Here is a 57,671-nt window from a genome sequence, read left to right as displayed (position 1 = left end):
ACACTTCCTGATTTAGGTGCCAAGGTACCATAAGCAGTTGCAGTTCCACTTACAGTTACATTATCCAAAGAGTCTGCCCCGATATTTCCCACCCAAACTCCTAAGTTAGTGTAGGATGGAGATACAGTGATTGGTATTCCATTAGGAAAGCTTACAGCATTAGGTTGGACAAGGTTTTGTTCATATGTAATTGTTGGAACATAAGGGTCGGTTGTTTTTGAACTTTCGACATCTGCAAATGCAGATGTGCTAATAGAAGGTAGTATGAGAAATGCTAGAATAGAACTGAAATTTTTTTTCATTAAAAGAACTCTCCTTTATATTATATTCCGCAGATTGTAAAACAATAATAGTTTTTAAAGCAGATATTTGCCCATGTATCAATTTCTAGAAGGAGTTTTTGCGTTTTAATTGATTTGGAAGTGAGAACCTCTTGTTTAATGCACTCCCAAGTTTCTTTTGTTGACTACTGTTGGACCATAACAATTGAAGTTTACTGAAGAATTGTTAAATTCTTCTATTAATTGTGTTTCATTTAAGACTTCCTCTGTTAAGTAAATCGAGTTATCAAGCCAGTGATCATCAAGTAGTTCCCCTTGCATAAATTCAAAAACATCATGTCCTTTAAGTTCATGCTTTTTTAAAGGGAGCACTCTTTCTCCTCCTTAATCCAATATAGACTCTGCGATGATGTATTACTTGTAAGGAATACAAAAAGAATAATCCTCCTTTCTATATTAGTGGTAAATATATACTTCATTGCTATATTACATCATTATGCGCTAAAAAATAGTATTTTTCTGGGAATTTATTTCTTGCTTTTGTAGGTAGTTAATCAAGAAAGAACATAGGGTAGGATCTTTGAAAGTTTTATATTCATAACAATTACAAATTTGTCAAGCTCATCTATACGAAAGCAATCAAGTGAACATCTGCGTGAATGAGTTCAATGATTTCTGGATATATTCAAAGCATATCTATTATCTGATTTAAGCTGCCTTTACTCATTTCTAGTTGACTTCGTGTTGACTTTCGGGCCAAAAAAATACACCACCAAAGAATTAAAGCTGCATGGTGATGTATCCAAACTTACTTTATAGACTGTTACTTATCTTTCGGTTTTCTATTCTGCCCCCGTTGCCACCGTATTCCCATCATAGCTGATCCAGTCGCTCCAGCTGCCTGCATACAGCTTCACCTTGCGGTACCCCGCTTCTTGCAAAGCCAGCACGTTCGGGCACGCGGACAGCCCGGAGCCGCAATACACAATCACTTCGTTATCTGGATCTATTCCCTCAAAACGCTCACGCTGCCGCTCTGCACTCTTCAGTGTCCCGTCTTCATCTATCCCGTGCTTCCAAAAGGCGTGCACCGCTCCCGGAATATGTCCGGCCACCGGATCCAGCGGCGCCGTTTCTCCCGTAAACTGCTTCCAGTCCCTTGAATCGAGCAGGGTCACGCCAGCTGCGCCAAGCTTCGCCCTCACCTCGTTCACATCAGCCAGCCAATCCTTCTGCACCCTTGCCTGGAAAGAACGCGGCGTCACTTCGATTTTCCCCGAGGTAAGCGGATATCCGGCTGATTTCCAGCCTGTGAAACCTCCATCCAATATAAATGCCGAACCGTGGCCCAGGTATTTCAAAATCCACCATAACCGCGCTCCTTCCGGACGGAGGTCATCGTCATAGACAACGACAGGCGTACTTGTATCGATTCCGAGATTGCCGAGTCGCCTGGCCAGCTCATTCGGTTGAGGCAGCGGACTCCGGCCGCCATGCTCACCTGGCGGATCCATCAAGTCCTTTTTCAAATCAATGAATACCGCGCCGGGCACATGTTCACGCTGATAAGCCTCGAGGCCGTATCCCTCATTGCCCGGGCTGAATCGGACATCCGCGATAACCAGCTGATCCGGGTTCGACTCCAGCTGCTCCAGCACCCATTCCTTGCTTACGAGATTTGACAATAGCTTCACGTCCCTTCTGATTTCAAGCAGCTGTTCAAATCGTGAATTCCAAATCCTCTTCTGTCTTCACGTCATAGATCGCAGAGTAGATGTCGTTCTGAATCTTCAGCAGACCGGCATCCTCCCGCTTGCGCGGACGCTCATGGGGAACGTCGAAAATGTGGTGAATGCGCCCGGGACGCGGGGATAGCAGGACGACCCTGTCCGCCAGAAAGACGGCTTCGGATACGTCATGGGTCACAAATACCACCGTCTTCTTCTCCTCCTGCCATATGCGGAGCAGATCCTGCTGGAGCTGAAGCCGGGTCAAATGGTCCACCGCGCCGAACGGCTCGTCCATCAGGAGGATGTTGGGGCTGCTTACAAGAGCCCTAGCGATCCCTGCCCGCTGCCGCATGCCTCCCGACAGATGGTGGGGATATTTGGAACCGAATCCCTGCAGACCGACCATGTTCAGATATTTGTCCACGAGCGTTTGCCGCTCCGCTTTTTTCATGCCGGCGAGCTCCAGCCCAAGGCCGACATTCTGCGAGATGGTACGCCACGGATACAGGGATGCATCCTGGAATACGACCCCTGAGCTCCGCGTGGGTCCTTGAACCTTCGCGCCATCCAGCAAAATTTCGCCTTCCGTCGGAAGCTGCAACCCCGCCAGCAGCTCGAGCAACGTGCTTTTCCCGCAGCCGCTCGGCCCGAGGATGCATAGAAATTCGCCATCGCGGACCTGCAAGTTTATATGTTGAAGCGAGATCGTAGGAAGATCACCGTCATAGACCTTCGAGACATTTTCCACCGTAAATCCCGACATAGGAACGCCTCCTGCCACACTTTATTTTTCCGGAATAAACCTCAGGTCCAGAATGTCCTCCACCTTGTAAATCTCATCCTGGAAACCTAACTCCTTCTGAATCTGCTGGGTATCGTTCAACGCGTTGATGTCCACGTCCGGATTGTTCTCCCACAGCACCTCTTCACGTTCCAGCGCCAGATCCAGCACCTCGGGATCAATCTCGATATTGTTCAGATAGTACGCCTTATACTCGTCCGGATGGCTCTTCGCATATTCCTGCGATTTGAAATAGGCCCGCAGCAGCTTCTCGACCAATTCCGGTTTCTCGTTCAATATGCCGTCACGCGCCGCCAGCACCCCGGTGTGGAAAGTCGGCAGGTAATCCCAGCCTGTAGCGATGATATGGCCTTTTCCCTGCTTCTCCGCGAGAGAAGCGAACGGCTCATGGATGATGGTGGCGTCAACCTGTCCGGTTTCCAAACTCGCATGAGCCGCCTGATGCGTGCTGTTAGCAATGAAGGTTACATCCTCCGGCTTCAAGCCATGCTCCTTCAGAATGACTCGTGTATACACCTCCAGCCCGCTGCCAAACACGGCGATGCCCACCTTCTTGCCCTTCAGGTCTTCCACCGTCTTGATCTCCGGCGAGGCAATCAGGTAGAAAGGGCCTTTGGTTCGGAACATGGAGGAGACGATTTTGACGGGAGCGCCCTTGCCCGCAGCCACAATCGCCGTCGTCGTGGCTACGTCGACCACGTCAATGTCCTTGCTGGTCAGACCGGCTATCGGATCCTTGGTGGTAATAAACTCGACGTCGAGTCCTTCTTCCTCGAAGAATCCCTTCTCCGCCCCGAAGGACACCGCCAATCCGCTGACGCCGCTAAGCGGCGCGTAACGGATCTTCTCCAGCTTGGTTCCCGCAGCGCTTTCTCCGACCTCTGCGGACGGGGCTGCTCCCTTGCCGCTATCCGTGCCGCTTGCGCAGCCGGCCGTCATGGCGATTAACCATAACGCCGCAAGCGCTATGATGTATGGACGTATTTTTCTTCTGTTCATATGGATCTCTCCCCTTGTAAGTGACGCTCTTTCTGATGGATTATGATGATTTCCATTTCAAAAACACATTGCGCTCCAACAAATCGATCAATGAAATAATAAGTACGGATACGACGGTAACCAGCGCTACAATGGCAAAAGCCTGCGCGGTATTATACAGCGATGTCGCCTTCACGAGAATATTGCCAAGGCCGTCCTTCGACGCCAGCATCTCCCCGAACAGAGCCCCAACCAGTCCGGTTGCAGCCGATAAACGCAGACCCGCAAAAATGGTCGGCGCAGCCGATGGCAAAATCACCTTCATGATGGTCTGGTTCCGCGTGGCCTCGAACGCTTGGGCGACCTTCAGGTGATTATCCGCCGTCTGTTTGATCCCGGTCATCGTATTGACCGTGATCGTAAAGAAACAGAACAGGAACACAATCGATATTTTATGCGTAACCCCGATCCCGAGCCAGAGCGCAAGCAGCGGCACGATCGTCACCTTCGGAATCGCCATCAGCGCCGAAAGATACGGCCGGAAGAACTGCTCCGCCCAAGGGATCAGCACCAGAGCCATGCCGACGGCCAAACCGCCAAGGGCGGCAATGCCATAGCCCGCAACGAATTCGGCCAGGGTGACGTATAGATGCTTCCAAATCTCTCCGTCACCGAACAGTTTGAACAGCTCTCGGAATACCTGGGAAGGTGCGGGCAGGTACAGGCTGCTGACGATCTCCGTGCGAACCAGGAGCTCGCAAATCCCCAATATGATCAGCAGCAAAACCGCCTGCCCCGCCCAGATGCCGCGGTATTTCTTGGCATGCCTCGTTCCCATCAGGATCACCCCTTTGCAATCAGATCATAGCGGTTCCCCGGGCGGCTTAGTCCCAAGTGCTCGCGGAAGGTGCTGCCTTCATATTCGATACGGAATAAGCCCCGACGCTGAAGCTCGGGGACTACCAGCTCCAGGAACAGATCCAATCCACCCGGCATATAAGGCGGGCACACATTGAATCCGTCAGCCGCTTCATCCCGGAACCATTCCTCGATGATATCCGCCACTTGCGTCGCGCTGCCAACAACAAGCAGATGCCCGCGGACCGTAACGGTAAAGAAATAGAACAGATCCCTGATCGTAATATCCTTGCGCCCGTTGGCCGCTCTGGCCAAGTCGGCCCAGTGTAAGGCCGTTTCCGAATCCGATACATCCGGCAGCGGATCCTCCAGCGAATATCCCCTCAGGTCGATTCCGATCTTATCCGACAGCGGTCCCAGATCGTAATCCGTAACGACCAGCTCATTCAGCTCCGCATATTTGGCCCGTGCTTCTTCCTCCGTCCGGCCCACAATCGGGACCAACCCGGGGAGGACCTTCAAATCCGAAGCCTCCCTTCCATACTCCGGCAGGCGGCCTTTCACTTCCTTGTAAAATTTCACGGTAACTTCCTTCACGTTCGTTCCGGTGAAGACCATGTCGGAATATTTGGCCGCCAGCACTTGGCTGCGCAGGGAGGTTCCTGCCGTGATCAACGGAAGCTGGCCCTGTATCGGGCGCAGAATGTTCAGCGGACCCGCAACCGAGAAGTGCTCGCCGACATGATCCAGAGCGTGCACCTTGCTTCCGTCGGCGAACACGCCGCTTGCTTTGTCCCGCGGTAGGGAGTCGTCCTCCCAGGTGTCCCACAGCCCGCTTACAATTTCGATGAATTCCTCAGCGTAGTCGTACCGCTTGGCGTTATCCCAATGCTTCTCCCGGCTGAAATTCAGCGCAGCCCGCGGATCGGAGCCCGTCACGACATTCCATGAGGCCCGGCCCTGGCTAAGATGATCCAGCGATGCCGTGAAGCGTGCGATGTTGTAAGGCTCGGCATAGGTGGTGTTCACCGTGCCGATCAAACCGATTTTATCCGTTGCCGCCGCCAGATAGGACAGCATCGTAAACGGCTCCAGCCGCGTCATTTGGGAAGGGAATAAATGCTGCATGTCCGCGCTCGTGGCCAATCGGTCCCCCAGGAAGAAGAAATCGAACTTGGCCTTTTCAAGCTTCTGGGCGACCTCCTTCAGGAACTGGGGATCGTAAGCTCCGTCCGTTTTGCCTTCGGGCAGTCTCCAGCCCGCGGGATGATAGCCTGTCCCGAATAAGAACAAGCCAAGATGCAATTGACGACGTTTTGAACTCATGGTTGTGTCACCTTCCTGATTTATAATATTTGATCATAAAAGCGTTTAATTTCTACGGACCCGCTTTATCCGCGGATTTCAGCCGATAAACGATCAATTTCCTGCAGTTCTTCCTCTGTCAGCCGCTCATCCGAATGCTTCAATGTATCCGCGATATGCTCGGGCTTGGATGCCCCGACAATGGCTGACGTGATGCCCGGGCGACTGAGCACCCAGTTCAGGGCGAACTGCGGAAGCGTCCATCCCCGGTACTCAGCCAGCGTCCGGATCGCTTCTACAATAGAGAGCACATGCCTCTGGTTCAGCAGCAATTGCAGTCTCTGTTCGCCTGCAACCAGGCGCGAGTCTGATGGGGGAGCTTCGCCCGCCCGGTACTTCCCGGACAATATGCCCCGGCCGAGCGGACTGTACACAATAACCCCGACCTGCTCGGACTGGGCAAAGGGGAGCAGCTCGCGTTCGATATCCCTCGTAATGAGACTGTATTCCGGCTGTACGCTTTCGAACCTGCGAAGACCATGGAGCGCACTGATACCATGAGCTTTGGCCAGCTGCCAGGCCGCGTAGTTCGAGCAGCCGATATAACGGATTTTGCCCTGTCGCACAAGATCCGTGAGCGCCTCCAGCGTCTCTTCCAGCGGGGTAAACTCATCAAACCGATGCACTTGATAAAGATCGATATACTCCGTTTGGAGCCGGACAAGGCTGTTCTCCAGCGCGCGATAAATATGATAGCGGCTTTGGCCTTGGTCATTGATGCCGGGTCCGATCCGGTTATGCAGCTTCGTAGCCAGGAGAATATCCTGTCTTCGCTCCTTCAACAGCCGGCCCAGAATTTCTTCCGACTCCCCAAGCTGATTTACGTTTCCGTTATCCATACCCGCGCCATATACGTCAGCCGTATCAATCAGATTGATTCCAGAAGCAAGCGCCAGATCCAATACGGCGGCCGAAGCCCTTTCATCGATCCAACGCCCGAAAGCCATGGTCCCGAAACTCACCTCCGACACTTGAACTCCCGTTCTCCCTAGTGGTCTATACTTCATACATTGGAGCCTCCTCATAAGATTCATATAAGAAAACCTCTATCGAGGCTTTTCCGAAAGGATGAGCGAGCGATTCAAAGGCAGGTTTTCTTGCGATATCAGGAAGGCCCTGCTTCGAAGTCTGATATCTAAAAAAAACAGCCGAAGACACACCTCGGATCACTAGTTGATCCAAGGATGCATCTCCGGCTGTCCGGTAGAATACGCATAAATTCTAATATTTCCGATAAGTTAAGTAGGAATATAGCACCGTCTAATTTTGTCGTCAATTAATTTTAATGTTGGGTTTCCGGCCGTTTGAGACCGAGATGGTCCCGTAACGTTCTGCCTGTATAGTCCTCGCGAAACAGCCCGCGCTGCTGGAGCAGCGGTACTACGCCCTCCACAAACTGTTCGAGTCCGCTCGGAAGCAAAGGGGCCATAATGTTGAATCCGTCGCAAGCCCCGCTTCGAAACCAATCCTCGATCCAATCGGCGATCTGCTGCGGGGTTCCGATCATCGTCATATGACCTCTGGCGACCGCGTAATGCCTGCCAAGCTCCAGAATGCTCATGCCCGACTTCGCGGCCATATCCATTATCATGATCGCCCGGCTGCTGTTCCCTTCCCTCGGCAGATCAGGAAGCGGACCGTCTACCGGATATTCGGTCAAATCCGCATTCAGCAATTGAGACAAATATTTCACCCCTGCTCCCGGCAAGATGAGCTCGCTGAATGCCCGGTGATACGCCAAAGCTTCAGCTTCGCTCTCTCCGAGGAAGATCAGCAATCCCGGGAGAACCTTTACCTCTTCCCCTTCCCGTCCATACCCCTTAAGCAAGTCCTTAAACTCCCGGTAATACCTTATCGCATCTTCTTTACTCTCACAGGCCGTAAACACAACATCGGCTGTTTGGGCGGCCAGCCTTCTTCCCGCTGCCGAGGTTCCCGCTTCAATGATAATGGGCCTGCCTTGCGGAGATCTGGGCATGTTCAGCGGGCCTTCCACCCTGAAAAATGCTCCTTCATGTTGAATCCGATGAATCCGGGTCGTATCCGCAAAAACAGCTCTCTGCCGATCCAACACAAGGGCATCGTCCTCCCAGCTGTCCCAACATTCCATCACAGCCCGCAGAAATTCCTCCGCCCGTTCATACCGCTTCCCGTGCTCCATTAATTCAGCCGAGCCGAAATTGCGCGCCTCGGCATCCTTTGTGGAGGTCACCACATTCCATGCGGCTCTGCCGCCACTGATATGATCCAGCGTGGACAGGCGCCTTGCCAATGCGTAGGGCTCGTTGAATGTGGTAGATGCCGTGCCGGCTAATCCAACATGCTCCGTGACGCCGGCCAGACTGCTGATCATGGTCAGCGCTTCAGGCTGAAGAAAGCTGACATTCGTCCGCAAATCCTCGATCAACGGAATCGAGTTGTTGTCCGCAAGGAATACCATATCGAATTTCCCGCGTTCGGCTGCTTGAGCGCAGCGCTTATAGAAATCGTAATCCACGGCTCCGACCCCCGCCGAACCGGGATGCCGCCAAGCGGCAATGTGGTGGCCGTAATTCATTAGAAAAGCACCCAGACTTAATTGGCGTCGCTCCGCACCCATCTCTATACTCCCCTTCGCTTTATCTCTTCTAAAGCTTTATCTCTACAGAAACTTGCGCTCAACCAGGTTCTCTACGTAATCACCGACAAACTTCATATCACCAAGACGGGATTGAACCTCCTTCTCCCATGTCCCGGCATCCCGTAATGAAGCAAGTGTGACCTGATTGCCATACCACGACTCCACCTCGTCCCGCCGGATGGTGAAGGTTTGGTCTTCAAATGCGAAAATCAGTTTCTCCATATTATCAATCATGGCAAAATTAGCAGTGGAATTATAAACCAGCAGCTGTTTCAGCTTCTCCTCTTGCAGATCGCCGGCCCTGGCCTGGAATCGGAGCTCGGCCGTCAATTCCTCCGGATACAGCTGAAATGTGCGTTCGATGTCACGCATGGGAAGCGAAGCATTCAAATTGATCAGGTTCCCGGCATTCCCCATATACGGGCTCGCAAAGCTTAACGAATTCCGGATATCGTGCGTCAACGGATCATTCTGCTCCGCTTCATATTGAACGGCCTGTTCGTCTGCCTTGGGCTTGATGAATCCCTCCAGTGCAGCCATACCCGCTACGCCGATAAGCAGCAGTGTAACGATCAGCCAATTTTTTTTGCTCATGGTTCATTCACCTCAAGTTGAAGAGTTAATTTACAAGCTTTTTGGACAAGCAGCGGAATGATGACCGACGTCATCGGGATGGCATATCGCATGACGGTCACGTAGAACGAATAGGGCCCATCGATCCGCAATTCTCGCCCAAACCATAGATCGCTGCCGTATTGAATCAGGAAGGTGTACATGGATACAACGACGATAAATATCGACCACAGCCACCATGCCCCTTTGCTCCATTTGGCCAATTTGCCTGCGTTGATCACAGCTGTCTGCTTCTCATACCGTTTCAGATGCCTTGACATGGACAGATACACCGCTCCGGTCAAGACAACGAGACATAGCAGAAGGGTGTTCACCCCTATACCGCTTGGCAAAAATCGGGCCGGGATCGTGACGATCCACGCCAGCAAGGAATAAATGAGCGCGCTCTGAACCAATTCATAACGGAAACGGTAGCTGTAAACTTTTTGATTATCGTCAATGAGAGCTTCGATATCTTCGATGTTATCGATGGCCAGACTGATGGCCGATTGATATTCCATCCCATTCTCCATATAATCCGTAACCCGAGCCTCCAAATTGCTGAGAACCTCATTCTTCAGCTCTACCACTTCCTTGGTTTTGCGTTGATTCGCAAATAGACGGTCCACAAAGATCTCTAAGTCATGCCTGTTGGCCATTGTCTGTCAGCTCCTTTCCGTTTCCGATCAGAATATCAATAATCTCGCGCGCAGCCTTCCATTCCTCCTGATTCTGCAGCAAGCGTCTCTGTCCCTCCTGGCTGAGGTTGTAATATTTGCGCCTTCCGCCCTGGGTTTCTTCACCCCAATAGGAACGGATGAATCCCTGCTTCTCCAACCTTCTCAGACTGGAATACAAGGTAGGCTCCTTCAGCTCAAATCGATTCCCGCTTCGCAGCGAGATTTCTTTAATGATCTGATAGCCGTAATTATCTCCGTCCAATAACACGCGCAAAATAAAGGTATCAATATTTCCACGTATCAAATCGCTGTTATGTATGGATTCTATCAAATACCCGGACCTCCTTAACGAAACGAATGGGAATAATATAACGCATATTACTATGTATGTCAAAGTAATATTACATGCATATATTTCTTCTTTCCTCGATTGACGGTTTACAAGCACTACTATATAATTTTTGAAAGTTCTTCCTATTATAAATGGAATCCCTACGATACAAAAATGCGGTTCCAATCCCTTCATTATTGTATTTAGTACGTGCAGGAGGAGACGGTTTTGCTTCATAAATACATTCGACGACTGAAATACTATATTCTCCGAACTCTCCGCATGCAAAATAGCGATCATCGAATTGCGCTCGGTTTTGCCGTAGGCTTCTTTCCTTGCTGGTACCCAACCTTCGGCATTGATCTGCTGCTGGCTCCGCTGCTCGCCCGCATGGTTCGGGCGAACATCCCCTCCGCCTTCCTTGCAGCTTCGACAGGCTCCGTCTTGTGGCCGATCCTGTTCTATTTAAACTATAGAATCGGGGTATTTGTGCATCTGTTCACCACATTCCCCAAAACCTTTGAAATCGAAGATGCTCTCTCGGCACCTGTCCCTGAGACGGATTATAGGATTGAGACGAACCATTTTGGCAGATTAGGCGATATGGGCGTCAACTTTCTTGTCGGTGCCCTCATCAATAGCATCCTCTCTACATTGATACTCTATATTTTACTGCGCATCTTGCTCTCCTTTTACCGCAGACCCTTGCTTCACAAAATCAAAGAATCCATTCGAAGAGGTAAATCGAAGTCTTAATTAAAACTCACATTGAAAAGCGCCTGGGATCCCTCTCCTCAGGCGCTTTTTATTTTTTAGAATTAAGATGTTTTGTCCCTGTCCGGATCTCAACTCCTCTTCAGTCCCTGACCGGTTTCTCTGGAAAATTCGGTATAAGTTGCTAAAAACACGGCATTCTAAAGAGGATGAGCCTTTACTACATATCGGCAAAGGAGGGGAAAACTGAATGAAATCGAAGGTGCAGTACGTACTGCTTGACCCTGTTAAAGAACGGCTTGCGAATTGCGAGGATGTCATCTATCAATCCTTACGTGTCCATGGATCAACGTGCACCGTCATCTACATTGAATCCATTGTGGATATCAGCACCCTGCACGAACATATCGTCAAACCGCTAATTAAGGAAGCAGCGTTGATTCAGCATAATTTCAACGACTTCATTGATCGTATGGATCGTGGAGATATCCTGTCGGTTCCATTTCATCGCTCTTCCTCGGCGGAGTATATTGCCAATATGATTGTCGAAGGCACAGCGGTAGTGGTTGTGGAGCAGTTGGCAGAGGCTTATTTATTTGACATCGCGTTGTACCAGAAACGGGCGGTTTCGGAATCTCAGAATGAGCTCGTGGTGAACGGGCCGCAAGAAGCTTTTATCGAAGACATTGGCACGAATTTATCGCTGCTCCGGCACAAAATCAAGCATACGGACCTCAAAACCGTGCGTTATCAGATTGGTGAGTATTCCAAGACCGCCGTATATATGGTGTATGTCGACGGCTTATGTAAACCCGAAGTTGTCGCCCAAGTAGACCGGCAGCTGAATAACATTTCCATTGATGGCACCTTCGGGATCAGCACCTTGTCCGAGCAAATGAAGGAAGGTGTGAAATCCCCGTTTCCGCAGTTTCAATACACAGAGCGACCGGATTCCGTAGCCGCTTCTCTGCTTGAAGGCAGGGTCGGCATTATGCAGGATGGAACGCCGTCGGCACTGATTGTGCCTGTCACTCTATTTTCCCTGCTGCAGTCGTCCGAGGATTATTATCACAGCTTCTTCTCCTCAAGTTGGATCCGGATTGTCCGGTTCGTGTTCGCCATAATCTCATTACTGATGCCTTCGCTATATGTGGCGATTACGACATTTCAGCCATCCATTATACCCACCGATCTGCTGATCACCATTGCGGCATCACGTGAAAATATCCCGTTCTCCGCTTTAACGGAGGCACTGATCATGGAACTGACCTTTGAAGCGCTGCGGGAAGCCGGAACCCGGATCCCGAAGCCCGTCGGGCAGACGATATCCATTATCGGCGCCATCGTCATTGGACAGGCCGCAGTGGAAGCGGGGGTCGTATCCAACCCGATGGTCATCGTGGTCTCGATAACCGGAATCGCTTCTTACATCATTCCGCACTTCGAGCTTGGGCTTGCGTTCCGCCTGCTGCGTTTCCCCATACTCATTCTCGGAGGGACACTCGGCCTAATCGGCGTATTTGCCGCTGCCTTCCTTGTGTATGGCCACATGGCTTCCCTGAAGTCGTTTAATACGCCTTATCTGCAGCCCGTTGCGCCGCTTGTGATATCCGAATGGAAGGATACCTTTTTGAGGGCACCATCCATGCTGATGAAGAACCGGCCTAAAACCTATGCGTCTTCCAACAATTTAAGGAGAAGAAAGCCATAATGCCTCTACTCAAATTGTTTAACTTGTTGAAATTGGTGCTCCCCCTGACTCTGTTGACGGGTTGTGGTTTCACGATGACCAAGGTTGAAATCAATGAGCAAACCTTTGTATTTGCCATGTATGTGAATAAAGGTCAGCAAGAAGACACCGTAGAAGTTACGATCAGTGCCCCCCTTCCAAATCGGCTTACATCTGGAAGCCAAGCAGGCGGCCAAGGTGGTGGTGACCCGTATGCCATGGTAACCAAGACCTCCAGTACCGTGCAGGATGCCCTGCACCTGATTCAACGGGATCTTTCCAGGCGTTTTGACTTCAGTCACACCAAGGTCGTAATTGTTGGCAAAAGCTTCGCGGAAGCGGGATTAGAAGAGCTTACGGACTGGCTTCAGCGAGAACCGACAACCAACCTGAATATTTATTTAATGGTTGCACCCGGAGACGCCAAAAAAGTCGCTGAGCTGACACCGGTCTTTGAGCAGATGCCCTCGGAGGTGCTCACCCGTTTTGCGGACCAACACAACATGATCGTGACGAACTTGAAGGATTGCCTCTATGCCGAATCGGCCAATCAAGGCTATGCCTTGAACTATTTGTCAGCAGGCTTGAAGCCTATGGTGGCCGACCAAGAGAAACTGGAACCCTGGGCAGGGATTCAGGGTACGGCGCTTTTCCGTCATCATAAACTCGTGGCCACACTCCCGATGAAGGAGTCGCTTGCCGTCAGTTGGGGAGTAAACGAGGTAAAAGGTCCTCTGTATACTGTTCAATGGAGTGATGGCGAGAAAGCAAGCGTGTTTGTCATCACATCAAGGTCCAAAAAGTCCGTACGCATGGTTTCGGGTCATCCGGTGTTCACGGTAAAGCTAAGCGGAACGGGCGATGTCATATACAAACAAAAGCAAAGGCAGCTTGATACCCTTCAGGTGAAAGAGCTGATCGAGCGTGAGCTCAATGATCAAATCGCCGGTCATTTAAGAAAGGCTCTTCATACATCGCAGCGAGTAGGAGCAGACATCCTGCAGCTTGGCATGCTGGTGGATTGGAACTATCCGGATCATTGGCACGAGGTTAGTGCCAACTGGCCCGATTATTACAAAAACGAAGTTGAGATCCAGGTTGTTACCGACATCAAAATTCGAAACTTCGGATCCATACTCAAAATGAATCCGAAATAAGGAGGTTTTGCCCATGCTCGCTCTTCTGTTCCTCGTGTACTCCTTGGTGGAATGGTATATCGCGAAGAAAAAGGCAAGAGCACCTCGTGAAAAATGGACGGTTCTCCTGCTAATCCTTGCGTTTACCGTCTGGAATTTATTCGCCTCGTTTTCTCACGAGTGGCTGACCCCCAACCATCTGATTATGCTGCTGTTCGGTTGGCTTGATAACATATAACAAAAACATCTATCGGCGTATTTTCACAGAGGACTATAATCTATGACGGAAAGGATGTACGAACCAACATGCGCAATACTCCCTGGCAGCTGTTCCGTTTCGGATTTGTCTATCTTAACGCCATACCTACCGGATTTCTGATCAGTCCCATATTGTGGAACTCTGCTTACTTAGGATGGGCTGCGATTCTGGGCGGCTATGTGATGAGTTTAATCTTCCTGTGGTTTATGGTAAAGCTCGCGCTGTGGGATCCTCAGAAACCCTGGATCGATTTCGGCAGTAAACTTGTCAGCAAATGGATTCATATCCCAGTCGTTGCTTTGGTGTTTTTCTGGTCGATCAATTACATAGGGATGGATATTGAAAGCTTCACTTTATTCTTCGACACCAATTACATGCGGGAATCTCCTCAATGGTTCGTGCTCCTGATCGTAGGTTTGGTCGTTATGATTACCGCCAGATGGGGCATGGAGACGATGATTTATATTTCGGACGGGCTCTTTCTCGTCATTGTCATTGCGATCGTGTCCATGAATTTGTTTTTCTTCAAGGAAGCCCATTTTGATATGATGACTGCGATGGTCAGGCATCACAATTATGAGTCGGCTGTTAAGGATGCCCTGTTCTGTTTTTCATTCTTCGCGGAATGGATCGTCTTCCTCTTTCTCGCTCCCTATATCCAATTTAACCGGAAATCGTTTCGAAACCTCGCCGCCGCAGGGATGCTGGTGACTATAGGCATATTGCTCCAATGGGCCTCAGCTTTACTAACCTTCGGCCCTTATCTAGGGCGGGAGATGCAATATCCACTTGTTGAATTAATGCGCGCAGCCAGTGGGTTCCTCGGCAACTCCGACCCGCTTATTATTGGATTATGGAGCAGTGCGATGTTTTTCCATAGCGCCTTTCTCATCCATGTAAGTGTAAGATGTCTTGCCAAACTGCTTCACCTAAAGCAAATGGATGGACCGCTGATTGCCATCATTGGGGGAACGGCTATCGTGATTGCATTTCAGTATTCGCAAAATCCGATCCTCTTTCTCCAGGACTTCAATTCTTTCGGGATGGCGATGTTCTTTATTCTTATGGAGTTTATCCCTATTTTCTACTGGATTGCCTCCCTGTTCCGTAAACGCAGACCCAAGCGTAAACAAAAACCTAAAGCCAATCATAAACCCGCTTGAAACTTGAAACTGTATCGATATCCTAATGAAAACGAAATAAGAGAGCTGCATTTGCCGCTCTCTTAGCCTCTCGATCAATCTAATCGAAGTTTATACTTATTTATCTCGTCAAAAAATCAACATTTTATGAAAGCGCTTCCTACAAAAAGGTTCTTTTATTGTAAGCAATTGGCATATTATATAGTACAGTAGACCAGCTGGCAAGGGTGGCAGCAGGAGGTGATAGGCATGGGCGTGAATGAAGCTTTGGCTTTAATGATATCGTTCGCCACTCTGGTCGTCTCGATCCTTGCCTTCCATAATAAGAAATAGACCCGTCCCTTGTACAGATGAATCTATTTCTTACGTCTGGTTGCAAGCAAATATCCACCTTGCAGGTGATGATCTGCTGTGCGGGGAGTCGGCGGCAACCGGCTCCTTTTGTAATACACAAAAATATCCTATTCCGATTTTTACGGAATTATGACTCGCCGGTTCCCGAATTAAGTATTTAGGATTGGCTTTACCTCGGCTATAATTTTCTCGATCTGTTTGGAGCTTTCTTCATACATTTTTTTTGCCTTCTTACTCTTTGTACTGAGGCTGAATAACTCCAAATCCGCCTGACATTTTTTCAAATTCGCATAGAGCAGTTTCCGCTCCTCATTTTGGGGAACCTGAATCTGATCATCATACAAATCGATGGTTAGTTGTCCATAAGTGTCTACCTGGGCGAGAAATACATCCTTGATCTTAGCACCCTGCTTGTCCAGTTCTTCCACCAGCCATCCCTGATTGAAGCCTGCGACGCGCAGCGGTTCATCCATCACTTTACCATCCATGACGACAACCTGTCCGGGCTTTTCCGGCGCTACCTGGACACCAAGATCTTTAGGAGTTAAAGGCAGATTGTCACGCGTCAGCAGAACATTAATTTCCCCGCTAGACTCCATAACGGCAAATTCCACGTCAGCGACCTGAAACACGTCTCTTTTCCGCAGCTGCTGCATTAACTCATCGGCAGACAGTTTTTCTTTCTTTAAATTATCTTCTAATATCTTGCCATCTTTGATGAGCACGGTCGCCTTAAAATCGATAAAGTCTCTGGCCTTTTTGCTCTTGATTGACAGGAATTCAATAAGTAATGAACAGGCTACCCATACGCCCAGCGCTACTAATCCCAAATACCAGTTCGCATCAAGATCCAAGGAGATGTAGGCGGCCAAGCTGCCGATCGTAATCCCCGTTAAATATTCAAAAAAAGATAGCTGCGTAACCTGCCGCTTGCCCAGCAGTTTCGTCATCAGAAACAAAACGACCACAGCACATAAGGTTCTGAGTACAATTTCCAACCACTCGGCCACAATAAAGCCTCCTCATTTAATGTCTTGATTGATAATCACACTTTAGATTATTGTCAAATATCCCTTTAGAAATCACACCATTATTTTCCAAGGGAAACTCTATGCATGTTCTTCTGCAAAATGCGTACATTATTACGCATGAAAGGAGTGATAAAAACCAATGACCGTAGCTTCCGATGTTAAAACATGTCTCTCATCCTTAAAAAGCGCTCAGGCCAGCCTTGAGCAATTTGCACTGTCCACGCAAGATCAAAATGCCAAGGATTTGTTCACGGCGGCAGCACAACAAACACAGCAAGTCGTGGACCAAGTGGCCCAGCGGGTTCAGCAGCTTGAACAGGAAGAGCCTCAGTATAAAGGTTTCTAAACATTTCTTTTTTGTTTGCTCCATCACATGTAAGCCCATGCTTACCTCCTATCTTCCCCTGATAGGAGGTACTTTATATTGTGTTATTTATTATTGAGTTATCCTCCCCATCAGGGTAAAGTGTTAATAACGGCGACTGAATTCAAGGGGGGAGATTCTATGAAGAATGAAACGCGTCCTATCGATGTCATCACGTTCGGTGAATCGATGGGATTATTATATCCGGAAGGCACACGGGGCATAGGGCAAGGAGGAAGCATGGCACAATCCTTCGGCGGTGCCGAAAGCAATCTCGCCATCGGATTGGCCAGACTTGGCTGCAGCAGCGGATGGTTCGGTCAACTCGGCAACGATCCGATCGGAACCGGTATTTTGAAAACGCTTCGAGGAGAAGGTGTCGACATTTCCGCCGCCAGTCAAACGGATGTTGCACCGACCGGTCTTATGCTGCGACAGAACGTTCGCGGTCAATCCTCCGTCTATTACTACCGCAAAGGGTCAGCCGCCAGTCAAATGACGCCGGACCATGTAGACTCCGAATACATAGCCAATGCCCGCTTCCTTCACTTTACAGGCATCACCGCAGCTCTAAGCAGCAGCTGCCTGGAGACGATACGGCATGTCATTTCCGTATGCAAATCGCATGGCGTCCTCATCAGCTTTGACCCTAACCTCAGGCTCAAGCTATGGAATATCGAGGAAGCTCGCCCTGTATTGCTGGAGCTTGCGGAAGCCTGTGATTATTTTCTTCCGGGCTATGATGAATGCAAGCTGCTGTTCGAAACAGAGGACGAGCAGGCAATCCTGAATCGCCTGCGGCAGCTTCCCGCGATGTCAATTATCAAAAGTTTCAATGGGAGCAATGTCATTGTCCACAAGAGCCACACCTACTCCCTTCCCTTTGAACAGGTGGATCAAGTGGTGGATACCGTGGGAGCAGGCGACGGCTTCTGTGCCGGTTTCCTTGCCGGTATCGCAAAGGGCTGGACACCTGAAGAGGCCCTCTCGCTGGGCGGCTTAACCGGTTCGCTGGTGATCCAAGCGCCCGGTGATTGGGAAGCACTTCCGACCTGGGAAGAGGTACAACAGCGGCGCGGAAATGCTGCTCATATCGAGCGTTAACTCCTGTTCTTTAAACAAGCCATCTTTCTAATCCATTCATAGACGAGAAGGAGTGTGTAACATGAAAAAGCTAAGACTGATCGAACAAATTCATCATGCAGGCGTCGTCGCTGTCCTTCGAGGAGATTCCCCCGAAGAGGTTGTCGAGATTGCCAAACGTGCGATTGAAGGCGGTATCAAGGTTATCGAAGTAACCATGACCGTACCGTTCGCTACCGAAGCCATTACGACGCTGGCCAAAATGTACTCCTCTAAAGATCCGCAAGCGGATAACTATGCCATCATTGGCGCAGGCACGGTTCTCGATGCTGAAACGGCTCGAATCACCATTCTTGCCGGTGCCGAGTTTGTAGTCTCGCCGGGCTTTGACCGCGATACCATTTTGCTCAGCAATCGTTACCGCATCCCGGTTATGCCGGGCGCCGTAACCGTTCATGATATCGTTGCCGCTCTTGAGCTTGGCGTTGATGTCATTAAGCTCTTCCCGGGGAATCTGTACTCTCCTTCCGTCATTCCATCTCTGAAAGGTCCGCTCCCGCAGGCCAACATCATGCCAACCGGAGGCGTAAATCTGGACAATCTGCATGAATGGATCCAGGCCGGCGCGTTTGCGGTCGGGATCGGATCGGATCTGACCAAGGACGCACTGAAGAGCGGTGACTTCAATCTGATTACAGAAAAGGCACGCGCTTATATCAACGCCTTTAAGGCAGCTCAATCGCAAAGATAATAAATGCTGTACCGTTTTCGTATAGGATTTCTCCAAATATCGTTTTTTTTCATAAACAGACAAGCCTATCAAGAGTCGACTTGATAGGCTTGTCTGTTTATTTAATCCGTCTCTTTTTGAACCAACGCTTCTGAGTGAACATTCCTGTCGTAAAGCCGCCCGCTACGATCGTCAGAACAGAATACATGAAGGTGCTTCCCGACAGCAGGATACCTCCGAAACCAATAATCACGGCATCCATCAACAAAATAATGACACCTACATTTAACGGCAAATATTTAGCCAGGAAATGCGCCAACAGATCCGTACCGCCCGTGCTTGCATTGTTTCTCAGCATAAATCCAAGTCCGGCTCCGATCAAAGCCCCGCCCAGGGGCGCGCTCAGGATGACATTCGGGGCAAAAAATCGCAAAAAACCCGGTTGCAGCGGTGAAAGCAAATCGATGATAAATGAAGATATCAGCATGCCTGACAGACTATTGTAAAAAATTTCGCGATTTAATATCCAGGCTGCGATAAACATGGGAATGCTGCACAAAATAATGACGAATCCGATATGTAGATCAAACACATAGTTAGCTATCAGAGCGACGCCGATAACTCCACCATCCAAAACTTTATGCGGGACAAGAAAAAAATTGGTCCCCACCGCAATCAGAAAACTGCCGATCACGATAATGACATGTTTTCGAAATGACACCATTTCCCCATCTCCATTTATAAGGGCATGTCTCATTTATATGCTTGCCATTTCGAAAAATTGCGGACTTGCTGTCCCGCATTTGAAAAAAATTCCACCGGGCACGATTCGGATGCCTTTCGCTATTAATCTTTTACATAAATCAAACGCTCAGTCCGTGCCATCACCTTGGTCTTCATATATGGATAGTTCTCATAACAATAATCCACAAAATACCCCGGCTTCTCTCCATTCCAAGGGAAAATATCATAGTGCATCGGAATGGTCAGATCGAATCCCGATGCTGCGGCAAGCCCCGCTGCCTCCCGAAAGCCCATATTTCCAACGATTCCGTCTTTCCGGCGGAAGGCATCTCCCCCGTTAATCGGCACCATCCCGATATCAATCGCATGCGCTTGTAACCTTTCAACCAAACCAGGATAAACGACAGTATCTCCCGCATGGTAGATCAACACGCCCTGGATATCCACCAAATATCCGACATATCGGTGCCCAAACTGTTCATGCTCATCCAAAGTTTCATGGGCAGCTGGAATCGCCATCAGTCGGAAGCCCTCAAACTGCTGCCAATCATCGCACATCGCCGCATACAAACACTCCGGCGCGACACCAGCCTCTCTCATCGCTTCATGGCAGCAAGCCGGTGCGACAAAGACTGTCTCCGGATTCTGTTTGGCTATGACCGCAATCGTTCCCAGATCCATATGATCGTCATGCTCATGGGTGATCAATACCATGTTCGCATTCGTGATATGCTCCGGCTTCAGCGGTGCAGGAAATGCGCGCTTGAATCCCGCTTTGCGTTCCAGATCATCGGACATATAAGGATCGATATAGATGACAACCTCTCCGCCCTTAAGGACAACGCTCTCCTGTCCCAGAAACCATACCGCCGCCATTCCTTCGGCTGTGGACGTCCGGTTGATTTCTTCGATAAGCTCCTCGGGACCTCGACCCTTGCTGTTTTGTTCCATCATCTCTATTCTCTCTCCTTCCTTTTTCGATCATGACTAGATTATAACATGCGGTCATCTGCAGAGAGATCCAACCGACTATGAAAAAAAACGAGTCCGAAGTAAGCAGAAACGCCCACCCCAAACTCGTATTGTCTCATCTGTATGAATCTATTTACGCTCAAGCGGCTTCTTCCACAGACCAAGCAGCAGGCCTGATATCAACGCGCCAATCAGAACGGCCAGCAAGAACAGAAGCGCATGGTTGGCCAGAGCGGCAACAAAAATCCCCCCGTGAGGAGCAGGGACGTTGATGCTCCACAGCTGCGTCAACCCGCCGGCAACCGCCGAGCCGAGGATACAAGATGTCAGCACGCGCAGCGGATCGGCAGCGGCGAACGGGATCGCCCCCTCCGTTATGAAGGAAAGACCCATCACGTAGTTGGTTACACCGGACTTTCGTTCCTGCTCCGTAAACTTACGCTTGAAAAACGTCGTCGCAAGCGCAATGGCAAGCGGAGGAACCATACCGCCGGCCATAACCGCGGCCATCATCGCTCCGTTCGTATTGCCGCTGGATGTAAAGACGCCGATCGCAAATGCATAAGCCGCTTTATTAAAGGGTCCGCCCATGTCAATCGACATCATTCCGCCCAGAATAAGACCGAGAATCACCGCGTTGCCGGTACCCAGATTGTTCAGAATATCAATCAAGCCGAGATTGATCCAGCTGAAGAACGGATCAAACAGGTAGAACATGATCGTTCCGGTGACAAGGAGGCCGACAACCGGGTACAGCAGAATCGGCTTTAAGCCGTCAAGCGCTTTGGGCAGACCAGCAAAGGCTTTGCGCAGCAGGATCACCACATAACCCGCCAAGAAACCTGCCGCAAGCCCGCCAAGAAATCCCGAATTAGAATTCAGGGCCATTAGCCCTCCGACCATGCCGGGCATCAATGCCGGACGATCACCTATGCTGAGCGCAATGAATCCGGCCAGAACCGGAATGAGGAAGTGGAAGGCGCCGTCTCCCCCGCCAATCGTCTGCAGCAGCTGGAAGAGGGGATGACTTTCACCTGCAAGCTGCTCGATCAGGAAGGAGATAGCCAGAAGAATACCGCCTCCTACGACGAATGGCAGCATATGCGAGATACCATTCATCAGGTCCTTATACACTTTCGTGCCTATGCTGCCCTTCTCGGCGCCCTTTGCTTGCGACTCACCACCGCCTTCGCTCCGGTAGATCGGCGCATCGCCGCTCATCGCTTTGCGAATCAGCTCCTCCGATTTGCGGATACCGTCGCTGACCGGTCGCTGGAGCACGGGCTTTCCGTTAAAGCGGGCCATTTCCACGTTTTTGTCGGCGGCAATGATGACGCCTGCCGCCCTGCGGATTTCCTCTTCCGTCAACACGTTCTGCGCACCCTCCGAGCCATTGGTCTCCACCCGGATCTCGACGCCCATTTCCTGGGCTTTCTTCTTCAGGGCATCTTCAGCCATAAACGTATGGGCAATACCGGTCGGACACGCCGTTACGGCAACAACAAAAGCATCCGAGGTTCCTGCAGAAACATTCCGTTGGTCAGATTCGGGAGCGCCGCCGGACTCCTGACGGTTGTTCTCCGCTTCCTTTTGTTTAGTTTCCTTTTGCTTAGATTCCCTTTGTTTGGCCGCTTCCCTCTCAGCTTTGGCGGCTTCTTCTACCGCCTGCTTGGAGTCGAATAAAGCCGTTATCTCCTCGGGCGTCTTCGCGTCCATCAATTGCGCGATAAATTCGGCATCGATCAGCAGCCGCGATAGCGCGGCAAGCGTGCGGAGATGGGTATTTCCGGCTCCTTCCGGAGCTGCGATCATAAAAAACACATACGCCGCCTCTCCGTCCAGCGCTTCGAAATCCACGCCCTGACTGCTCTTGGCAAACACGACGGTCGGTTCATTAACCGCTTTCGTCTTCGCGTGCGGCATCGCGATGCCGCCTCCGATCCCCGTACTGGATTCGGCTTCACGCTTCAGAATCATCTCTTTGAACAAGACTGGATCGTTGATCCGCCCGCTTGCAGCCAGGCTTGCGATCAGTTCATCAATGGCTGCCTCCTTCGTGACCGCCTTCAGGTCCATGATCATCGTTTCTTGTATCATTAAATCCGTAATTTTCATGCTGGTTCACACTCCCTTGATATCCTCGTGATGACTGCCACGCCATAGCAGGCCGCATCATAACCGCGTAATTCGATGTAAAGCGGCTTACCACTCCGTGATCCTAACCTGCGGAAGAAGTCGATCAATTGTTTCCCGCACAGCCAAATCGTCCAAGAACGCCGTCGCGCTACCCGAGGCGACCCCTGTCCGGAATGCCTCGATCGGATCCTTGCCCATCGCAAGAGCACCGACGAATCCGGCAATCATCGAATCGCCAGCCCCCACAGAATTACGGACTGTACCTGGCGGTACGTTGGCGTGATATACCCGATCGGCCGTGATGAACAGCGCCCCTTCGCCGGCCATGGAGATAAGGACATGCTGTGCTCCTTCCTCGAGCAGCTTTCGGCCGTACTCCACAAGCTTCTCGCTTGAATCGATAACAACGCCGAACAATTCGGCCAGTTCGTGATGATTCGGCTTTACGAGAAGCGGCTTCCAGGCCAAGGCCTTCATCAGCGCATCTCCAGTAGTGTCCATCACGAATTCGGCACCGCACTTGCGGCACGCTTCGATAAGAAGGCCATAAAAGTCAGGTCCCAGCGAAGGCGGAACACTGCCGGACAACACAACGATGTCCCCTGCTTGAAGCTGTGACAGCTTATGAAGCAGTTCTTTCGTTTCTTCCTCGCTGATGATAGGACCCAGGCCGTTAATTTCGGTCTCATCGCCATGCTTAAGTTTGACGTTGATGCGGGTATCGTCCGCAATATTCACGAAATCGGTGCGGATTCCTTCCTTGCCCAGCATCTCGTCTATATAACGACCGGTGAATCCGCCCAGGAAACCGATGGCCGTATTATCAGCTCCAAGCTGGTTCAACACCCGCGATACATTAATTCCTTTACCGCCCGGAAACTTCATGTCCCGGGTCATTCTGTTCAAACCGCCAAGCTCGATATGCTCAACTTCCACGATGTAATCGATGGAAGGATTCAGTGTTACTGTATATATCATCATGATCCCTCAATTATTTTGGTTTTCTGTGAAATAGCCTTCTTCCAGGATTCCGACAAGGACTCCGTAATCAGCGTCGCTTCGTTCAGGTCTAATAATTTGGCGAAGGAAACCTCGCCTATTTTGCTGGAATCCGCAAGAACATAACTGGAGGCGGACAGCTGGTGGGCTCGCCGCTTAATCAAGGCTTCTTCCGGGTCGGGTGTGGTATAGCCCATCTCTACATCCACACCGTTCGTGCCCAGAAAGCAACGGTCAAAGCGGAAGTTGTCCATATTTTGAAGCGCAATGCTTCCGATGACGGCTTTGGTATGAATTTTCATCATGCCGCCCAGTAGATAACTTTTGATTCGTTTGCTTACCAGCGCTTCGATATGGGATAAACCGTTGGTTACGACCGTGACGTCCTTCGCATCGATGAAAGGTATCATCGCCAGCGTGGTCGTTCCCGCATCGAGATAAATGCTTTCTCCATCCTCCACCTGTGCTGCTGCTAAACGGGCAACAACCTTTTTCTGTTGAATGTTTTTGAACGTTTTTTCCTCAATTCCAGGTTCCTGTATCTTAGGGCTTGGCAGAGCAGCTCCGCCATGAATGCGCTTTAATAATTGACGTTCCTCAAGGTCGATTAAATCACGCCTTACCGTTGATTCCGAAGCTTCAAGGAGTTCAACCAATTCCTGCAGCTTCACGACGCCGCGTTCTTGCAAGCGCTCTAAAATGATTCGGTATCTTTCTTCCGTCAGCATAATGAATCCCCCCCAAAGCATATACTACCATAACCGTTCCAAAAAACAATCTAAAACTTTCAAAACCATTCATAATCATTCAGGAAAGCTATACATCATTTGCTATATTGCTTGATTACCATTCGACCTTTCTTGCTTGTTCATGACAGTTTACCCATTATCAAGCCGGCAAGTGTCGAAACATCACATAAACGTTTGTAACCTGCCGCCTCTACACTATATACTGGTAAATAGGAAACTCTCACAGTATAGAAGAGGTGACATGAATGGACCAATTGAAAGAAGCCTATGAGCGAATGGGTCTGCCGGAGGATGCAACCAAGGAACAACTCGACGACCGGTACACGCTGCTCATGCGCCAAACCCGCTCACATCAAAGGCGGGAGCCGGACCGGACGGAGGAGATCGAAGCCGAGTTTGCCGACATCACCAAAGCCTATAAATTCATCCTTGAAGAAGAGAACCGTAAAGCTTTGGAAGAGATGAATCAGAAACGGTACGGCAAATATAAAAGGTTTGCCGGGACAGCGGAGAAAACCGATCATTTCTTCCGTTATTATAAATTTCATGTGCTCGGCGGTATTGCTCTAGTCGGCGTCCTCATTTATATCGTGATCAGTATTTTCAACCATCAGGCTGAGAAAGAACGGTTGGCCAATCTGCCCCCGGTTGATCTGGAAGTCATGTTCCTCGGATCTTATATGAGTCAGGATGGTGGACAGGACCTCAAACCAATCGAGGATGCGATTCTGGCGCAATTCCCCGATTGGAAACGCGTAACCGTTAACATTAACTATGTACCGCCTCTGGATTCCAACAATCCGCAGGATGCAGCCATGCTGCAAAAGGCACTGCTTGTACTGTCCACAGAGCGCCCGGACCTGTACATTATGGATCAGACCGCCTTTGATTGGGTTGGCAATCAAGGGATGGTGCGCCCCCTCGAAGCGGAGGTTGAAGGCGAGCTGAAGGAACTGCTCACGCCGGAGATGCTGGTAAAGGGTAAAAATGAGGAAGACGGTTCGGAGCATGTGTATGCCGTGGATATTATGGGCAGCCCCCTTGGCGAACAACTGCCTGTCCTTAAGAAAGAAATGTTTGCGGGCATTCGTGAAGGCACGGAACGTGACGCAAATGCACTGCGCTTTATTAAGCAATATTTGGAGACGTCCAAGCAACAATGAATGCATCCATCCGATATGTATAACAAAACAGCCTCGCTGCTTAGCCTTATGGCCAAACAGCAGAGGCTGTTTTTGCGAGCATTATTGATTAACGATCGAGCTCAAAGATGTAAAGGCATGCGTGGCAAATCCCTCGGAAGGTTCACGGTGAGGGTTATTTACACGGAAAATATATCCCTGGCCGTCAATCTCATCCACAATGTACATCTTGGTCAGGCTCTCACCTTCGCCTATCATATAAACGGACGCATTCTCCATGCCCTTATGCTTCTCATTGTCGTCAGCTTCACGAACTTTACCTGTCTCGGCTAGCTCTTTCTCCGCTTCCAGCTTGAGTTCATCCCCGTTATAATCCGAAGGCAGCTTCGTAATCTCGACATAATAATCTTGATCCACATTCATGGTCAGCTTGTTGGTCTTTGCATCAAAAGAAAAGATATCAAATATATAGAGCGCGTAACCGTCACCCTGGGCGAGTTTAGCTGTTTTGGTCTCTTTCATGCCCTCCAGCTCAAGTTCAAAATCTTTGGTTGCAGGCAGCTGCGCGTTCTCTGAACCCGTGCCCCCGCCTCCCTCTTCCACCGTCAGCTTGGTGAGGATCAGCTGTTTCAATTCTTCTTCGCCCTCAATGGGCTGCTCCCAATACTCATACGAGACGGACTCATCTCCCTGAAGCTTGGATATGACTTGGTCCATACCTTCGCCCAGCCGGAACGCGGTAGGACCCTCTGCTGTTTCAATTTCAATGGAATTGTTATCGATTTGACCTACATAGGTACCGGTTCCCTGCTTGATCTCGATCTTCGGCTCTTCGACGGGTTCAGTCGGTTGCTTAACGTCATCCTCTACCGGATTCGGATCAACTGGCGGCTGAGAAGTCGGGTCTTCGCCGCCGCATGCCGTTATAGTCATGAGCAGCATAGCTGCGGCAGCTGCTGCGATGATTTTGCTCAAATGCTTTCGCTTTGCCATAAAACCACCTCCATTATAATTAACGGGAAACCTATGGAATATGTTGCACAATCACCGCCTTTTTTGGAGTAAACTCACAGCACTGGACCCAAAACGACAAGAACATTCCCTTTTCTCATCAAACAAGGTATTCTAGTAGTACAAGATTCAATTAGTTGATAAAGGGAGATGTTCATGTCTGGTAAAATTAGAATTTTTGCTGACAGTACTTGCGACTTACCACCTTCATGGATAGAAGAATATAATATCGGCATCGTTCCGCTCTACGTCGTATTCGGAGAACAATCCTTGCGCGACGGAGTCGACATCACGCCGGAACAGCTATACGCCAAAGTCGATCAGATCGGCAGCCTGCCCAAAACAGCGGCACCTTCCCCGTCCGACTTTATTGCGGCCTTCACGCCATCCATTGAGCAAGGCGAGGATATCCTGTTCCTTAGCATTTCATCAGAGCTTTCCTCCACCTATCAAAATGCGTTGATCGCCGCAGGTGAGCTGCCCGAGGGCCGGGTTACCGTGTTTGATTCACGCAACCTATCCTCCGGTATCGGCCTCCTTGTTATGAAGGCTGTTCACGCAGCCAATGAAGGTTCATCCATACCGCAAATTGTGGAGCTGTTAAGCCGCACCGTAAATGAAGTGGAGTGCGAATTCGTTGTCGATACGCTGGATTACTTGTATAAAGGCGGACGCTGTTCCGGCATGCAAAACATCATTGGCAGCCTGCTGAAAATCCGTCCGGTTATCAAAGTCGTGAACGGCGGCATGATCCCCGCTTACAAGGTACGGGGCAAAAAAGAGAAGGCACTGGATCAGATGATCCAGAATGCGCTGGCCCAAGTGGATAAGATGGACAATGATCTGATCGTTGTTGTACATACCATGGCCGAAGAGGAAGCCCGCTTCCTGCAGAAGCAACTGCAGGAGAAAACAGGTGCGCGGCAGGTTAGCATTTCTACGGCGGGCTGCGTCATATGCAGCCACTGCGGCCCTCAGACCGTCGGACTCATGTATACCAAGAAGCCTTCATAATATCCTTCAATCGGAAAGACAGTCCTGCTCTGAAACGCTTTTGCTGCAGGACTGTTTTTTCTTTATTCAGGCTTGCCTATCGGGCGCTTAGGACCTTATTAAACGGACAGCCTATTGGCTAAACATGCCATCCTAGACTAAAGTCTAGGTGAAACATTCCCCGTAGGACCGAGGACATCCCCATCCATTGCATGGTATTCTTGGATTAATCAATCTACAAAAGGAAAGGAACGAAGTTTGTATGACGAAACGTACAATCTTGGCACCGCTGCTCATCCTGCTCGGCGCATACTTGCTCTTAAACCAAGGCGGAACAGTAGGCGCCGGTTCCATCTTCGCGACATTCTGGCCTACCCTGTTCGTGATCCCGTTAGGCCTGTTTTTTCACTGGATGTACTTCTCGCTGGTTGGACGACAGGGTATCGGACTGTTGATACCGGGCGGCATTCTGCTCACAGCCGGTATTGTCAGCCAAATCGCTTCCCTGTTTGACTCGTGGGGCTCCATGTGGCCCGGCTTTATCCTGGCCGTTGCGGCAGGGCTGTTCGAGTTCTACTGGTTCGGATCGCGTAACAAGTGGCTGCTCATCCCGATTAACATTCTGACCGTATTGTCACTGCTGTTCTTCGTAGTATTCTCAATCGGACCCGTGCTGAATTACCTGTCCGTCGTGCAGCCTGTCATCGCCGTGCTGCTTGTGCTTGGCGGAGCTTGGCTGATGCTCGGACGGAAGAGACACAGTTAAGCATCCGGCGGCGCCATGCCGTTAACAACGCATAAAGGCACTCCGAAGGTTGGCTAACCTTTGGAGTGCCTTTATATTATGGATACCCAGCTGATGCATTAAGAAGATGCAGCGGCAGCTAATGTTTCACTGCCTTGAAACAGATGATGAACGCTCCGGATATAACGGACGGTTCTAGTGCCGGAGTACATCATGACGGAATGCGTTTCGGCTCGCTGACCCGGCATAAACTTCACGCCGCGCAGGAAATCGCCAGCCGTTACGCCCGTTGCCACGAATAATACGCCTTCGCGGCCTACCATATCCTCCATCGTCAGCAGCTGCTCGGGATGTTTCAACCCCATGTCCTGGCATCTGATGAAATCCTCCGGTGTTTCCGGTATGAGCCGTCCCTGGATTTCTCCGCCCAGGCATTTCAAAGCAGCGGCAGCGAGAACGCCTTCCGGAGCTCCTCCTGAGCCCACATAGAGATCGACCTCGCTGTCCGTGCAGGTCTCGATCGCTCCCATGACATCCCCGTGGCTTAGCAGCTTGATTCTTACCCCGGACTCTCGCAAAGCCTTGATCATCGCGCTGTGTCGCTCGCGATCAAGAATGGATACCGTCATCTCCGACAGCGGCTTGGATAATATCTCCGATGCTTTTCGAAGGGTGACCTCAATCGGATCATTCAAACTCAGCTTGCCCGCAAGCTCGGGTCCAGCCGCGAGCTTATGCATATAGATATCGGGCGCATGCAGAAGGGTGCCTCGGGGAGCTGCGGCGATTACGGATAACGCGTTGTTCAGCCCGCTGGCCACCGTTTCCGTTCCTTCGAGCGGATCCACCGCCACGTCCATCTTCGGACCTTTGCGGTTTCCTACGCGCTCTCCAATATACAGCATGGGCGCTTCATCCATCTCGCCTTCCCCTATGACAACGACACCATCCATCGCTGCGGAATCAAAATGCTTGCGCATGGCAACCGTCGCGGCTTCATCAGCACTGTTCTTGTCCCCTCTTCCTGTCCACCGGGCGGATTGCAGCGCCGCTTCCTCCGTCACTCTTACAAGCTCCAATGCTAATGAACTCTCCATAAATGAATCCCTCCTTCAGCTTTTTTCCTTACCGATGCACCTTATTTCAGATAATTCATAATCAGTCCTGCGGATTCCTCAATTGCCTTATCGGTAACATCAATGACGGGGCATCCGAGCTCCGCATACAGCGACAGGGCATAATCCAGTTCCTCTTGTATCCGCTCAAGGGCTGCATACTGCACCTGATGCGGCAGTCCCATGACCTTTAAGCGCTCGCTGCGGATTTTGAGAAGATGCTCCGGCTCGATCGTAAGCCCGATGATCGTCCCGTTCGTGACTTCTCTGAGCTGCGACGGCGGCGACATCTCCGGCACGATCGGGAAATTGACCGTTTTGTAGCCTTTATGAGCGAGAAACATCGATAGCGGCGTCTTGGAGATTCGAGATACGCCCAGCAATATGATGTCTGCCTTCAAAATAGCGCTAACGTCCTTGCCATCGTCATATTGGACAGCGAATTCCATCGCGTCGACCCTCCGGAAATAGCTGTCGTCCAGGCGATGCAGCAGCCCCGGCAGCCGTTTGGGATAGTCGTTGAACGTATCGGCAAAGGCCTGCATCATCGGCCCCATAATATCCACCGTACGAATGTTGAGCCGCACGGCTTCCTCCCGCATGACCTCGCGAAGCTCCGGCTGCACAAGCGTGTAGGCCACAAAGCCTCCGCGACGCGCCACCTCCTCCATCAATTCTGTCAATTCATCCTCGTCGCGAACGTTCATATAACGTTTAATCTCTGTATTCGGAAGCTCGAATTGGCGCAGGGTAGCTTGCACAACTGCTTCAGCCGTCTCCCCGATGGAGTCCGAACAGATTGCTATGAAATGAGTTAATGCCTGATTCATCCGATTCCTCCCATTATTCCTCGGCTACCATGTCGAGCAGCATTTTGATAATATTCGTTTTTGTGATCCGACCGACAACCTTCCAGTGTTCCCCCGGATTCCCCGTAGTGGACGGAACGACAACCGGCAGGCTATCGATTTGATGGTTGATGATTTTCCGGGCGGCATCCAGCACCGTATCTTCCGGCTGCACGGTTGTCACGTTAGCCCGGCGGGTCATGATCAGGCTTACCGGCATGGAGGATGCCGTCGGGTTGCCAAGCGTTACCTTTAGCAGATCCTTGCGGGACACAATCCCGGCCAGATGACCATCGGCATCGGTAACGATCAGATTCCCCACGTTCTCCAGAAACAAGGATACAACGGCTTCATGAATCGTCGTGGTCTCACGCACAATAACCGGAACACCGTGCAGATCGCCAACCTTCATTTTGAGAAGGCGAAACTTCTCCTCCCGGTCGCGCGTTCCACGCTTTCCCAGAAAGTACCCCACCTTTGGCTTGGCATCAATATAATCCAGAACCACCAGTTTGGATAAATCGGTACGAAGGGTGGCTCGACTGACATTCAGCATCTCCGCAATCTGATCTCCTGTAATGGGTGCATGTTTTTTTACAATATCGACGATATCCTGCTGCCTTGTCGTCAGTTCGATAGTGATCCCTCCTGCGTGCATTTCCTCTACTTGCCGATATAATACGTCATATATAATATATATGCAACATATTTTCATCCAAAAAGGCATAATTAGGTATCAATCATTTTTTTAAACCCTATCAAAAAAGGTTATAAATCCACTAAAAAAGCATGCTTCAGGAAGTTTCCTTCCCATAAGCATGCTTTGTTTACATTCCTCTCACGATCATCAATTAATTTTGAGGGTCTGTGCCTTTGCATTCCCCTTTTCCGCAATATCCATAAATGATCTTCACTCCGTCGGTTGGAATCGTGTCCACCATTTCATCACATCTGGAGCATATAATCAGGCCCCATTCCTCATTCGCCTTGCCTTTCGCTGCCTCTGGACTTGTTAACGCTTTCATAACATTTCCTCCTTATGTTTTTTCACTTTGCTGCAAGGCAGTTTACACTTTGTTATCCAGGGGGTAACTCGATTCGCCACATCCTGCAAAAGACCACTTACCAACCGTTTTCACTACATACATCCCTTTATTTTCCACTATATTCTTAATGTATTGGGTAAGAAATGAAGATATGAGTAAATAATGATTAATGTAACAAAAAACATGTTAAGTAATATGTATGACATCATGGTTCACGTGAGGATACGGGATACCCTTAATTTGGCATGATATGATAATATATACTTCGGATTTAAATCGAAATCGACATAGTAGACGGAGGGTTTGGATTGAAGAACACATGGCAGCTTATTAAGAAAGGAAACACCTCATCCGCCATTGCAGCACTGGGCAACACGGGATTGGCTATAATCAAGGGGATTGCGGCGTCCGTTAGCGGCAGCGGTACGATGTTTGCATCCGCCATGCACTCGGTGGCCGATGCCGTAAACCAGGGGTTTGTATTCGTAGGCAGCGTGCTGGCCGAGCGGAAGCCGACCAAGAAGTTCCCCACCGGATTCGGCAGGGTCATTAATCTGGTCTGCATGGTCGCGGTAATCGTGGTTACCATCATGGCCTACGAAACGATACTGAAAGGCTTCAAGCTGTTAAAGCATCCGGAAGAAGCCACGAATTTCTGGCTTAATTTCATTGTGCTGGCTATTGCCGTTATTATTGATGGCGCCATCCTGATGAAAGCCATGAAAGAGATTATGAAGGAAACCCATGCTCAAGCATCCGGATTTGCCCTGCTGCCCGCCGCTTTCAAAAATGCCGGCCGCGCTGCCCCGCCTACACGGCTTGTGTTCTATGAAGACATCGTGGCTACACTAGGTGCCCTCTTCGCGCTGATCGCCATTGTGTTCGCGCATTTCTTCAATTTCCTCATCCTGGACGGAATCGCCACGATCCTGATCGGATGTCTGATGGTGGGCGTCGCCTTTAAGGTCGGATATGACAATATGGTCGGCTTAATCGGCGTCGCCGCTCCCAATGAGGTAGAAGAGAAGATCTCCCAGATCATTCTAGGCGATCCGGATGTCCGCGACATCAATCGTCTTCGCATCCTGCAGGAAGGCCGCAACTATCATGTGGAGGCCTACATTGAACTGAAAAAAGGGATGACCCTGGCCGAGGCCGGCCATTCCAAAATGAGAATCAACGCCCTGCTGACCCAGGATCCGAACATTTCGGATGTGACCTTAGGCATCCTGGAGGACGATGGAATCAAGCTCTGGAATCCGAGCGAGACTATAGATAACTAAAAGGGAAAGAGGCGTACCTCAGAGTCCGTATGGACCTTGGGTACGCCTCTTTTTTCATACGGCCCCTTACTGATTGCGCTTCAGGAATTCGACCATCCGCGCATAAGCGATTTTTTCGTTGGCCTTCTTCGTAATGCCATGCCCCTCGTCTTCGAACACGAGATACTCCACGTCACGGCCCTTCGCCCTCAAGGCTTCGACGATTTGGTCAGATTCCTCTTTGACGACACGCGGATCGTTAGCCCCTTGGATGATCAGCATCGGGTTCACCATATCATCCAGGTACGTAATCGGCGAATCCTTGATAAAGCGTTCTTTATCCCGTTCCGGATCGCCTATCCAGCGTTCCATAATCGGCTTCCAGTGCTCGGGTACCGAGTTGTAGAAGGTAAACAGGTTGCTGACCCCGACAATATCAATGGCCGCTTTGAAATACTCCGGATTACGTCCTGCTAGCAGCAGAGTCATATAACCGCCGTAGCTTCCGCCCATCACGAAGAGCTTCTCACGGCTCGAGATGCCCTGCTCAAACAGCCAATCCATACCTGCCAAACAGTCCTTGCGCGGTCCCTCGCCCCAATCCTGCTCCACCAATTTCACGAAGGAGCTGCCATAACCCGTGCTTCCCCGGAAGTTCGGACAGAAGATGTGATACCCTTTGGCCAGAATATACTGGAACATGGAACGGAACTGCTTGCGTTCCGAGGCTTGCGGGCCGCCATGCGGCCAAAAAACCGTATAACCGTTCGCCACGTGGTCTTTGGCCCGGAACAGGAGCGCTTCGATCTCCATGCCGTCAAAAGAAGGATACGTCACAACCTCCGGCGTCACCATGTCCTCGTCGGTTAATCCTGTCAGAACGTTCTTCGTGATCAAACTCCATGCTCCGCAGGCGTAACGGTAAATGTTAAGCGGCTTCACAGCGCCGCGGGCAAGCAGGTACAGATTGCCGGACTTTGTCACGTTCAACTGCTCCACGATATCCGATGGAAGAGGAATGGCGGTTAACTCACCGGTGTCGAGCGAATAGGCATACAGTCGATCCTCCACCCCTTTTTCCGTGACGATATAGAGAGTCCGTGAATCCTTATGGTAGCGCAAGTGCTGAATGCTCTCCAGGTCGATGCGGCACAGCGGTTCAAACTTCTGCTGAGGAATGTCGTAAGTGGCTACATATGAAAATTCCGATTCATAATCCGTTGCGAAGATGACCTGGTCATTGCTGGCGAACAGCACATCGCCCGAGATATGAACCTGTTCAGGGGAAGGTGTCAGGAAGAGCGGCTCTCCGCCTTCACGCTTCACGTAACTGACATAGTAGGTATTGGCGTACATTTGGGTATACGCGATGGTTTTCTCGTCGGGACTGACGGCACACATTTCGGTTGACGTAACCTTGCCTTCAAGCAGCAGTTGATCCTCCTTGGTGTCCAGATGATATACGCGCGAGTTCAGGAAGGATGGATTGTCTTTTGACGTGACGTAATACAAGCGCTTGCCATCCTCTGACAGATGTACGAAATAATGCTTGTCATCCGTATCAGCACCTTCGAACAGAGGCATCGGCTCGCCACCATTCCAGGGCAGCGCATGAAACTGATAATTCTCATTCCCGTCACGGTCAAACGCAGTTAAGATATGCCGCCCTTCCGGGTCCAGCTTAATGAAGCTTACGATCTGGTCATTGTATGTAAGCGGATAAGGGTAAGACGTCTCCCCTTCTAACTCCATGGCCCATAAATTAAACTTTCCGTTTAGACTGCTGCTGAATACAAGCCGTGACTCGTCTGCACTGATTCCGAAGGTACGAATGCCATACGTTTGAAAAAATTGCTCCACATCGGGCTTAGGAAATTCGATCATTCATTTGCCTCCCTGACCTCATCTTATTATCCATCGGTTAATGAATGGAGAAGTTTGCCAAACCGCTGGATTACCCCCATTATAACGCAAAGTCACTTGAGGGGCATCGTTACATAGTCGGTCAGCTTGCTACGACTGTGGACCGAAATGAGGCTCTTTTTTGGACCTGAGGCCTGTATATATTCCCGTAGCCCCCTCTTCTGCCCGCATATCTACGGCAGGATTCCATATAAATGATAAGAACCATGTTTTTAATGACGAAGGGGGGATTCTCGTGCACCAAGACGAGATCGCGGAACTGGAACGTTCCATTGCGGAGATTACCGAGATCGCTACAGGCTTTGGCCTTGATTTTTACCCTATGCGATATGAGATCTGCCCGGCAGACATCATATACACCTTCGGCGCCTACGGCATGCCTACCCGGTTCAGCCACTGGAGCTTTGGTAAAACCTTCAATAAAATGAAGATGCAGTACGACTTCGGCCTTAGCAAAATCTACGAGCTCGTGATCAACTCTAATCCATGTTATGCGTTTCTTCTGGACGGCAACTCCCTGATTCAAAATAAACTCATTGTGGCCCACGTTCTTGCACACTGCGATTTCTTTAAAAACAACGCCCGTTTCTCCGTCTCCAACCGTAATATGGTTGAGAGCATGTCGGCTACTGCCGAACGCATCTCCCGTTATGAGATTGAGCACGGCACGGAGGCGGTGGAGCAGTTTATCGACGCTGTACTGGCAATTCAAGAGCATGTGGACCCGCATATCGTAAGGCCGGATAAACTCGATAAGCAGCGATACACCGCACGGCGGATGCAGGAGCAGAAGGAGGAAGCCAAGCGACAGAAGCCTCCCGGCCGGTATGACGATTTATGGGATATGGACGAAGACGGCGAGGACAAAGCCGATAAATCACCGGCTGCACCCAAACGCTTCCCGCCCGAGCCCGAGAAAGACATCATGTGGTTCATTCAGGAGCACTCCGACATTCTGGAGGATTGGCAGCGGGACATTATGAGCATGCTGCGCGAGGAGATGCTGTACTTCTGGCCGCAGATGGAAACCAAAATCATGAACGAGGGCTGGGCTTCGTACTGGCATCAGCGCATACTGCGGGAAATGGACCTGACCAGCGAGGAAACGGTGGAATTCGCCAAGCTCAACGCCTCGGTTGTACAGCCGTCGCGCCACAGCCTGAACCCCTACTACCTTGGTCTGAAAATCTTCGAGGATATCGAACGCCGCTGGGATCGGGAGAAGATGTTTGATGTACGCGAATACGACTCCGATATTTCCTTCCTGCGCAATTATTTAACGAAGGAACTCGTGGAGGACCTGGACCTCTATGTCTTTGAGAAAAAAGGACCGGAGTGGAAAATCACCGACAAGGCGTGGGAAAATATCCGCGACCAGCTGGTCGTCTCCCGCGTTAACGGCGGCTCGCCGTTTCTCGTGGTAACCGATGGCGATCATCTTCGCTCCGGTGAGCTGATGATCAAGCACCTGTACGAGGGCGTTGAGCTTGACTTGAAATATATGGAGCGCACCATCCCCTATGTTTACCGGCTCTGGGGCAAACCCGTGCATCTGCACAGCATGATCGAGGGCAAACCGATCCTGTTCTCCTACGACGGCAAGAAGCTCCATCGACGATTTATTTAATAACGCAGCGCTTGAAGGACAATATGGCACCATATAACAGTAGCACCCGCGCTGGAGGTTTCCTCCAAGTGCGGGTGCTGTTATTTTATAGATCGTTTAGTAATCCGTTCGGTGCCGTGATTCCTGTTATACGCTAACCTTCTCGGTTAACGTTTCCGCCTGGACATCGTGCTTCTGAACATCATATTCATGCTGAAGCGATTCCAAATCATCGGCCAGCTTTTCCATCATTTTCACAAAAGCAGCCAATTCCTGCGAGCTTGCCGCCTGATTACGTGCGTTCATGGACGTTTTTTCCGACTCCTTCTCTACAAGACCCAGCTTGCGAATAATGCCGCTAACCTTGTCCTGAATCTCATCCATCGCCTTCTTGGAATGGGTGGCGAGCTTTCGGACTTCCCCGGCAACCACCTCGAAGCCTCTGCCTAACTCTCCGGCATGAGCAGCCTCAATCGCCGCATTCAGACCGAGCAAGTGGCTCTGGTCCGAGATTTCCCTGATCAAACTTCCCATCTGCTCAATATGCAGAATTTCTTCACCCAGCTCGGAAGTCAGCGTATGCGCTTTATCCTGTGCTTCCGCTGTTTTGATGGCATTGTCTGCCATTAACGCCGCGCTTTGATCCAGCTCCACGATCATGGCCGTCAATTCTTGAACTGCATTTGTAATCGCTTCCAACATTCTTTGTTGATCCGATACCAAATTGTTGATCTTCTCTTTCTCTTTCATTTCGTAAGCTTCCAGAACGAGCTGGGAGTCCAAATTAAACATCTTGCTCAGCGCATGCACCACTTGGATCCACTGATCCGGTACGATTTGCTTCAGTAAGTCAGTGGCGATGTCCAGGTAAACCATGTAGCTTCCAAGGTAATAATCGGTTTTCAGTCCGATTCTGGAGTGAACTTGTCCGATCTTAATCCGTTCGGCAATATAAGTTTCATCCACTCTTCCTGCCGCAAGAGACATCCAATATACCCGCTGGGTCTCCTTAAGCCGTTCCACGGTCGAGGTACGCTCAATAATCTGCATCAGCTGCGGCTGCGTCCCGATCTGCGCGTAAAATCGGTTAACGACCTCTTCAACCACCTTCGCAAACACGTCACGATGATTGGCCAGCAGCTCCAACCCTTGTTCATCCAATCCGATATACTCCAACTGTTGGCGTCTTTTCGGGGAAACATCAATCATTTCGAAAAATCCACTCCTAAATAGCGTGATCCATATTACAGGTTCAGGTACTTAGGGTCCATTATAGACTATATTTACCACGCAGACATAATGCTAAAGTCCTAATTATGTGTATATTTGCACCACCCAACCGGGCCATTTCATCCCAAAGCACGAGAAACCACCCTAACTTCACAGGTGGTTTCTCATGGCATCCCATTATTCTATCCGATATTACCGGTTCAACAGACTGCCCACATAACGCAGCAGCTCGTTCGCGCATACCGGGCAGTACCCATGCTCCTCGATCAGTCTGGAGCTAACCTCGTTGATCCGTTTTAACTGCACGGCATCCGGCGTTTTAGTCGAGGTTGTAATCTTGACGATATCCTTCAGGTCGGTGAACAGCTTCTTCTCAATCGCCTCGCGCAGGCGCTCATGATTGTGATATTCGAACTTTTTGCCCTTACGGGAATAAGCCGAGATGCGAATCATGATCTCCTCCCGGAAAGCCTTCTTTGCGTTTTCCGAGACGCCGATCTGCTCCTCGATCGAACGCATCAGCCTTTCGTCCGGATCCATCTCCTCATCGGTTAACGGATCGCGGATTTTAGTCCAGTTGCAGAATGCTTCGATGTTATCCAAATAGTTCTCGAACAGCGTCTTGGCAGACTCCTCGAAGGAATATACAAAGGCCTTCTGGACTTCCTTCTTCGCCAGATCATCATACTCCTTGCGTGCGGCGGCAATAAAATTCAGATAGCGCTCCCGCTCCTCCTTGGCAATCGAGGCATGCTGATCCAGCCCATCCTTGATCGCTCGCAGCATATCCAGCGCGTTAATGCACTGAAGATCCTGCTTAATCAAAGCACTGGATATCCGGTTAATGACATACCTCGGATCAATCCCGGACATGCCTTCTTCCAGATATTCATTCTGCATCTCCTTCAGGTCCGCTTCTTTATATCCTTCGACTTCTACCCCATCGTACATGCGCATCTTCTTGATCAGATCCATGCCTTGCTTCTTCGTTTCCTTCAGACGCGTCAAGACGGAGAATATCGCGGCAGAACGAAGCGCGTGCGGCGCAATATGGATATGCTTCATATCGCTTTGGCCGATCAGCTTCGAGTAGATTTTCTCCTCGTCGCTGACTCGCAGGTTATACGGAATCGGCATGACAATCATCCGGGATTGCAGCGCCTCGTTTTTCTTATTGGCAATAAATGCTTTGTACTCGGATTCGTTGGTGTGAGCCACGATCAGCTCATCCGCGCTTATCAGCGCGAACCGGCCGGCTTTAAAGTTCCCCTCCTGGGTCAGGGAGAGCAAATTCCACAGAAATTTTTCGTCGCATTTCAGCATCTCCTGGAACTCCATCAAACCGCGGTTCGCTTTGTTTAACTCGCCGTCGAACCGGTAGGCGCGCGGATCCGATTCGGAGCCGTATTCCGTGATGGTCGAAAAATCGATGCTGCCGGTCAAATCGGCAATATCCTGCGACTTGGGATCCGACGGACTAAACGTGCCGATGCCGACGCGGTTCTCCTCGGAGATTAATACCCGCTCGACTTCAACCTGTTCAATATCTCCGCCGTATTCGGTCTTGAGGCGAAGCTGGCAGGCCGGGCACAAATTGCCCTCGATCCGGACGCCAAGCTCCTTCTCGATTTCCGGTCTGAGCTCCAGCGGAATCAGATGCAGCGGCTCTTCCTGCATCGGGCATCCGGAGATCGCGTATACGGCTCCCCGATCGGTACGGGAATGCTTCTCCAGGCCACGCTTCAGCAGCGTGACCAGCGTGGATTTCCCGCCGCTGACAGGCCCCATAAGCAGCAGTATGCGTTTGCGCACATCCAGCCTGCGGGCCGCGGAATGGAAATATTCCTCAACGAGTTTCTCAACAGCTCGGTCGAGACCGAAGATTTCCTGTTCAAAAAACTTATATTTTTTCTGGCCCCCGCTCTCTTCGAAACCGTAGGATTCGATCATGTCATATACACGGGCATGTGCCGTCATGGCTGGAGAGGGATCCTTCTTAAGTATTTCAATGTATTCCCTGAATGTGCCGCTCCACGCCAAACGGTCGCCTTCTGCCCGATACGATGCTATGCGTTCGAAAATATCCATTTCGCTACCTCCTATGAGTCTGTTTATGGGGATTGGCTTCCATTCCACAGCGTCATTAGAAAACATTCCATTTTCGAAAAAGTGTATTACATACCTATGCGACTTGCTTGGAATAGTTGACCTTATTTTCGAAGTCATGCGCATGCAAATTTATCTAACCACCGGTCCATTCTACACTCGGGTACGCCATGCGAGCCGTCCCCATGCTATACTGAAATTACATTAACTTGACATTAAAGCATCTTTCGAATAAAAGGAGAGTCATCATGGCGATAAAGCATGAAGCCGAGCTGTACGCTCCCCTGAAGGCCTTTTTTGAATTAAACGGTTATGAAGTGAAGGGCGAAGTACGTAATTGCGATCTTGTCGGCATGAAAGAGGGCGCCGATGAACCGCTGATTGTGGAACTGAAAAAAACATTCAATCTGGCCCTTCTGCTCCAGGGCATCGAGCGGTTGAGGCTGACTCCGTACGTTTACCTTGCCGTCGAGAAGAGCCGGGCGAAGAAAGGAGCCGTCAATCAGCGCTGGGCGGAGCTGACGGGACTCTGTGGACGATTGGGACTAGGACTCATTACGGTCACCTTCTACAAAACCAAAGCGCCCTTCGTTGAGGTGCTCTGTGAGCCGGAGATGGCTGTGCAGAAGGGACGGACCGCCATCAGACGCAAGGAACGCCTGTTGTATGAATTTCGTGAGCGCAGCGGCGATTACAACACCGGCGGGGTGACGAGAGCGAAGCTGGTAACCGCTTATCGCGAGAAGACGCTGCGCGTTGCTGCTGCCATGAATGCGGCGGAAGTAGAGCAGCGAAGCTCGCGCGAACTACAGGAGGGGCAAGAGCTTCAAGAAGGACATGCCCCTGCGGTGCTGTCCGGTATTTCTCCCGCGGCCGTGCGGGATAGAAGCGGCGTGGGATCGGCGGCTGACATTCTGCAGCGCAATTACTACGGCTGGTTCCGGCGGGTGAGCCGCGGACGCTACGTGCTGACGCCGGCCGGCGTGCAGGCCCTGGCAGACTATGCTTCCGTGTTGAAATCATAAACTCCGGAAGCAGACCCTTGAACAAGTACATATTCGCCCATGAAAAAAAGCTGCTGATTCTATTCCGAACCTGAAATCAGGCTCAATCAGCAGCTTTGCTATGTTATACACGATTCGCATAAAGAAACCTTCCATGTCTAATTCCGGGCTGTAAATTCCATCACGGCTTCGCTGATGAGATTCATGCCGAGCAGCAGCTCATCCCGCCCCGGATGTGTAAAATTCAGCCGGATACACTCCCTGGTTCGATCTGCCGCCGAGCACATCGAGCCCGGAAGGAATGCCGCTCCCTTCAGCAAGGCCGCCCTCAGGAGCGCATCCCCGTCCAATCCCGGAGGCAGCTGTACCCAGAGAAACATCCCCCCGGGAGGCACTGCATACTTCGAATCCTTCCATGCGCTGCGTTTCAGCAGCTCCACCATCAGCTTGAGCCTCGTTGCGTATTCCCGATTGAGCATGCCGATATGATCCTCCAGCTTGAAATGCTTCGATTCCAACAGATGGTGCAGCATCCGCTGGTTCAGCATGCTGGATTGCCAGTCGGCCATCTGCTTCACGGCCGTCATCATCTCAATCAAGCGCCGGTTCCCGGCAGCCCATCCCGTACGCAGCGCCGGCGCTACCGTTTTACTGAACGAGCCGACATACAGAACATGTCCTCCCTGCGGCTCTTCAAGTGAGAAGATGGAAGGAATTCGGGGCTTCGGATTCTTGGCGTCCGCAAAATAAAGATCGCCGTATGAATCATCCTCCACGATAAGAAGTCCATGCGAGATACACAGCTCCAGCACCTGTTGACGCCGCTCCAAGCTCCACATCACGCCTGTCGGATTGGTAAAATTGGGCGCAGCCATAAGCAGTTTCGGCTTGTGCTGCCGGATCATAGCCTCCAGGTGCTCCGGCAGCATCCCATCTTGATCACCCTCCACAGGCACGATGACGGCACCTTGAAGACGCAGCACCTGGAGCAGTCCCGGTGAGGTTGGGTTCTCCACCAGCACCGGATCGCCCGGGTCCACATACACCCTGACCAGCAAGTCGATGGCCTGCTGCGTGCCCGTGGTCAGCAGAATATGCTGCGGCTGGACGCTCAGGCTTTTACGGCGGGATAAGTCCTCGCTCAGCCACTCGCGCAGCGGTCCATAGCCTTCTGCCTCACCGTACTGCAAGGCGAGCGGGTCCTCGGAGAGCACCGATGTCGCTGCTTCCGCCAGTGAATGCAATGGAAATAACTCTTCGGCCGGCAGCTCTTCTGCCAAGGAAATAAAAGAATCCCGCTTCGCAAGTTCCCTGATATCGCGCAGCGGGGATGACAAAAGGGTCTGTGCACGGGAAGCAAAGGAATACTGCATGGAAGTCCCTCCTCTAACCGTTATCAAAACCTCGGTTTTTTATTCAGGAGCCTCTTAACAACCTCTAAAAGGTATTCCTGATATATATATATTATACCTTAATCCTGCATTAGGCATATATTTGCCTGCCTTGGCGGGTATACAGCGCATACTTCTCGATAGCCTGTGCGCGGGTGGATACCCCGAGTTTCACATAGATTTTACGAAGGTAATTGTCAATCGAGCGGCGACTCACCTGAATTTCCATGGCGATTTTGTCGTATGTAATGCCCTGGACAATCCGTTCCATTATAAAAGCCTCCGTCTCGGAGAGCTGGAGTCCGCCTTCGCTCATTGCAGAGGCTGTTAACGGCCAGATGCCTTGCCTTATCCAGTCGAGCGGCAGCGAGGCAACGCCAACCCGGAGTCCGGTAATCATATGTATGAGCTGAAATGTGGATGCCTGCTTGGACAATAGGCCGCTTGCGCCGCGGCTGATCAAGGATTGCAGCAAAGGAAGGCCATCATTGTCGGTCATAATGACGACATGGGTCTTCGGGGACAGCTGCTTCATCTGCTCCAATATGGCTTCCGAGGTACGTTCCGACAAATGATAATCCAATAGTACCAAGTCAGGAAGCAAATCCCCGACCATTCGAAGCCCTTCTGAATCCGAGGATGTCATTCCTTCAACGAGCAGATCCTGCTGCTCTTCCAAAATCAATTTTGTTCCCAGCATGCTTGTAGGTTGACTGCCGACGATAACTACCCGCCAAACCTGATTCATTTTCTAATAGACCTCCTGTATCAACAAACTTGGTTCTCTAGTATCTCTATTAAGTAAGCGCCGTCAATTTCTTACACGGTATTGCGAATCTTCGTTGTTTGCAGATATGGATAGACGCAATTTAGAGCCGTTATTCGTATAGAAATAAGGTTAATTAATCCTATAGGCGCAGAGCCTTTGACGGTATGCATGGCGAATGTCTTATATGTATCCTATTTGATAATCAAATCTATACAGATTGTATCCCACTCTATCTTTCTAGGCAATCTATTTTTCATAAAAACAAGTGCTATTGGTTCGTCTTTGCGAAAGTAATTCTGACATGTTAGAATGAAATTTGGAAAAAATGATAGTTTTTGAGGGGTGATGAAATGCCAATGTTGGAGCAGGAACACAATACCCCCTATAAATCCCGTGAGGAAGTGCATCAAAAGGGGCCATCCACCAAATGGTTCTGGGTATTTTGGATTGTTCTCATCGGGCTGGGTACCACCGCAGCCTACCTATATAGCAATCACTTGAAGGAGCAAGTTGTGGTGCAGCTGCAGCAGGATACGCGCCAGGAGATGGCGTCATTCAAAGCAGAGTACGACCAAAGGTTTAACGAGCTGGTTCAGGAAATGGACGAAATGCAGAGCAAGGTTCAGTCGTTTAATGAGCTGCTGACCTTTACCAAGGATCAGGCTAGCGGCAAAACGGACAACAGCAACAAGCTGTACAGTCAACTAAGCCAAGTTGAGAAACAGCTGAAAGAGCTGGAACGCAAGATGGAGCTGCTGAAGTGAGAAAACTGAAGTATATCCGTCCCAAGCAGTTAAACCGTACGTTTATGCTGGCCATTGCACCTTTTATCGGAATGCTGCTGTGTATGTGGTTAATTACGGAACCGCCGCGTCTGTCTCACGACACCGCCGAGTACATACCATCCGGCAGTATATCGGAACAATCAGCCGTGATCAAACAGGATTTGGATCAAGCCGCCGTCTCTGCGGAACAGACGATATCCTCCATTGAAAAAACGGCCAAGCTCTATCGGCAGACGACCGCCACAGTAGGAACCATTCTGCAAACAGCGGAATCGCAAGCTGCGCGCCCGGAGCAAATCTATAATCGACGGATCACAACCAAATTGGGTGTCCCTATTGAAACGGTCAACAGTGACCGGATTCGAATCGAGTTGTTCAAGATCAATCCGGGGACCTATCACGGCTATGCGATGAAGGTCAAACTGAAGGATCCTTCCGCGATGAAGATGTCACTTGGCAGCGAAAGCGGCAGACCCGGATCCGTCGAAACCACCATGCGTGCCGTAAGCCGGCATGGTGCGGTCGCGGGGATTAATGCCGGTGGATATGCTGACGGGAACGGAGGCAGACATCCACTGAGCACGACCTATTATGATGGCAAATACGTCTCGGGGTTTCAACCGAGCTTTAAGGATCTTGCCTTTGTCGGCATAAGCAAATCCGGCAAGCTGATCGGTGGCAAGTTCTACAGCCAGAGCGAGCTTGACCGGCTCGATCCCATGTTCGGTGCTACCTTTGTACCCGTGCTGCTCCAAAACGGCAGCAAAACGACAATTCCCGAGAAATGGAGAACGACCCCCGGCCGGGCACCGCGTACCGTCATCGGCAATTACAAGGACGATCAGCTGCTCATCCTGGTTACCGAAGGATATGATGAGAAGGGCAAATCGGGAGCCACGCTGCAAGAGCTGCAAAACAAGCTTAAAAAGTTGGGTGTGATCGATGCTTATAATCTGGATGGCGGCGGGTCCGCATCCCTAATCCTAAACGGCCGCGTCGTGAACAAACCGTCGGATGGAAGTCTGCGCCCGGTACCTACCCACTTCTTATTTTTCAAATGATAGAATCGGCCCTCATATTCTCGTTTATTTTTTGGCTCAAGGTGGTTATAATAAGGTTAGCTTAGCAGGAGGTGGCAAGAATGTCGTTCTCATTAACATTTTGGATCGTCATGCTCGTATTCGCCCTTTACATGGTTGGCATTTGGACCGCGGCATACAATGATGATAAAACCAAAGGCCTGTAAGGCGTCTCCCTCGTATATCGGGGGAGTTTTATTTTTTTGAGGGACAAAAAAGGCACCGCTCATTAGCGATGCGCAAAAGGTGATTCATTTAAGGTCCTAGGCATGTTTCGGAAGCTGCTGCATTTCGGACATGCATTGTGAACAGATATAGCGTTCTTTAAACTCGCTTACTCCGTCCATAGAACCACAGAAGACGCATTTCGGACGATAGCGCTCCAATATGATATGGTCCCCCTGTACAAGAATTTCTACGGGATCCCCCTCGTTCATTTGATATCTCTTGCGTAGAGACTTAGGCAGAACGATTCTTCCCAGCTGATCCACTTTACGAACAACACCAGCAGGTTTCATAACGATTGTACACCTCTTTCATTTTCAACAAGTGATTTCTGACACCACAGTTCAGAACTGATAACAAGGGCCTAGTATAATAGTTCGATAAAAAGTTGTCGAATCCTGCTGGAAATTAAGAATTTCTTAGTTTTTTTCAATATCAACTAGGTATACTGGATGATATTCCCGAAAAAACTCAAAGTTTTGCAAAACTTATTCCATACCCGGGAAATCCAATTGACGCAGTGCTTCATATACCATAATCGCTGCAGAGTTGGATAGATTCAAAGAACGCACCTTATCGGTCATCGGCATCCGAATACAATGCTCGCTATTCGCGGCTAGCAGCTCCGGCGGCAATCCCTTGGTTTCTTTGCCAAACACCAAAAAATCCCCGTCTTGATAATCAATATCCATATAACGCTTGGTTGCCTTCGTCGTGGCGTAGAAATAGCGTCCTTCCGGATATAGCGCCTGCAGCTCCTCAAAGGAATCATGATATTCAATATGTACGGCATACCAGTAATCCAGCCCGGCCCGTTTCAAGGTTTTGTCATCTGTATTAAAGCCGAGCGGACGGACCAGGTGCAGATGTGTGCCGGTTGCGGCGCAGGTTCTGGCGATATTGCCCGTATTGGCTGGAATTTCTGGTTCGACTAGTACGATGTGTAATGCCATGTTGATAAGTCCACCTTTTCTTCGTTTTATTTTTATTATAACCGATTCTTTCCCGATTTCCCGGGATATCCAGAAATAACCTTCCGCCGAACGGCGGAAGGTTATCATGGTGTAATCTTATATGATATTAGCTATGACTGTTCTTAAACTGCTGCATGAATTCTACGAGCGCCTGAGCGCTCTCGTACGGAACGGCGTTATAGACCGAAGCCCGCAAACCGCCGACGCTACGATGACCTTTCAGGCCGACAAAGCCTGCTTGCTCCGAAGCCTTCACGAATTCCTTCTCCAGCTCCTCGGAGGCAAGACGGAACGTAATGTTCATATCGGAGCGTACCTCGGCATTCACGCAGCCGCGGTAGAAGCCTTCGCTGTGATCGATGGCATCATAGATGAGTGCGGCTTTCTTGCGGTTCATCTCTTGAACGCCTTGCAGGCCGCCCTTCTCCTCAATCCACTTCAGCACTTCGTTGATCATATAGATGCCGAAAGACGGCGGCGTATTGTACAGCGAGTTATTTTTCAAATACGTATTGTAACGGAGCATAGTCGGCAGATGTTTAGGAGAATCTATAATCATATCCTCTCTGACGATCACAACCGCAACGCCGGACGGCCCCAGGTTCTTCTGGGCACCCGCATAAACCATGGCGAATTGGTTCAAATCGAACGGACGGCTGAGAATATCGCTCGACATATCACAGATAAGCGGCACCGAGCCGGTATCCGGGAATTCCTTGAACTGCGTGCCTTCAATTGTTTCATTGGACGTAAGATGGAGATAAGCTGCACGATCCGACAGCTGGATGTTCTCAAGGCTAGGCAGAGCCATGTACTTGCTCTCCTCGGAAGAGGCCGCCACATGAGTTTCGCCGATCAGCTTGGCTTCTTTAATCGCCTTGTCAGACCAGCTTCCCGTCATTACATAGTTCGCAACCTGGCCTTGTCCTAGGAAGTTCATCGGTATCATCGCAAATTGGGTGCTTGCACCGCCTTGGATGAACAACACCTTATAGCCGGATGGATTCCCCAGCAGGGACAGCAGGCGCTCCTGCGCTTCGTTATGAACGGCTTCATACACAGCACCGCGATGCGACATTTCCATAATCGACATGCCGGTTTCCCCGTAATTGACGAATTCGGCCTGGGCGCGCTCCAACACTTCAAGCGGCAATGCAGCAGGTCCTGCGTTAAAATTGTATGCTCTCTTGCTCAAAAGACTCTCCACCCTTTCTCTACTATGAATGCTAATTAACGCTAATCATAGCAACAATCCCATAGACCTTCAAGTGTAATTATTCACATTAAATTGTCGGCTACCAACAGAAGAATTGATACTTTCTGCTCCAGGTTCTCTTTTCTCCGGGAGCCAGGCTCAGTTGAATAAACACTTCCGGCGAGATGACATGGCCCATCCCCCACAGAGCCATATACGCGACCGGAAAATCACTGATCTCCCTTATTCCTGCCCTGCTGGCACCGTGCGTAAGCTCCCATGAATAAGGAAACTCGCTGCCGTTAAAGCCTTGCATTCTCCCATAAAAGGGCTTGTTCGGTCTGGCGTTCCAGCCCACCTCGTTATCTTGAACGGACAACAGACCCGAAGTATAATTCGATTCGACCTCCGTAAAACGGACAGGAACCGGTAACTTCAGCTTATACTCCGGTCCTACCAGCGCCTCGTTAATCCCTATGAAATTATGAATATACTCCTCCGTATTGATCCTTTGGCTTCCTACATTGCAGAGCTCATAATCTATCGTCAATGCCGTGTCCTGAATCGAGATTTTCTTAACGAGTTTTACCGCATACCCATTGACGTTCCTAGGATGGATCGTATAGGTGAAACTCACGTCATCCGAAGTCATATCGACATCGAAAGGTTCCACCGGATACGTATACTGAAAGTGATACGGGGCCTCGCTAACCCGTGTAAGAAGCCCCACCCCTAATTTAGGAAACCATCCTCCTACTTCGGCCTCTGCATAACCCATCCCCTCATGCAGTCCAAACTCATTGCACAGTCCGGACCCACCGTGAGCGTTAAACCCATCCGCAAACTCATGCACACAGAATGTGTGACTGCTCTTGGTCAATTTGACCTGGGTAATGAAACCGGTCCGGTCAAAACGCGTGCCTTGATAACGACCGGCTTCCGCAATATTAACTTCCAATTGTCCGTTTGCTAATTGATGTCCCAAAACAATCGCTCCATTCATGATGAAGAAGCCCCGGCCGAATTGCCTGCCAGGGCTTCCGAAATATTGTATGCTCGTGTGTCAGGCAAGCTCGACAAGAATCCGTTGACACTCATCATCGGATAACGCGGACAGCAAGCTGCGATCCAATTCGACAGCCCCCTGCTTCTGACTGCGCAGCTGAATCTTCTCACCGTTCAGCGTAACCGATTGAATCGTATAGCTTCCGTAATCCAACCGCTTCGGATTGCTGTATACAATCTGAAGCACTTTACCCGCAAACCGGGTATGCACAACGGCAGTACCGTCGGCTCCGAACTGCGAAGGCCTGAGCTTCGGCTCCAGGAGCAGATGTCCCAGATTTCCTTTTACTCCAAAAACCTCGGTCAGCATGGTGAGCAAAAGCCAGCTTGCCGACCCGGTAAGATAGGGATACATCCCTCTCCCCTTTTCGTTGATGTACTCAGGAATACCCGGATACATGCGGCTGCGTTCAAAGTCATTGCTTAAATCGTAAATCGATTGTAATACCTCGTATCCCTCTCGGACAAAACCTCTCTTATAAAGAGCGTTAGCGTACATGACGCTCATATGGCTGAACATGGCTCCATTCTCTTTATGGCCGAATGCGAACCCGAATGCCCTCCCGAGGTTTTGCTGAATCTCGCCAAAGTTCGAATTCAGACGATAGCCGATGCTCGGATCTTTTAAATACCGATCAACCGCCTTCGTTATTTGCCCTACCTGTTCATTGTCCGCTATTCCGCCCATAATAGCAAAGACCTGGCCAGTGAGCGTCATCCGGAAGCCAAGGGGATAATCACCTTCCACGCGCTCTCCATCGTTATTGTAGTAACCGTTAAACCACGAATATCCTTCTTGGCTCGTCATCCATTCTTTGTCGCGCAAATGCTGGATGATCCAGTCGGCTTTCCGTTTCAAGTCCTGCACAACATCCGCCACGCTAAACTTTCGTTTGTTTCCGGTCACGGAGACTTTAACAGACTCATAATACTGATCAAGCAGCCCCAGCTTCTCCTGCACATCGTCGTATGAGACGGGAGCCGTTAGCGAATCGAGCAGCACGGCCATTTCCTCTGCTATTTCAATAAACTCCACGCCTTCGCTGTCCCGCCATGCCAGCAGCAGATCGCCAAGCTGCATCAAATTGCTTGCATAGAACGCAGTAAAGGCTACGCTCTCGCCTCGATCCGGAGCAAGATCAAGACCATCGTTCCAATCTGCCCCCTCAAGCTTGATGTTGTTGTGTTCACCTACGTTAAAAAACGGAACCAGATTCTGCAGGAGCATATGCTCCAGTATCGTACCTTCATATACCTCACCATTCACGGTTAAGAGCTGATTCCCGTGCTCAGGCAGCCATCCGCCATCCTTCTCCTGGCAGCGTTTCACGAATACGTCGCGGAAATAGGTCTGCGGCTGCTTCAGGAAATCCAAATCCCCGCTCTGATCCATATAAAGCAGCGTGGTCATGAATGGCCATGCACCGTGATCCATCCATACGCGCGGTATGTTATTCCGGTCAGCGATGAACTCACCGGGCTTCGTTCCGATAATCGTGGCATTGCTTCCGTCAATTCGTACACCTGCGTAATTATTAAGCAGCAGATACCGGACCTCGGACGGTTCCATGATCATCAATGCCAGGCAGTCCTGCCATAGATCACGCCATCCACGCCCTCCGCGGCCATAGTCATGATAAGGAAGGAATGAATTGCCATATAAGCGCCTCAATATCGGCTGCAAGGTTACCCATTTCATCCACAGGTCCTGCTGCTGATCACCGGTCTGGAAGGATACGGTATTCAGTATGTCATTCCAATAGGCTTCATTCTGAGCAAGCAGCTCACCAAAGCGTTTCTCCGATAAATACGTTTCGGCAAGTCTTCCAATCTCGGCACGACCTTCCGAAATGACCATCGCCATAACATAAATTTTCGATTCACCCGGCAGCAATTGAACCTCCGCAAACCGCAGACCTCCTATAGCCTCGTACCCTTCCACGGAGTCTCCTGCCTGTGTGCCTGCTGGCTTATTGGCAATGACAGCCTCAGGCCAATCGAGCGCGCCGCCTTCCCCAATAAATTCTTCAAGCACCGGAAAATAACCGATCGGTTCCGCACCGTCCGCTTCGGCACCCAGCACACTGTAAGATACGTGATTGATACGGTGACCCCGCTCGTCAAATGAGAGAGCAGGCTGCACTTCAATTCCTTTACGATGGACAAAGATCCGGTGAAGCAGGGATGTCACGTGACGATGGTCCCGCAAGTCGTCTGCCGAACGGCCATACAGCGGGATCGCCGCGGTAGGGGTCAGTTTTAGCGTCTGCTCGCCTACGTTGGTCAGTTTTACTTTCATTAATTCGATTTGATCATCCGTTACCGGAACGAAACTCGTTACTTCCGCTTGCAGTCCGGCATCCCCGTTCATCCGCGTCAGCTTATGCCATAAAAACCCGGCTTCCAACTGGCTTTTTTCTTCCTCGTTCATGAACCGGCTTGCGTTCTGCTTGGCAGAATTGCCGGTTACGGACCATGCGCCATGCCCGTCAACGTGAACCCAAAAGTTACGTGCGGACTTGGAATTGTGCAGATCCTCCACCGAAACGGGCGACATGAAAAACGTATTATGACTGCTGGTCATTTCACCGTGAAGATTCGGCGTGACGGCCGACATCATGCCGGCCTCATTCACTAAAGGAAAATATAAATAGTTATGATGTCCGGGATCACTTAACTTAAAGACACCCTGGTTCCCCTCAAACTTCCATCCTGTTGATTTCATATCGCGATCTCTTCCCCTCTATGCCTTAGGATTTGACGGCTCCCGCCAGCGCCCCGTCCACCAGATATTTCTGTATGAACGTGTACAGAATAATCAACGGTGCGGCTACGATCGTAATTCCGCATGCAAGCAGCGGCCAGTTATTCCCGTACTGTCCCCTGAATTCCTTCAGACCGAACGTAATAGGATAGTTGGACGGACTCGGGAGATACATGATCGGCCCGACAAAATCATTCCAGATTCCGATCGCGGTCAGAATGACGCCCGTTGCAATTACCGGCTTCATCAGCGGCAGAATGATCTGGAACAGGTATCGGATATATCCGGAACCATCCATTCCTGCGGCCTCATCCAAATCGCGGCTAATCGACTTGATGTAGCCGACAAACATCATGAACACAACGCCCGTTCCCGTCGTTTTCAGCAGGATATAACCGAGCTTGGTATCATACCCGAAGAACGATACGCTCTCCTTGAAGGACAGCATGAGTTTATACTGGGCAACCATCGGATTCGGAAGAAACTGGGACAGCAAAAAGAACATATAAATGAATCCGCTCCACATCACATAACCGCGCGCGACCGGAAACGCCGCAAACAACGACACGATGATGGTCAGTACCGTCGCCGCTACTGTATATATCAAGCTGTTCGCGAAATAACCGGCGAAATTGCCTTCAGACCATGCTTGCGTGTAATTGCCCCATTCCATGTTCTGAACGATCCCGATCGGGTTGAGCAGATACTCGTTGAAGGATTTGAGCGATACATTGAAGACGAGCAGCAGCGGAACGACATACAGAACCAGCAGCAAACCTACGACGGCGTAAGAAAGAATTTGCGTGGTTTTGGAATTTCGCATCAATACTCCACCTCTCTCTTACGAGTCTGTCTGACCGCCACCACAACAAAGAGGAGAATAATCAGGAACTGCACAACGGATAACGCCGAAGGAAGGCCCATTTCCAAACTTCCCCGGAACGTCTCTTTGTACACGTCATACGCCATCGTCCGTGTATTGAAGCGACCGTCTGTTGTCGCCAAAATGATATCAAAGGTAGACATTGCGCCAATGATGGATAACAGCATGTTCACCGTGAAGGACGGTGCGATCAAGGGGAAGGTAATATGACGGAAGGACTGCCACTTGTTGGTGCCGTCAATATGTCCCGCCTCGTATAAATCTTTAGGGACCGATTGGAGCCCGGCCAGAAAGATCAGCATGGAATAACCCATGTACATCCAAATCTGGACGAAGATAATATAGCCGAACGCATGAGTGAAGCTCCCAAAGAACATGTCCTGATAGCCGAAGAGCGCGTCGTAGAGGCGATTGACCGGTCCGTTTAACGGATCGAACATCATCCCCCAGATCAGAGCGACGACTGCTACGCCCAGAACCACCGGCAGGAAGAATACGGCACGATAGAAGTAATCGCCTTTCAGGCGCTGGTTAATGATGACGGCTATAAACAGAGCGACCCCGTTCTGCACGATCGTAACAACGAACATAAAGATCAGGGTGTTTACGATGGAACGCCACCGCTCTCCTGAGTTCCCCGAGAAGAATAATTCCTTATAATTATCAAGCCCGACAAATTGGTATGTGCTGCCCGGGAGGTTCTTGACATCGGTAAAGGAATAGATGACCGTCAGGATCGATGGTCCAAAATAAAACACGATATATAACGCCATCGGTATCAGCAGCAGCAATAAGGGTATGAATCGGTTAAATCCTTTTCCAAATGGATACATCTCTCTCACCTCGCAAATCCCATTTCAATAAATGTCGGGGCCTGCTGCACAGACCCCGACTACAGTATGGCTCATTCTATATAGGTCTCTTTATAATAGAAGAATCTTTATTTTGGAGCGGCAGCTTCCCATTCTTTTTGCTGAATGTCAGCCAGCTCTTTAGCTGTTTTGTATGGTCCGCCCGGTGCCAGGAATTCCGTATGAACGCCTTCTGCAGCCAAATGCTCGCCAATATTTTGACGGTTAATCATCATGATTTCGTACGCCAATTCGAACTCCCCGAGATATGGGGTCAGTTCATTGTCAATAAAGTCGCTCTCCGTCTGAATGTTATCCTGTGTCGGGATGAAGCCGGCAGCTTTCACGAAGGTCGTGTAATTTTCCGGCTCGGAGAAGAACTCAAGCCATTTTAGAGCTCCTTCTTTGTTCGGTCCCTTCTCGGCAGCATACCAGGTTACGTCATACTTGCCGACAAAGGAGGAATTCTTGGCTGCATCTTCCGTAGCCGGAAGCGGGAAGTAACCGAATTTCAGCTCCGGATTCGCTGCTGCGACGGTTGGAGCATCCCAAGAGCCATCAGCCAGCATGGCTGCTTTTCCAGTGGCAAAATAGGAAGGCGCTGTTGCGTAATCAATCCCCATGAATCCGTCAATCATGTAATTGTCTTGAAGCGTCTTCATTTTTTCCAATACTTCGATTGCCTCTTCATCGTTGTAAGCCGTCTCGCCTTTCCAAACGCCTTCAATCCATTTCTGCTGATCTCCGCCGCCCAGAATTTTTGCTTGCAGGGCGAAAACAGGAAGTTTCAATGGCCATACGTCTTTACCTGCAACAACAATCGGGGTAATGCCTTTGGCTTTCAGATCATCGTTCAGCTTGATGAACTCCGACCATGTTTTCGGTACGCTCAATCCATTCTGTTCGAAGATTTCCTTATTGTAGAACAGGCCGGACATCGCAACCTTGCCCGTTGGGATAGCATACACTTTATCGTTATAAGTTCCGGCTTTTTCGATATCGTTAGCATTATAATTCTTAATGAAGGCCTGGTCGGACAAATCAGCGATCAAGCCTGTATCGATCCACTGCTGCCAATCAGGCACTTTCGCACCCGGTGTCCATTCCTGCGGGGAGAGTCTCATACCCGATAAATCAGCCAAAACGTCGACGTCATTAGCGGTAATTCTCGCTCTCTGCGCCTGCTTGTATTCGTCATCCGGACCCGTAGTGGTATACTCGATCTTATACTCGGGATATTTCTCTTCAAATTTCTTATTGATCTCTTCAATCGCTTTATTGATGTTATCTTGTTTCCAGTGTAAAATTTTGATGACCTTTTTATCGCCTTTGGCAGGTGTACCTTTATCGGCTGAATCGCTGCTTCCGCAAGCCGCTAGCGAGAAAGTCAGAGCACCCGCCAAAAGTATTGCTGATAACTTCTTAATCATTTGTTCGTTACCCCCTGATATTAAATTGCAATTCATTATGAAACCGGATTCATGTTTCCGCTTTTTCTTGGCCTGTACAATCTTGATGCTACGAAACAATTGTTATTAATTTTCGTAATAGAGCGAAATATACCGAAAGCGGTTTCGTAAGGCCTATTATTACGCATAATATTTTGTTTGTCAAAGCTTTTTTCTCTTCGTCGCAATATTTCATTATTGAATATATTCAAGCATAATTCCTTTCTATGACAAGCGTCACAGCTATTCTCTTCATTGACTTACCTAGTTAAAGCAGCTACACTAATTTACGAAACAGTTTCGGATATGAGCTGTATACGTTGCAACCGAATTGGTAAATACTTATCACGATGGTAGGCTCCATCGATATATTTTCCGTTATTACTCCATCGGATCATATAAAATCTTGTTCTTAATCAACATGTTCTGAGCAGAAAACACGTTTAGAACTGCTCTTTCTCTCCTTAACCTTACGCATAAAGATCATTGGCAATCATGATTAACGAAAACTTACGAAAATTATGAAGTGACATCATAAACAGAATAAGGAGCGTTTCGCATGGCGTTAAACATTAAAACAATCGCTAAAATGGCCGGAGTATCCGTATCCACCGTCTCCAAGATTATCAACAACTACAGTGATGTGTCCGAGGAAACCAAAGCACGGGTGTTGGAAATTATGAAAGAGACGGGATACACCCCTTCGAACTCCGCAAAAACATTAGCAACCAAAAAATCTAATTTAATCGGCATCATATTTGCGGGAAAGCTGAATGTCGATTTTACCCATCCTTTTTTTGTTGAAGTTCTCAATTCTTTTAAGAAACAAATGGGGGTACTCGGTTACGATCTGCTGTTTTTTTCGAATGAGAAATTCCAAGGGGATGACGCCGACTACCTCGGACGATGCCGTCATTATCAGGTGGATGGCTGTGTCATTATATCCGGCGAGGAAATCGAGCCCTCTATTAAGGAGCTTGATGAGAGCGACATTCCGTGTATCGGGGTCGATATTGAACTGTTCGGCGAAATGTCGGGGCATATCATGTCCGATAATTATAAAATGTCCTCGAAGGTCGTGGAGCATTTCTATCTTCAAGGCCTCAGAGACTTGGGGTTCATCGGAGGCAGCAAGGAGTCTGAAATCTCGAACATGCGTGAGGCCGGTTATCGTAACGCCATGGAAAGCTTCGGACTTCCGGCCCGTGCGGAATGGTTCCTGAACGGTGAAGATTTTCTAGAGGCAAGCGGATATAAAGCCATGACACGACTGATTCAAGCGGGTTCTCTGCCCCGCGCGATCTTTGCAGCCTCCGACCAGATTGCGATTGGAGCCATCCAAGCGCTTCAGGAACACGGCCTGAATGTCCCTGATGATGTATCGATCATCGGTTGCGACGATATTGAAGCGTGCAAATATACAACGCCCAAATTAACGACGATTCGGCAAAATAAAGAGAAAATCGGCCGCCTGGCAGCGCTCATGCTCTACGACCTTATCCATAAGCAATCACCCGTGAGCTCCTTCGTCGTCGAGCCCGAGCTCATCGTCCGTGAATCTTGCGGAAGCAATACGCATAACTATGGTTACTTTTGAGAGTAAAGCTTTAGTGACGGGGATGTTTCAGCTAAGAGCAGCGCTATTAATGCATGCCTTTTGAAAATAGCCCTTAATCTCATTTGGTATGGTAATCCGCACCTTAACCTAGCCAGACTTATATGTGTACAAAAAAAGCCCAAGGCATCATGCCCTGGGCTTTTTAACATTATTTATTACAGATCGTAGTACAGGGAGTACTCGTGCGGATGAACGCGGATATTAACCGCTTTGGCTTCGGCACGCTTGAACTCGATGAAGTTCTCGAGGAATTCTTGCGTGAATACGCCGCCTTCTGTCAAGAATTCATAGTCTGCTTGAAGTGCATCCAAAGCTTCATCCAGGGAACCTGGTACGCTGCGGATTTCTTTCTTCTCGGCGTCAGACAATTCATAGATGTTTTTATCGAATGGTCCATATCCGAGTGCGGTTGGATCGATTTTGCGCTTGATACCGTCCAAGCCAGCCATCAGCATAGCGGAGAATGCAAGGTAAGGGTTCGCCGTGGAATCCGGCGTACGGAACTCGATGCGGCAGCCTTTAGGCGTTACGGCCGCAACCGGAATCCGCACTGCGGCAGAACGGTTGCCCTTCGAGAATACGAGGTTAACCGGTGCTTCATAGCCTGGTACCAGGCGTTTGAAGGAGTTGGTGCTCGGATTCGTCAAAGCGATCAATGCAGGCGCATGGTACAGAATACCGCCGATATAGTGGATCGCTGTTTCGCTCAGGTTCGCATAAGCGCCTTTCTCGTAGAACAATGGGGTGTCGCCATCAAAAATGGATTGGTGAACGTGCATTCCACTTCCGTTATCCCCGAACAATGGCTTCGGCATGAACGTAGCGGTTTTGCCATATTGGCGCGCTGTGTTATGCACGATATATTTATAGATCAACAAATTGTCAGCTGTTTTTTTCAATGTATCGAAACGGAAGTTGATTTCCGCTTGGCCGGCAGTTGCTACTTCATGGTGGTGACGCTCAACGCGAAGTCCTGCTTCATCAAGCAATCGACACATTTCGCTGCGGATATCTTGCTGCGTATCCACAGGTGCTACAGGAACATATCCGCCCTTAACGCCAACTTTGAAGCCAAGGTTGCCGCCTTCTTCCTTACGGTTCGTATTCCAATGTGCTTCCTCGGAGTCTACGAAATAGCTGGAGCTGTTCATGGAGCTTTCATAGCGAACTTCATCAAACAGGAAGAACTCGGATTCCGGTGCAAAGAATGCCGCTGTTCCGATACCGGCCTCCTGAAGGTATTGCTCGGCACGAGCTGCGATACCGCGCGGGTCACGCTCGTAAGCATCTCCTTCCGGAGTATAGATGTTGCTCATAATGTTAAGCGTTGGATGTGCTGTAAACGGATCGATATAACAAGACTCCGGATCAGGCATCATAACCATATCCGATTCTTCAATGCCGCGGAATCCTGGAATAGAAGATCCATCAAACGCTACCCCGTTCACGAATGTTTCTTCGTCTACTTCTGAAGCCGGCAAGCTAATATGATGAACCCGTCCCGACAAGTCTACAAAACGAAAATCGACCCACTCAATATTGTTCTCTTTAATGGTTTGCAATACTTTCTCTACCGACATGTCTCTTCCTCCCAATTTCCGAACATTAAGACTTAAACAGCTTAACAATGTTCATAATCTTTCGATTTCTTTTCGTCATTATATGCCGGGAGATAACCTGACGTCAATACCTATGTAAGGTATTTTTGAAAACAATGTTAACTTATGTAACATGGAAAACCAGTTAATGTAAACTCAGAAAAAAGACACCTGCTAGCCTTATGCAGGTGTCTTCTCCATTAGATTTAAGGAAATGGTGAACCTTGACAAGGTTCTTAACGCTATCCCCGTGGTTGCAACGTCACTAATCAAATGCTATACGCGTGCAAATTCAGAAGCAGGCGCTTTGGCTGTCGCAAAGCTTTTGCCTACCAATGGGGCCAACTGCTCCAAGTCTTTAAGCAATGCGGCGAATTGATCCGGGAACAGGGATTGTACCCCGTCGCCAGTCATGGAATTATCCGGGTCCGTATGCATCTCAATAATAAGACCGTCTGCCCCCGCCGCCACGGATGCCTTGGACATCGGTTCCACAAGCTCGCGTCGTCCTGTTCCATGACTCGGATCAGAGATGACCGGAAGATGACTCAACCCTTGTAAAACAGGGATGGCAGATAAATCCAGCGTATTGCGGG

56 protein-coding genes (2 of these 56 running past the window's edge) are annotated in these 57,671 nt (G+C 49.9%); 18 read left to right on the top strand and 38 right to left on the bottom strand.

Annotated elements, in window-relative coordinates:
* The 12 genes from ACQKPA_RS23760 to ACQKPA_RS23705 form a co-directional block, all read right to left on the bottom strand.
* Nucleotides 1-302, bottom strand: the start of a protein-coding gene (locus ACQKPA_RS23760) for a hypothetical protein (protein ID WP_427494962.1). The gene continues 382 nt to the left of window position 1, outside the view; the window shows 302 of its 684 coding nt (coding positions 1-302); the start codon lies at nt 300-302; its stop codon lies beyond the left edge, outside the window.
* Nucleotides 303-437: 135 nt separating this feature from the next.
* Nucleotides 438-653: a hypothetical protein gene (locus tag ACQKPA_RS23755; protein WP_427494961.1), complete on the bottom strand. Its 216-nt coding sequence runs from the start codon at nt 651-653 to the stop codon at nt 438-440.
* A 470-nt stretch (nt 654-1,123) separates the two neighbouring features.
* Nucleotides 1,124-1,966, bottom strand: coding sequence for a sulfurtransferase (locus ACQKPA_RS23750; RefSeq protein ID WP_427494960.1), 843 nt, complete (start codon nt 1,964-1,966; stop codon nt 1,124-1,126).
* A gap of 34 nt (nt 1,967-2,000) precedes the next feature.
* Entirely contained in the window at nt 2,001-2,774 is a 774-nt protein-coding gene (locus tag ACQKPA_RS23745) for an ABC transporter ATP-binding protein (protein ID WP_427494959.1), read from the bottom strand.
* A 21-nt stretch (nt 2,775-2,795) separates the two neighbouring features.
* On the bottom strand, nt 2,796-3,812 hold the full coding sequence (locus tag ACQKPA_RS23740; protein WP_427494958.1) for an ABC transporter substrate-binding protein: 1,017 nt from the start codon (nt 3,810-3,812) through the stop codon (nt 2,796-2,798).
* A gap of 40 nt (nt 3,813-3,852) precedes the next feature.
* Entirely contained in the window at nt 3,853-4,629 is a 777-nt protein-coding gene (locus ACQKPA_RS23735; RefSeq protein ID WP_427494957.1) for an ABC transporter permease, read from the bottom strand.
* Nucleotides 4,630-4,634: 5 nt separating this feature from the next.
* Complete coding sequence (locus ACQKPA_RS23730; RefSeq protein WP_427494956.1) at nt 4,635-5,975, bottom strand: LLM class flavin-dependent oxidoreductase; 1,341 nt, start codon at nt 5,973-5,975, stop codon at nt 4,635-4,637.
* Between the two features lie 65 nt (nt 5,976-6,040).
* On the bottom strand, nt 6,041-7,021 hold the full coding sequence (locus ACQKPA_RS23725) for an aldo/keto reductase (protein WP_427494955.1): 981 nt from the start codon (nt 7,019-7,021) through the stop codon (nt 6,041-6,043).
* A 275-nt stretch (nt 7,022-7,296) separates the two neighbouring features.
* Nucleotides 7,297-8,613, bottom strand: coding sequence for an LLM class flavin-dependent oxidoreductase (locus tag ACQKPA_RS23720; protein WP_427494954.1), 1,317 nt, complete (start codon nt 8,611-8,613; stop codon nt 7,297-7,299).
* Between the two features lie 42 nt (nt 8,614-8,655).
* Nucleotides 8,656-9,228, bottom strand: a complete 573-nt coding sequence (locus tag ACQKPA_RS23715) for a DUF4825 domain-containing protein (protein WP_427494953.1) — start codon at nt 9,226-9,228, stop codon at nt 8,656-8,658.
* Nucleotides 9,225-9,905, bottom strand: coding sequence for a permease prefix domain 1-containing protein (locus tag ACQKPA_RS23710; RefSeq protein WP_427494952.1), 681 nt, complete (start codon nt 9,903-9,905; stop codon nt 9,225-9,227). Before ACQKPA_RS23710 ends, ACQKPA_RS23715 begins: the two co-directional genes overlap by 4 nt.
* Nucleotides 9,889-10,257 (bottom strand): PadR family transcriptional regulator, encoded by a 369-nt coding sequence (locus tag ACQKPA_RS23705; protein WP_427494951.1) that lies wholly within the window; start codon nt 10,255-10,257, stop codon nt 9,889-9,891. The genes ACQKPA_RS23710 and ACQKPA_RS23705 overlap by 17 nt, the downstream gene beginning before the upstream one ends.
* A gap of 228 nt (nt 10,258-10,485) precedes the next feature.
* Here ACQKPA_RS23705 and ACQKPA_RS23700 point away from each other — a divergent pair, with 228 nt between their 5' ends.
* From ACQKPA_RS23700 to ACQKPA_RS23675, 6 genes are all read left to right on the top strand, one after another.
* Nucleotides 10,486-11,013 (top strand): DUF2062 domain-containing protein, encoded by a 528-nt coding sequence (locus ACQKPA_RS23700; RefSeq protein WP_427494949.1) that lies wholly within the window; start codon nt 10,486-10,488, stop codon nt 11,011-11,013.
* A 208-nt stretch (nt 11,014-11,221) separates the two neighbouring features.
* Nucleotides 11,222-12,682 (top strand): spore germination protein, encoded by a 1,461-nt coding sequence (locus ACQKPA_RS23695; RefSeq protein WP_427494948.1) that lies wholly within the window; start codon nt 11,222-11,224, stop codon nt 12,680-12,682.
* Nucleotides 12,682-13,857 carry a Ger(x)C family spore germination protein gene (locus ACQKPA_RS23690; protein WP_427494947.1) on the top strand — a complete coding sequence of 392 codons (1,176 nt, stop codon included), beginning with the start codon at nt 12,682-12,684 and terminating at the stop codon, nt 13,855-13,857. Before ACQKPA_RS23695 ends, ACQKPA_RS23690 begins: the two co-directional genes overlap by 1 nt.
* A 13-nt stretch (nt 13,858-13,870) precedes the next feature.
* Nucleotides 13,871-14,074, top strand: coding sequence for a hypothetical protein (locus ACQKPA_RS23685; RefSeq protein WP_427494946.1), 204 nt, complete (start codon nt 13,871-13,873; stop codon nt 14,072-14,074).
* A 68-nt stretch (nt 14,075-14,142) separates the two neighbouring features.
* Nucleotides 14,143-15,258: a GerAB/ArcD/ProY family transporter gene (locus tag ACQKPA_RS23680; RefSeq protein ID WP_427494945.1), complete on the top strand. Its 1,116-nt coding sequence runs from the start codon at nt 14,143-14,145 to the stop codon at nt 15,256-15,258.
* Between the two features lie 228 nt (nt 15,259-15,486).
* Nucleotides 15,487-15,570, top strand: a complete 84-nt coding sequence (locus tag ACQKPA_RS23675) for a putative holin-like toxin (protein WP_223260591.1) — start codon at nt 15,487-15,489, stop codon at nt 15,568-15,570.
* Nucleotides 15,571-15,740: 170 nt separating this feature from the next.
* Here ACQKPA_RS23675 and ACQKPA_RS23670 read toward each other — a convergent pair whose 3' ends face one another.
* Entirely contained in the window at nt 15,741-16,601 is an 861-nt protein-coding gene (locus ACQKPA_RS23670) for a DUF421 domain-containing protein (RefSeq protein WP_427494944.1), read from the bottom strand.
* A 160-nt stretch (nt 16,602-16,761) separates the two neighbouring features.
* Between ACQKPA_RS23670 and ACQKPA_RS23665 the strand changes: the two genes are divergently transcribed.
* The 3 genes from ACQKPA_RS23665 (at nt 16,762) to ACQKPA_RS23655 (ending at nt 18,820) form a co-directional block, all read left to right on the top strand.
* Nucleotides 16,762-16,968 (top strand): DUF1657 domain-containing protein, encoded by a 207-nt coding sequence (locus tag ACQKPA_RS23665; RefSeq protein ID WP_053491912.1) that lies wholly within the window; start codon nt 16,762-16,764, stop codon nt 16,966-16,968.
* Nucleotides 16,969-17,127: 159 nt separating this feature from the next.
* A complete protein-coding gene (locus ACQKPA_RS23660; RefSeq protein WP_427494943.1) occupies nt 17,128-18,090 on the top strand; it encodes a sugar kinase in 963 nt (320 codons plus the stop codon).
* Between the two features lie 61 nt (nt 18,091-18,151).
* Nucleotides 18,152-18,820 (top strand): bifunctional 2-keto-4-hydroxyglutarate aldolase/2-keto-3-deoxy-6-phosphogluconate aldolase, encoded by a 669-nt coding sequence (locus ACQKPA_RS23655; protein WP_427494942.1) that lies wholly within the window; start codon nt 18,152-18,154, stop codon nt 18,818-18,820.
* Nucleotides 18,821-18,917: 97 nt separating this feature from the next.
* Here the strand turns inward: ACQKPA_RS23655 and ACQKPA_RS23650 are convergent, their stop codons facing one another.
* The 5 genes from ACQKPA_RS23650 to ACQKPA_RS23630 all read right to left on the bottom strand — a co-directional run bounded on the left by ACQKPA_RS23650 (nt 18,918) and on the right by ACQKPA_RS23630 (nt 24,378).
* A complete protein-coding gene (locus tag ACQKPA_RS23650) occupies nt 18,918-19,523 on the bottom strand; it encodes a YitT family protein (RefSeq protein WP_427494940.1) in 606 nt (201 codons plus the stop codon).
* Between the two features lie 122 nt (nt 19,524-19,645).
* Complete coding sequence (locus ACQKPA_RS23645) at nt 19,646-20,497, bottom strand: MBL fold metallo-hydrolase (RefSeq protein WP_427494939.1); 852 nt, start codon at nt 20,495-20,497, stop codon at nt 19,646-19,648.
* Between the two features lie 147 nt (nt 20,498-20,644).
* Nucleotides 20,645-22,630, bottom strand: a complete 1,986-nt coding sequence (locus ACQKPA_RS23640; RefSeq protein WP_427494938.1) for a PTS fructose transporter subunit IIABC — start codon at nt 22,628-22,630, stop codon at nt 20,645-20,647.
* 87 nt (nt 22,631-22,717) lie between these two features.
* Nucleotides 22,718-23,629, bottom strand: a complete 912-nt coding sequence (gene pfkB / locus ACQKPA_RS23635) for a 1-phosphofructokinase (protein ID WP_427495054.1) — start codon at nt 23,627-23,629, stop codon at nt 22,718-22,720.
* Nucleotides 23,629-24,378, bottom strand: a complete 750-nt coding sequence (locus ACQKPA_RS23630) for a DeoR/GlpR family DNA-binding transcription regulator (RefSeq protein ID WP_427494937.1) — start codon at nt 24,376-24,378, stop codon at nt 23,629-23,631. The genes pfkB and ACQKPA_RS23630 overlap by 1 nt, the downstream gene beginning before the upstream one ends.
* Before the next feature lie 266 nt (nt 24,379-24,644).
* Between ACQKPA_RS23630 and ACQKPA_RS23625 the strand changes: the two genes are divergently transcribed.
* The gene (locus tag ACQKPA_RS23625) at nt 24,645-25,562 is read left to right on the top strand and encodes a J domain-containing protein (RefSeq protein ID WP_427494936.1); all 918 of its coding nucleotides are present in this window, start codon (nt 24,645-24,647) and stop codon (nt 25,560-25,562) included.
* Nucleotides 25,563-25,643: 81 nt separating this feature from the next.
* Here the strand turns inward: ACQKPA_RS23625 and ACQKPA_RS23620 are convergent, their stop codons facing one another.
* Entirely contained in the window at nt 25,644-26,534 is an 891-nt protein-coding gene (locus ACQKPA_RS23620; protein WP_427494935.1) for a hypothetical protein, read from the bottom strand.
* A 174-nt stretch (nt 26,535-26,708) separates the two neighbouring features.
* Between ACQKPA_RS23620 and ACQKPA_RS23615 the strand changes: the two genes are divergently transcribed.
* On the top strand, nt 26,709-27,566 hold the full coding sequence (locus ACQKPA_RS23615; protein ID WP_427494933.1) for a DegV family protein: 858 nt from the start codon (nt 26,709-26,711) through the stop codon (nt 27,564-27,566).
* A 241-nt stretch (nt 27,567-27,807) separates the two neighbouring features.
* A complete protein-coding gene (locus tag ACQKPA_RS23610) occupies nt 27,808-28,311 on the top strand; it encodes a hypothetical protein (protein ID WP_427494932.1) in 504 nt (167 codons plus the stop codon).
* 98 nt (nt 28,312-28,409) lie between these two features.
* Here ACQKPA_RS23610 and glpX read toward each other — a convergent pair whose 3' ends face one another.
* The 4 genes from glpX to ACQKPA_RS23590 form a co-directional block, all read right to left on the bottom strand.
* Nucleotides 28,410-29,387, bottom strand: coding sequence for a class II fructose-bisphosphatase (gene glpX / locus ACQKPA_RS23605; RefSeq protein ID WP_427494931.1), 978 nt, complete (start codon nt 29,385-29,387; stop codon nt 28,410-28,412).
* Nucleotides 29,388-29,428: 41 nt separating this feature from the next.
* Nucleotides 29,429-30,235, bottom strand: coding sequence for a pyruvate, water dikinase regulatory protein (locus ACQKPA_RS23600; RefSeq protein ID WP_100538911.1), 807 nt, complete (start codon nt 30,233-30,235; stop codon nt 29,429-29,431).
* Between the two features lie 13 nt (nt 30,236-30,248).
* Entirely contained in the window at nt 30,249-30,911 is a 663-nt protein-coding gene (locus ACQKPA_RS23595) for a helix-turn-helix transcriptional regulator (protein ID WP_009595798.1), read from the bottom strand.
* A 193-nt stretch (nt 30,912-31,104) separates the two neighbouring features.
* Nucleotides 31,105-31,278: a GapA-binding peptide SR1P gene (locus ACQKPA_RS23590; protein ID WP_074961774.1), complete on the bottom strand. Its 174-nt coding sequence runs from the start codon at nt 31,276-31,278 to the stop codon at nt 31,105-31,107.
* Nucleotides 31,279-31,607: 329 nt separating this feature from the next.
* Between ACQKPA_RS23590 and ACQKPA_RS23585 the strand changes: the two genes are divergently transcribed.
* Nucleotides 31,608-32,582, top strand: a complete 975-nt coding sequence (locus ACQKPA_RS23585; protein ID WP_427494930.1) for a cation diffusion facilitator family transporter — start codon at nt 31,608-31,610, stop codon at nt 32,580-32,582.
* A gap of 66 nt (nt 32,583-32,648) precedes the next feature.
* Here ACQKPA_RS23585 and ACQKPA_RS23580 read toward each other — a convergent pair whose 3' ends face one another.
* Nucleotides 32,649-34,445 carry an alpha/beta fold hydrolase gene (locus ACQKPA_RS23580; protein WP_427494929.1) on the bottom strand — a complete coding sequence of 599 codons (1,797 nt, stop codon included), beginning with the start codon at nt 34,443-34,445 and terminating at the stop codon, nt 32,649-32,651.
* A 274-nt stretch (nt 34,446-34,719) separates the two neighbouring features.
* Between ACQKPA_RS23580 and ACQKPA_RS23575 the strand changes: the two genes are divergently transcribed.
* Entirely contained in the window at nt 34,720-36,111 is a 1,392-nt protein-coding gene (locus tag ACQKPA_RS23575) for a SpoVR family protein (RefSeq protein WP_427494928.1), read from the top strand.
* Between the two features lie 126 nt (nt 36,112-36,237).
* Here the strand turns inward: ACQKPA_RS23575 and ACQKPA_RS23570 are convergent, their stop codons facing one another.
* Nucleotides 36,238-37,299 carry a protoglobin domain-containing protein gene (locus ACQKPA_RS23570; protein WP_427494927.1) on the bottom strand — a complete coding sequence of 354 codons (1,062 nt, stop codon included), beginning with the start codon at nt 37,297-37,299 and terminating at the stop codon, nt 36,238-36,240.
* A gap of 213 nt (nt 37,300-37,512) precedes the next feature.
* Nucleotides 37,513-39,408, bottom strand: coding sequence for a PrkA family serine protein kinase (locus ACQKPA_RS23565; protein WP_071217878.1), 1,896 nt, complete (start codon nt 39,406-39,408; stop codon nt 37,513-37,515).
* 266 nt (nt 39,409-39,674) lie between these two features.
* Here ACQKPA_RS23565 and ACQKPA_RS23560 point away from each other — a divergent pair, with 266 nt between their 5' ends.
* On the top strand, nt 39,675-40,451 hold the full coding sequence (locus ACQKPA_RS23560; protein ID WP_427494926.1) for a DUF2161 family putative PD-(D/E)XK-type phosphodiesterase: 777 nt from the start codon (nt 39,675-39,677) through the stop codon (nt 40,449-40,451).
* Between the two features lie 137 nt (nt 40,452-40,588).
* Here ACQKPA_RS23560 and ACQKPA_RS23555 read toward each other — a convergent pair whose 3' ends face one another.
* Together ACQKPA_RS23555 and ACQKPA_RS23550 are read right to left on the bottom strand one after the other, a co-directional pair.
* The gene (locus ACQKPA_RS23555; RefSeq protein WP_427494924.1) at nt 40,589-41,803 is read right to left on the bottom strand and encodes a PLP-dependent aminotransferase family protein; all 1,215 of its coding nucleotides are present in this window, start codon (nt 41,801-41,803) and stop codon (nt 40,589-40,591) included.
* 109 nt (nt 41,804-41,912) lie between these two features.
* Nucleotides 41,913-42,569, bottom strand: coding sequence for a response regulator (locus ACQKPA_RS23550; protein WP_427494923.1), 657 nt, complete (start codon nt 42,567-42,569; stop codon nt 41,913-41,915).
* A gap of 377 nt (nt 42,570-42,946) precedes the next feature.
* Between ACQKPA_RS23550 and ACQKPA_RS23545 the strand changes: the two genes are divergently transcribed.
* Together ACQKPA_RS23545 and ACQKPA_RS23540 are read left to right on the top strand one after the other, a co-directional pair.
* Nucleotides 42,947-43,354: a hypothetical protein gene (locus ACQKPA_RS23545; protein WP_427495053.1), complete on the top strand. Its 408-nt coding sequence runs from the start codon at nt 42,947-42,949 to the stop codon at nt 43,352-43,354.
* Nucleotides 43,351-44,436 (top strand): phosphodiester glycosidase family protein, encoded by a 1,086-nt coding sequence (locus tag ACQKPA_RS23540; protein ID WP_427494922.1) that lies wholly within the window; start codon nt 43,351-43,353, stop codon nt 44,434-44,436. Before ACQKPA_RS23545 ends, ACQKPA_RS23540 begins: the two co-directional genes overlap by 4 nt.
* A 281-nt stretch (nt 44,437-44,717) precedes the next feature.
* Here ACQKPA_RS23540 and ACQKPA_RS23535 read toward each other — a convergent pair whose 3' ends face one another.
* The 8 genes from ACQKPA_RS23535 to ACQKPA_RS23500 all read right to left on the bottom strand — a co-directional run bounded on the left by ACQKPA_RS23535 (nt 44,718) and on the right by ACQKPA_RS23500 (nt 53,841).
* Nucleotides 44,718-44,972, bottom strand: a complete 255-nt coding sequence (locus tag ACQKPA_RS23535) for an AbrB/MazE/SpoVT family DNA-binding domain-containing protein (RefSeq protein ID WP_009595823.1) — start codon at nt 44,970-44,972, stop codon at nt 44,718-44,720.
* 195 nt (nt 44,973-45,167) lie between these two features.
* Nucleotides 45,168-45,632, bottom strand: a complete 465-nt coding sequence (gene trmL / locus ACQKPA_RS23530) for a tRNA (uridine(34)/cytosine(34)/5-carboxymethylaminomethyluridine(34)-2'-O)-methyltransferase TrmL (RefSeq protein ID WP_113057600.1) — start codon at nt 45,630-45,632, stop codon at nt 45,168-45,170.
* 127 nt (nt 45,633-45,759) lie between these two features.
* Nucleotides 45,760-46,848 carry a 3-phosphoserine/phosphohydroxythreonine transaminase gene (serC, locus tag ACQKPA_RS23525; RefSeq protein ID WP_427494921.1) on the bottom strand — a complete coding sequence of 363 codons (1,089 nt, stop codon included), beginning with the start codon at nt 46,846-46,848 and terminating at the stop codon, nt 45,760-45,762.
* 100 nt (nt 46,849-46,948) lie between these two features.
* Nucleotides 46,949-47,833 (bottom strand): hypothetical protein, encoded by an 885-nt coding sequence (locus tag ACQKPA_RS23520; RefSeq protein ID WP_427494920.1) that lies wholly within the window; start codon nt 47,831-47,833, stop codon nt 46,949-46,951.
* A 78-nt stretch (nt 47,834-47,911) separates the two neighbouring features.
* A complete protein-coding gene (locus ACQKPA_RS23515) occupies nt 47,912-50,638 on the bottom strand; it encodes a GH36-type glycosyl hydrolase domain-containing protein (protein WP_427494919.1) in 2,727 nt (908 codons plus the stop codon).
* A gap of 25 nt (nt 50,639-50,663) precedes the next feature.
* Nucleotides 50,664-51,500, bottom strand: coding sequence for a carbohydrate ABC transporter permease (locus ACQKPA_RS23510; protein WP_427494918.1), 837 nt, complete (start codon nt 51,498-51,500; stop codon nt 50,664-50,666).
* Complete coding sequence (locus ACQKPA_RS23505; RefSeq protein ID WP_071217869.1) at nt 51,500-52,393, bottom strand: carbohydrate ABC transporter permease; 894 nt, start codon at nt 52,391-52,393, stop codon at nt 51,500-51,502. The genes ACQKPA_RS23510 and ACQKPA_RS23505 overlap by 1 nt, the downstream gene beginning before the upstream one ends.
* Nucleotides 52,394-52,500: 107 nt before the next feature.
* Entirely contained in the window at nt 52,501-53,841 is a 1,341-nt protein-coding gene (locus ACQKPA_RS23500; protein ID WP_427494917.1) for an ABC transporter substrate-binding protein, read from the bottom strand.
* Nucleotides 53,842-54,418: 577 nt separating this feature from the next.
* On the opposite strand from ACQKPA_RS23500, the gene ACQKPA_RS23495 reads away from it, so the two are divergent.
* The gene (locus ACQKPA_RS23495) at nt 54,419-55,456 is read left to right on the top strand and encodes a LacI family DNA-binding transcriptional regulator (protein WP_427494916.1); all 1,038 of its coding nucleotides are present in this window, start codon (nt 54,419-54,421) and stop codon (nt 55,454-55,456) included.
* 176 nt (nt 55,457-55,632) lie between these two features.
* Here the strand turns inward: ACQKPA_RS23495 and glnA are convergent, their stop codons facing one another.
* Together glnA and aroF are read right to left on the bottom strand one after the other, a co-directional pair.
* A complete protein-coding gene (glnA, locus tag ACQKPA_RS23490; protein WP_113057606.1) occupies nt 55,633-57,057 on the bottom strand; it encodes a type I glutamate--ammonia ligase in 1,425 nt (474 codons plus the stop codon).
* A 294-nt stretch (nt 57,058-57,351) separates the two neighbouring features.
* On the bottom strand, nt 57,352-57,671 hold the end of the coding sequence (aroF, locus tag ACQKPA_RS23485) for a 3-deoxy-7-phosphoheptulonate synthase (protein WP_326097283.1). 736 nt of this gene lie beyond the right edge of the window; only the last 320 of its 1,056 coding nucleotides appear in the window; its start codon lies beyond the right edge, outside the window; it ends in the stop codon at nt 57,352-57,354.

It is taken from the genome of Paenibacillus sp. NPDC093718 (assembly GCF_050279985.1).
Classification (GTDB): domain Bacteria; phylum Bacillota; class Bacilli; order Paenibacillales; family Paenibacillaceae; genus Paenibacillus_AQ.
Note: the sequence above shows the minus strand (reverse complement) of the source record. Positions and strands in the feature narration are given on the sequence as shown.

Excerpts from the sequence above, each read along its gene's own strand:
- ACQKPA_RS23650 (WP_427494940.1), bottom strand. The coding sequence starts at position 19,523 with ATGGTGTCATTTCGAAAACATGTCATTATCGTGATCGGCAGTTTTCTG.
- ACQKPA_RS23590 (WP_074961774.1), bottom strand. The coding sequence starts at position 31,278 with ATGAAAGCGTTAACAAGTCCAGAGGCAGCGAAAGGCAAGGCGAATGAG.
- ACQKPA_RS23560 (WP_427494926.1), top strand. The coding sequence starts at position 39,675 with ATGGCGATAAAGCATGAAGCCGAGCTGTACGCTCCCCTGAAGGCCTTT.
- ACQKPA_RS23695 (WP_427494948.1), top strand. The coding sequence starts at position 11,222 with ATGAAATCGAAGGTGCAGTACGTACTGCTTGACCCTGTTAAAGAACGG.
- ACQKPA_RS23550 (WP_427494923.1), bottom strand. The coding sequence starts at position 42,569 with ATGAATCAGGTTTGGCGGGTAGTTATCGTCGGCAGTCAACCTACAAGC.
- ACQKPA_RS23640 (WP_427494938.1), bottom strand. The coding sequence starts at position 22,630 with ATGAAAATTACGGATTTAATGATACAAGAAACGATGATCATGGACCTG.
- ACQKPA_RS23745 (WP_427494959.1), bottom strand. The coding sequence starts at position 2,774 with ATGTCGGGATTTACGGTGGAAAATGTCTCGAAGGTCTATGACGGTGAT.
- ACQKPA_RS23580 (WP_427494929.1), bottom strand. The coding sequence starts at position 34,445 with ATGATCGAATTTCCTAAGCCCGATGTGGAGCAATTTTTTCAAACGTAT.
- ACQKPA_RS23665 (WP_053491912.1), top strand. The coding sequence starts at position 16,762 with ATGACCGTAGCTTCCGATGTTAAAACATGTCTCTCATCCTTAAAAAGC.
- ACQKPA_RS23690 (WP_427494947.1), top strand. The coding sequence starts at position 12,682 with ATGCCTCTACTCAAATTGTTTAACTTGTTGAAATTGGTGCTCCCCCTG.
- ACQKPA_RS23565 (WP_071217878.1), bottom strand. The coding sequence starts at position 39,408 with ATGGATATTTTCGAACGCATAGCATCGTATCGGGCAGAAGGCGACCGT.
- ACQKPA_RS23630 (WP_427494937.1), bottom strand. The coding sequence starts at position 24,378 with ATGCTGACGGAAGAAAGATACCGAATCATTTTAGAGCGCTTGCAAGAA.
- ACQKPA_RS23730 (WP_427494956.1), bottom strand. The coding sequence starts at position 5,975 with ATGAGTTCAAAACGTCGTCAATTGCATCTTGGCTTGTTCTTATTCGGG.
- ACQKPA_RS23685 (WP_427494946.1), top strand. The coding sequence starts at position 13,871 with ATGCTCGCTCTTCTGTTCCTCGTGTACTCCTTGGTGGAATGGTATATC.
- ACQKPA_RS23535 (WP_009595823.1), bottom strand. The coding sequence starts at position 44,972 with ATGAAACCTGCTGGTGTTGTTCGTAAAGTGGATCAGCTGGGAAGAATC.
- ACQKPA_RS23675 (WP_223260591.1), top strand. The coding sequence starts at position 15,487 with ATGGGCGTGAATGAAGCTTTGGCTTTAATGATATCGTTCGCCACTCTG.
- ACQKPA_RS23720 (WP_427494954.1), bottom strand. The coding sequence starts at position 8,613 with ATGGGTGCGGAGCGACGCCAATTAAGTCTGGGTGCTTTTCTAATGAAT.
- ACQKPA_RS23495 (WP_427494916.1), top strand. The coding sequence starts at position 54,419 with ATGGCGTTAAACATTAAAACAATCGCTAAAATGGCCGGAGTATCCGTA.
- ACQKPA_RS23595 (WP_009595798.1), bottom strand. The coding sequence starts at position 30,911 with ATGCACGCAGGAGGGATCACTATCGAACTGACGACAAGGCAGCAGGAT.
- ACQKPA_RS23515 (WP_427494919.1), bottom strand. The coding sequence starts at position 50,638 with ATGAAATCAACAGGATGGAAGTTTGAGGGGAACCAGGGTGTCTTTAAG.
- ACQKPA_RS23620 (WP_427494935.1), bottom strand. The coding sequence starts at position 26,534 with ATGGCAAAGCGAAAGCATTTGAGCAAAATCATCGCAGCAGCTGCCGCA.
- ACQKPA_RS23500 (WP_427494917.1), bottom strand. The coding sequence starts at position 53,841 with ATGATTAAGAAGTTATCAGCAATACTTTTGGCGGGTGCTCTGACTTTC.
- ACQKPA_RS23725 (WP_427494955.1), bottom strand. The coding sequence starts at position 7,021 with ATGAAGTATAGACCACTAGGGAGAACGGGAGTTCAAGTGTCGGAGGTG.
- ACQKPA_RS23610 (WP_427494932.1), top strand. The coding sequence starts at position 27,808 with ATGACGAAACGTACAATCTTGGCACCGCTGCTCATCCTGCTCGGCGCA.
- ACQKPA_RS23680 (WP_427494945.1), top strand. The coding sequence starts at position 14,143 with ATGCGCAATACTCCCTGGCAGCTGTTCCGTTTCGGATTTGTCTATCTT.
- ACQKPA_RS23735 (WP_427494957.1), bottom strand. The coding sequence starts at position 4,629 with ATGGGAACGAGGCATGCCAAGAAATACCGCGGCATCTGGGCGGGGCAG.
- trmL (WP_113057600.1), bottom strand. The coding sequence starts at position 45,632 with ATGGCATTACACATCGTACTAGTCGAACCAGAAATTCCAGCCAATACG.
- ACQKPA_RS23660 (WP_427494943.1), top strand. The coding sequence starts at position 17,128 with ATGAAGAATGAAACGCGTCCTATCGATGTCATCACGTTCGGTGAATCG.
- ACQKPA_RS23625 (WP_427494936.1), top strand. The coding sequence starts at position 24,645 with ATGGACCAATTGAAAGAAGCCTATGAGCGAATGGGTCTGCCGGAGGAT.
- glnA (WP_113057606.1), bottom strand. The coding sequence starts at position 57,057 with ATGTCGGTAGAGAAAGTATTGCAAACCATTAAAGAGAACAATATTGAG.
- ACQKPA_RS23510 (WP_427494918.1), bottom strand. The coding sequence starts at position 51,500 with ATGCGAAATTCCAAAACCACGCAAATTCTTTCTTACGCCGTCGTAGGT.
- ACQKPA_RS23555 (WP_427494924.1), bottom strand. The coding sequence starts at position 41,803 with ATGCAGTATTCCTTTGCTTCCCGTGCACAGACCCTTTTGTCATCCCCG.
- pfkB (WP_427495054.1), bottom strand. The coding sequence starts at position 23,629 with ATGATATATACAGTAACACTGAATCCTTCCATCGATTACATCGTGGAA.
- ACQKPA_RS23615 (WP_427494933.1), top strand. The coding sequence starts at position 26,709 with ATGTCTGGTAAAATTAGAATTTTTGCTGACAGTACTTGCGACTTACCA.
- glpX (WP_427494931.1), bottom strand. The coding sequence starts at position 29,387 with ATGGAGAGTTCATTAGCATTGGAGCTTGTAAGAGTGACGGAGGAAGCG.
- ACQKPA_RS23740 (WP_427494958.1), bottom strand. The coding sequence starts at position 3,812 with ATGAACAGAAGAAAAATACGTCCATACATCATAGCGCTTGCGGCGTTA.
- ACQKPA_RS23600 (WP_100538911.1), bottom strand. The coding sequence starts at position 30,235 with ATGAATCAGGCATTAACTCATTTCATAGCAATCTGTTCGGACTCCATC.
- ACQKPA_RS23505 (WP_071217869.1), bottom strand. The coding sequence starts at position 52,393 with ATGTATCCATTTGGAAAAGGATTTAACCGATTCATACCCTTATTGCTG.
- ACQKPA_RS23570 (WP_427494927.1), bottom strand. The coding sequence starts at position 37,299 with ATGATTGATGTTTCCCCGAAAAGACGCCAACAGTTGGAGTATATCGGA.
- ACQKPA_RS23545 (WP_427495053.1), top strand. The coding sequence starts at position 42,947 with ATGTTGGAGCAGGAACACAATACCCCCTATAAATCCCGTGAGGAAGTG.
- ACQKPA_RS23710 (WP_427494952.1), bottom strand. The coding sequence starts at position 9,905 with ATGGCCAACAGGCATGACTTAGAGATCTTTGTGGACCGTCTATTTGCG.
- ACQKPA_RS23645 (WP_427494939.1), bottom strand. The coding sequence starts at position 20,497 with ATGATGGAACAAAACAGCAAGGGTCGAGGTCCCGAGGAGCTTATCGAA.
- ACQKPA_RS23655 (WP_427494942.1), top strand. The coding sequence starts at position 18,152 with ATGAAAAAGCTAAGACTGATCGAACAAATTCATCATGCAGGCGTCGTC.
- ACQKPA_RS23715 (WP_427494953.1), bottom strand. The coding sequence starts at position 9,228 with ATGAGCAAAAAAAATTGGCTGATCGTTACACTGCTGCTTATCGGCGTA.